General features: G+C 63.1%; 46 protein-coding genes (2 of these 46 running past the window's edge). 19 read left to right on the top strand and 27 right to left on the bottom strand.

The window, feature by feature from the left end; genetic code table 11:
• From aspS to BMY06_RS29850, 8 genes are all read left to right on the top strand, one after another.
• Window positions 1–288, top strand: partial view of an aspartate--tRNA ligase gene (aspS, locus tag BMY06_RS29885; RefSeq protein WP_074986784.1) — the 3' portion only. Its footprint begins 1,518 nt before the window's first position; only the last 288 of its 1,806 coding nucleotides appear in the window; the start codon falls outside the window, past its left edge; it ends in the stop codon at window positions 286–288.
• A 188-nt stretch (window positions 289–476) separates the two neighbouring features.
• Window positions 477–953, top strand: a complete 477-nt coding sequence (gene nudB, locus BMY06_RS29880) for a dihydroneopterin triphosphate diphosphatase (protein WP_065059364.1) — start codon at window positions 477–479, stop codon at window positions 951–953.
• 125 nt (window positions 954–1,078) lie between these two features.
• Window positions 1,079–2,446, top strand: a complete 1,368-nt coding sequence (locus BMY06_RS29875) for a phospholipase D-like domain-containing protein (RefSeq protein ID WP_065059392.1) — start codon at window positions 1,079–1,081, stop codon at window positions 2,444–2,446.
• 271 nt (window positions 2,447–2,717) lie between these two features.
• Complete coding sequence (locus tag BMY06_RS29870) at window positions 2,718–3,317, top strand: TetR/AcrR family transcriptional regulator (protein ID WP_065059363.1); 600 nt, start codon at window positions 2,718–2,720, stop codon at window positions 3,315–3,317.
• A gap of 72 nt (window positions 3,318–3,389) precedes the next feature.
• Window positions 3,390–5,177: an acyl-CoA dehydrogenase C-terminal domain-containing protein gene (locus BMY06_RS29865; RefSeq protein ID WP_074986783.1), complete on the top strand. Its 1,788-nt coding sequence runs from the start codon at window positions 3,390–3,392 to the stop codon at window positions 5,175–5,177.
• Between the two features lie 165 nt (window positions 5,178–5,342).
• Window positions 5,343–7,784 carry a 3-hydroxyacyl-CoA dehydrogenase/enoyl-CoA hydratase family protein gene (locus BMY06_RS29860; protein WP_065059361.1) on the top strand — a complete coding sequence of 814 codons (2,442 nt, stop codon included), beginning with the start codon at window positions 5,343–5,345 and terminating at the stop codon, window positions 7,782–7,784.
• A gap of 38 nt (window positions 7,785–7,822) precedes the next feature.
• The gene (locus BMY06_RS29855) at window positions 7,823–9,022 is read left to right on the top strand and encodes an acetyl-CoA C-acyltransferase (RefSeq protein WP_074986782.1); all 1,200 of its coding nucleotides are present in this window, start codon (window positions 7,823–7,825) and stop codon (window positions 9,020–9,022) included.
• 128 nt (window positions 9,023–9,150) lie between these two features.
• Window positions 9,151–9,921 carry an enoyl-CoA hydratase gene (locus tag BMY06_RS29850; protein WP_074986781.1) on the top strand — a complete coding sequence of 257 codons (771 nt, stop codon included), beginning with the start codon at window positions 9,151–9,153 and terminating at the stop codon, window positions 9,919–9,921.
• A 12-nt stretch (window positions 9,922–9,933) separates the two neighbouring features.
• Here the strand turns inward: BMY06_RS29850 and fdhD are convergent, their stop codons facing one another.
• The gene (gene fdhD, locus BMY06_RS29845; RefSeq protein WP_074986803.1) at window positions 9,934–10,740 is read right to left on the bottom strand and encodes a formate dehydrogenase accessory sulfurtransferase FdhD; all 807 of its coding nucleotides are present in this window, start codon (window positions 10,738–10,740) and stop codon (window positions 9,934–9,936) included.
• Window positions 10,741–11,101: 361 nt separating this feature from the next.
• Between fdhD and BMY06_RS29840 the strand changes: the two genes are divergently transcribed.
• On the top strand, window positions 11,102–11,596 hold the full coding sequence (locus BMY06_RS29840) for a nitrate reductase associated protein (protein WP_065059358.1): 495 nt from the start codon (window positions 11,102–11,104) through the stop codon (window positions 11,594–11,596).
• A 1,009-nt stretch (window positions 11,597–12,605) separates the two neighbouring features.
• Window positions 12,606–15,695, top strand: coding sequence for a sensor domain-containing protein (locus tag BMY06_RS29835; protein WP_080180657.1), 3,090 nt, complete (start codon window positions 12,606–12,608; stop codon window positions 15,693–15,695).
• A gap of 63 nt (window positions 15,696–15,758) precedes the next feature.
• On the opposite strand, the gene BMY06_RS29830 is transcribed toward BMY06_RS29835, so the two are convergent.
• Complete coding sequence (locus tag BMY06_RS29830; RefSeq protein WP_065059357.1) at window positions 15,759–16,163, bottom strand: acyl-CoA thioesterase; 405 nt, start codon at window positions 16,161–16,163, stop codon at window positions 15,759–15,761.
• Between the two features lie 304 nt (window positions 16,164–16,467).
• On the opposite strand from BMY06_RS29830, the gene BMY06_RS29825 reads away from it, so the two are divergent.
• Window positions 16,468–18,381, top strand: a complete 1,914-nt coding sequence (locus BMY06_RS29825; protein ID WP_074986780.1) for an ABCB family ABC transporter ATP-binding protein/permease — start codon at window positions 16,468–16,470, stop codon at window positions 18,379–18,381.
• A gap of 73 nt (window positions 18,382–18,454) precedes the next feature.
• Here the strand turns inward: BMY06_RS29825 and murU are convergent, their stop codons facing one another.
• Both murU and BMY06_RS29815 read right to left on the bottom strand, forming a co-directional pair.
• Window positions 18,455–19,156 carry an N-acetylmuramate alpha-1-phosphate uridylyltransferase MurU gene (murU, locus tag BMY06_RS29820; protein ID WP_124262499.1) on the bottom strand — a complete coding sequence of 234 codons (702 nt, stop codon included), beginning with the start codon at window positions 19,154–19,156 and terminating at the stop codon, window positions 18,455–18,457.
• Window positions 19,157–19,228: 72 nt separating this feature from the next.
• The gene (locus BMY06_RS29815; protein WP_074986778.1) at window positions 19,229–20,290 is read right to left on the bottom strand and encodes an aminoglycoside phosphotransferase family protein; all 1,062 of its coding nucleotides are present in this window, start codon (window positions 20,288–20,290) and stop codon (window positions 19,229–19,231) included.
• 273 nt (window positions 20,291–20,563) lie between these two features.
• On the opposite strand from BMY06_RS29815, the gene BMY06_RS29810 reads away from it, so the two are divergent.
• The 4 genes from BMY06_RS29810 to rsmA all read left to right on the top strand — a co-directional run bounded on the left by BMY06_RS29810 (window position 20,564) and on the right by rsmA (window position 26,297).
• A complete protein-coding gene (locus BMY06_RS29810; RefSeq protein ID WP_065059353.1) occupies window positions 20,564–22,951 on the top strand; it encodes an LPS-assembly protein LptD in 2,388 nt (795 codons plus the stop codon).
• 94 nt (window positions 22,952–23,045) lie between these two features.
• Window positions 23,046–24,407, top strand: coding sequence for a peptidylprolyl isomerase (locus BMY06_RS29805; protein WP_080180642.1), 1,362 nt, complete (start codon window positions 23,046–23,048; stop codon window positions 24,405–24,407).
• Between the two features lie 19 nt (window positions 24,408–24,426).
• Window positions 24,427–25,449, top strand: a complete 1,023-nt coding sequence (gene pdxA / locus BMY06_RS29800) for a 4-hydroxythreonine-4-phosphate dehydrogenase PdxA (RefSeq protein ID WP_074986777.1) — start codon at window positions 24,427–24,429, stop codon at window positions 25,447–25,449.
• Window positions 25,450–25,472: 23 nt separating this feature from the next.
• Window positions 25,473–26,297, top strand: a complete 825-nt coding sequence (rsmA, locus tag BMY06_RS29795) for a 16S rRNA (adenine(1518)-N(6)/adenine(1519)-N(6))-dimethyltransferase RsmA (protein ID WP_065059350.1) — start codon at window positions 25,473–25,475, stop codon at window positions 26,295–26,297.
• 119 nt (window positions 26,298–26,416) lie between these two features.
• On the opposite strand, the gene panE is transcribed toward rsmA, so the two are convergent.
• A complete protein-coding gene (gene panE / locus BMY06_RS29790) occupies window positions 26,417–27,367 on the bottom strand; it encodes a 2-dehydropantoate 2-reductase (RefSeq protein WP_074986776.1) in 951 nt (316 codons plus the stop codon).
• Window positions 27,368–27,594: 227 nt separating this feature from the next.
• On the opposite strand from panE, the gene gloA reads away from it, so the two are divergent.
• The 3 genes from gloA (at window position 27,595) to BMY06_RS39040 (ending at window position 30,708) form a co-directional block, all read left to right on the top strand.
• The gene (gloA, locus tag BMY06_RS29785; protein WP_027817916.1) at window positions 27,595–27,978 is read left to right on the top strand and encodes a lactoylglutathione lyase; all 384 of its coding nucleotides are present in this window, start codon (window positions 27,595–27,597) and stop codon (window positions 27,976–27,978) included.
• A gap of 467 nt (window positions 27,979–28,445) precedes the next feature.
• Window positions 28,446–29,543 (top strand): EpsG family protein, encoded by a 1,098-nt coding sequence (locus BMY06_RS29780; protein WP_161495583.1) that lies wholly within the window; start codon window positions 28,446–28,448, stop codon window positions 29,541–29,543.
• The gene (locus tag BMY06_RS39040; protein ID WP_124263252.1) at window positions 29,518–30,708 is read left to right on the top strand and encodes a sialidase family protein; all 1,191 of its coding nucleotides are present in this window, start codon (window positions 29,518–29,520) and stop codon (window positions 30,706–30,708) included. Before BMY06_RS29780 ends, BMY06_RS39040 begins: the two co-directional genes overlap by 26 nt.
• A 100-nt stretch (window positions 30,709–30,808) precedes the next feature.
• On the opposite strand, the gene BMY06_RS29770 is transcribed toward BMY06_RS39040, so the two are convergent.
• The 22 genes from BMY06_RS29770 to BMY06_RS29665 all read right to left on the bottom strand — a co-directional run bounded on the left by BMY06_RS29770 (window position 30,809) and on the right by BMY06_RS29665 (window position 57,464).
• Window positions 30,809–31,744, bottom strand: coding sequence for a KpsF/GutQ family sugar-phosphate isomerase (locus BMY06_RS29770; RefSeq protein WP_074986774.1), 936 nt, complete (start codon window positions 31,742–31,744; stop codon window positions 30,809–30,811).
• Window positions 31,745–31,773: 29 nt separating this feature from the next.
• The gene (gene kdsA / locus BMY06_RS29765; RefSeq protein ID WP_074986773.1) at window positions 31,774–32,619 is read right to left on the bottom strand and encodes a 3-deoxy-8-phosphooctulonate synthase; all 846 of its coding nucleotides are present in this window, start codon (window positions 32,617–32,619) and stop codon (window positions 31,774–31,776) included.
• A gap of 59 nt (window positions 32,620–32,678) precedes the next feature.
• Window positions 32,679–33,782, bottom strand: coding sequence for a glycosyltransferase (locus tag BMY06_RS29760; RefSeq protein ID WP_074986801.1), 1,104 nt, complete (start codon window positions 33,780–33,782; stop codon window positions 32,679–32,681).
• A gap of 164 nt (window positions 33,783–33,946) precedes the next feature.
• Complete coding sequence (locus tag BMY06_RS29755; RefSeq protein ID WP_074986772.1) at window positions 33,947–34,912, bottom strand: glycosyltransferase family protein; 966 nt, start codon at window positions 34,910–34,912, stop codon at window positions 33,947–33,949.
• A gap of 59 nt (window positions 34,913–34,971) precedes the next feature.
• Window positions 34,972–36,171: a capsular polysaccharide export protein, LipB/KpsS family gene (locus tag BMY06_RS29750; protein ID WP_074986771.1), complete on the bottom strand. Its 1,200-nt coding sequence runs from the start codon at window positions 36,169–36,171 to the stop codon at window positions 34,972–34,974.
• The gene (locus tag BMY06_RS29745; RefSeq protein ID WP_074986770.1) at window positions 36,168–37,421 is read right to left on the bottom strand and encodes a lipopolysaccharide biosynthesis protein; all 1,254 of its coding nucleotides are present in this window, start codon (window positions 37,419–37,421) and stop codon (window positions 36,168–36,170) included. Before BMY06_RS29745 ends, BMY06_RS29750 begins: the two co-directional genes overlap by 4 nt.
• 30 nt (window positions 37,422–37,451) lie before the next feature.
• Window positions 37,452–39,692 carry a polysaccharide biosynthesis tyrosine autokinase gene (locus tag BMY06_RS29740; protein ID WP_390969104.1) on the bottom strand — a complete coding sequence of 747 codons (2,241 nt, stop codon included), beginning with the start codon at window positions 39,690–39,692 and terminating at the stop codon, window positions 37,452–37,454.
• A gap of 46 nt (window positions 39,693–39,738) precedes the next feature.
• Window positions 39,739–40,167, bottom strand: coding sequence for a low molecular weight protein-tyrosine-phosphatase (locus tag BMY06_RS29735; RefSeq protein ID WP_074986769.1), 429 nt, complete (start codon window positions 40,165–40,167; stop codon window positions 39,739–39,741).
• Entirely contained in the window at window positions 40,164–41,060 is an 897-nt protein-coding gene (locus BMY06_RS29730; RefSeq protein ID WP_390969101.1) for a polysaccharide biosynthesis/export family protein, read from the bottom strand. Before BMY06_RS29730 ends, BMY06_RS29735 begins: the two co-directional genes overlap by 4 nt.
• Before the next feature lie 413 nt (window positions 41,061–41,473).
• Window positions 41,474–42,541: a sugar transferase gene (locus tag BMY06_RS29725; protein WP_074986767.1), complete on the bottom strand. Its 1,068-nt coding sequence runs from the start codon at window positions 42,539–42,541 to the stop codon at window positions 41,474–41,476.
• A 793-nt stretch (window positions 42,542–43,334) separates the two neighbouring features.
• Window positions 43,335–44,231 (bottom strand): YgjP-like metallopeptidase domain-containing protein, encoded by an 897-nt coding sequence (locus tag BMY06_RS29720; RefSeq protein ID WP_065059389.1) that lies wholly within the window; start codon window positions 44,229–44,231, stop codon window positions 43,335–43,337.
• Window positions 44,232–44,457: 226 nt separating this feature from the next.
• Entirely contained in the window at window positions 44,458–45,219 is a 762-nt protein-coding gene (locus BMY06_RS29715; RefSeq protein ID WP_065059342.1) for a lysophospholipid acyltransferase family protein, read from the bottom strand.
• Between the two features lie 147 nt (window positions 45,220–45,366).
• A complete protein-coding gene (gmhB, locus tag BMY06_RS29710; protein ID WP_065059341.1) occupies window positions 45,367–45,930 on the bottom strand; it encodes a D-glycero-beta-D-manno-heptose 1,7-bisphosphate 7-phosphatase in 564 nt (187 codons plus the stop codon).
• A gap of 43 nt (window positions 45,931–45,973) precedes the next feature.
• Window positions 45,974–48,073, bottom strand: coding sequence for a glycine--tRNA ligase subunit beta (glyS, locus tag BMY06_RS29705; RefSeq protein WP_074986766.1), 2,100 nt, complete (start codon window positions 48,071–48,073; stop codon window positions 45,974–45,976).
• 16 nt (window positions 48,074–48,089) lie between these two features.
• Window positions 48,090–49,097: a glycine--tRNA ligase subunit alpha gene (glyQ, locus tag BMY06_RS29700; RefSeq protein ID WP_074986765.1), complete on the bottom strand. Its 1,008-nt coding sequence runs from the start codon at window positions 49,095–49,097 to the stop codon at window positions 48,090–48,092.
• Between the two features lie 243 nt (window positions 49,098–49,340).
• Window positions 49,341–51,083: an apolipoprotein N-acyltransferase gene (gene lnt / locus BMY06_RS29695; RefSeq protein WP_074986764.1), complete on the bottom strand. Its 1,743-nt coding sequence runs from the start codon at window positions 51,081–51,083 to the stop codon at window positions 49,341–49,343.
• A 256-nt stretch (window positions 51,084–51,339) separates the two neighbouring features.
• Window positions 51,340–52,230, bottom strand: a complete 891-nt coding sequence (locus tag BMY06_RS29690) for an HlyC/CorC family transporter (RefSeq protein WP_065059338.1) — start codon at window positions 52,228–52,230, stop codon at window positions 51,340–51,342.
• A 165-nt stretch (window positions 52,231–52,395) separates the two neighbouring features.
• Complete coding sequence (locus BMY06_RS29685; protein ID WP_080180644.1) at window positions 52,396–53,100, bottom strand: gamma-glutamylcyclotransferase; 705 nt, start codon at window positions 53,098–53,100, stop codon at window positions 52,396–52,398.
• 36 nt (window positions 53,101–53,136) lie between these two features.
• Window positions 53,137–53,598, bottom strand: coding sequence for an rRNA maturation RNase YbeY (gene ybeY / locus BMY06_RS29680; protein ID WP_065059337.1), 462 nt, complete (start codon window positions 53,596–53,598; stop codon window positions 53,137–53,139).
• 29 nt (window positions 53,599–53,627) lie between these two features.
• Complete coding sequence (locus BMY06_RS29675) at window positions 53,628–54,731, bottom strand: PhoH family protein (protein ID WP_065059336.1); 1,104 nt, start codon at window positions 54,729–54,731, stop codon at window positions 53,628–53,630.
• 57 nt (window positions 54,732–54,788) lie between these two features.
• The gene (gene miaB, locus BMY06_RS29670) at window positions 54,789–56,162 is read right to left on the bottom strand and encodes a tRNA (N6-isopentenyl adenosine(37)-C2)-methylthiotransferase MiaB (RefSeq protein ID WP_074986763.1); all 1,374 of its coding nucleotides are present in this window, start codon (window positions 56,160–56,162) and stop codon (window positions 54,789–54,791) included.
• A 249-nt stretch (window positions 56,163–56,411) separates the two neighbouring features.
• Window positions 56,412–57,464 carry a LysR family transcriptional regulator gene (locus BMY06_RS29665; protein ID WP_080180645.1) on the bottom strand — a complete coding sequence of 351 codons (1,053 nt, stop codon included), beginning with the start codon at window positions 57,462–57,464 and terminating at the stop codon, window positions 56,412–56,414.
• Between the two features lie 136 nt (window positions 57,465–57,600).
• Here BMY06_RS29665 and BMY06_RS29660 point away from each other — a divergent pair, with 136 nt between their 5' ends.
• A protein-coding gene (locus BMY06_RS29660) for a VOC family protein (protein WP_074986762.1) crosses the window boundary here: on the top strand, window positions 57,601–57,671 show its beginning. The gene runs 325 nt beyond the window's last position; the window shows 71 of its 396 coding nt (coding positions 1–71); its start codon is at window positions 57,601–57,603; the stop codon falls past the right edge of the window.

Here is a 57,671-nt window from a genome sequence, read left to right as displayed (position 1 = left end):
AAGGTGTTCCGCGCGCTGAAGATCGGTGCGGAAGAAGCGCGTGCGAAGTTCGGCTTCCTGCTGGACGCGCTGCAGTACGGCGCGCCGCCGCACGGCGGTATCGCGTTCGGTCTGGACCGCATCGTCACGATGATGGCCGGCGCCGACTCGATCCGCGACGTGATCGCGTTCCCGAAGACGCAACGCGCGCAGTGTCTGCTCACGCAGGCGCCGAGCCCGGTCGACGAGCGTCAGCTCAAGGAACTGCACATCCGTCTGCGTCAGCCCGAGCAGAAGCCGGCGCAGTAAGCGGCAGTCGGTATCGAGCAGCATCGTGCAGACGGCGCGCCCCGGCGCGTCGTCCTGCAACGCAACAAAAAAGGCGCATCGTGCGCCTTTTTTGCTTTTTGCGTTAAATTCCTTCACAAGAGCGCCGCACACTGCTCAGCGGTAATGGCAGTGCCGCAGGCCGCGCACCACGACTCGCGTTCCCCATCATGCAGAAGCCGCCGAAGATTCCCGAATCCGTCCTGGTCGTCATCCATACGCCCCGGCTCGACGTGCTGATCATCGAGCGCGCCGACCGGCCCGGCTTCTGGCAGTCGGTGACCGGCTCGAAGGACCGTCTCGACGAGCCGCTCGCCGAAACCGCCGTGCGCGAGGTGGGCGAGGAAACCGGCATCATCGTGGGCGCGGACGGCGTGTCGGCGGCGGCGCTGCTCGACTGGCGGCATCGGATCGAGTACGAAATCTATCCGGTCTGGCGCCACCGCTACGCCGAGGGCGTGACGCGCAACACCGAGCACTGGTTCAGCCTTCAGGTGCCCGACGGCACGCCGGTCACGCTGTCGCCGCGCGAGCACACGGCGTATCTGTGGCTGCCGTATGAAGAGGCGGCGGCGAAGTGCTTTTCGTCGTCGAATCGCGAGGCCATTCTGCAATTGCCCGCGCGTCTGGCCGGAGCGCAACCGTGAGCGACACCCGACGCGCCGACCCCGGCCACCGCGATCAACCCGGCGAACATCCCGGCGAACATCCCGGCGAACATCCCGGCGCTGATGCGGCCGAGCTGGATTCGGGGATCGAACCGCGCCGCGTCATGCGGCTGCGCGAGGCGCTGCTCGGCAAGCGTTATCGCTCGCGCTACCGCTTCACGAGCGGCAACGACGTGCGCCTGTTCCATTCGGGCGAAGGCCTGTTCGGCGCGATGATCGAGCGCATCGACGCGGCTCAGCGCGACGTCGCGCTCGAAACCTATATTTTTTGCAGCGACGGCACCGGTCAGGCGGTGTCCGAGGCGCTGATGCGCGCGGCGCGCCGCGGTGTGCGCGTGCGCGTGATCACCGACGGCATCGGCTCGCCGCATCTGGCGCTGTTCGACGCGTGGCCCGCGGCGGGCATCGAGCATCGCGTCTACAACCCGCATATCTTTGGACGCTTCGGCTTTTCGCGCACGCACCGCAAGCTCGCGGTGATCGACGACCGCTACGCGTTTTGCGGCGGCATCAATATCGTCGACGACATGGAAAACGACGGCAAGCCGCTGCCGTTCGCGCGTTGGGATTTCGCGGTCGAGCTGGCCGGTCCCGTGGTCGTGGACGTGCGCGAGGCCATCGAGATGCAATGGCGGCGCATCCGGCTCGGCCATCGTCCGCCGCTCGGCGCGCCGGCGCTGCCGGGCGGACCGCTGCCGCTGTCGCCGGGCGTGCCCGCGAGCGCCGGTTTCATGGCGCCGCATCCCACCGGCCACACGGTCATGCAGCCCGCCAAGGCGGTCAACGAGGTGCTGCGCGAACTCGCGCCCGTGGTGCGCACGAGCCGCGCGCAGCGCATCATCGCGCGGCTGCGCGAGCGTCTGCGCGCGGGCGTGCCCGATCCGCGCACGGCGCGCGTGCCGTGCGTGGCCTTCGTCGCGCGCGACAACGTCGTGAACCGGCGCGCGATCGAAAAGGCCTATCTCGACGCCATCGGCGAGGCGCGCAAGGAAGTGCTGCTCGCCAATCCGTATTTCATGCCGGGGCGGCGGCTGCGCCGTGCGCTCCTGGAAGCCGCCACGCGCGGCGTGACGGTCAAGCTGTTGATCGGACGAAAAGAGTTCAAGGTGCTCGATTACGGCACGCCGTTTCTCTATCACCAGTTGCTGAGCGCGGGCGTGCAGATCGCCGAATACGAAAAGACCATGCTGCACGGCAAGGTGGCCGTGGTCGATTCGAGCTGGGGCACGGTGGGGTCGTCGAATCTCGACGCGCTGAGCCTCGTGCTCAACAACGAGGCGAACGTGCTGCTGGTGCTGCATCCGCAGATCGGCGAGCTGCGCGGCGCGATCCTGAGCGCCTTCGACGAGTCGCCGATGATCGACCGGGCGCGCTACGAGGCGCGTCCGTGGCACGTGCGCGCGGTGAACTGGCTCGCGTGGAACTCATATCGCGTGGTCATGAAGATGCTCACCGTGGGCGGCTATGACTAGGCGCCGCAGCCGCTTCCGGGCGCGCGCAACGCCGCTGCGCACGGCGTTTGCCTGCCACACGAATCGCCTCGCGTGCAATCGAGAAATGTTCCCTTGTGCGCGACGCGCCAAGGCTGAAAATTAGAGTACCGGTTAGAAATCGGTTTCTAATAAAGTCCTTGTTTCGCGAACGGCTGTCCTCAACAATAGTACGGCCGTTCGATTTCATTCAGGCCCAGATGCCAGCAGTTAAAGCCAACATCGCGGCCACATCGTTACGGTAAATAAAGCTATGCGAAAAGGCGAACAGACCCGCGCCGCCATTCTGGATGCAGCACTCGACCTCGCGAGCCGCGACGGCCTGGAAGGGCTGACGATCGGCTTGCTGGCCGAGCGCATGCAGATGAGCAAGAGCGGTGTTTTCGCGCACTTCGGTTCGCGCGAAGATCTCCAGGTCGAAGTCGTGCGCGAGTACCACCGCAGATTCGAGGAAGAAGTCTTCTTTCCGAGCTTGCGCGAACCGCGTGGTTTGCCCCGTCTGCGTGCGATGCTGTCACGATGGTTCGAGAAGCGCATCCACGAGGTCACGACCGGCTGCATTTACATCAGCGGTGCGGTGGAGTACGACGACCGCGCGGACAGCCAGGTGCGCGAGCAGCTGGTGGCGAGCGTGACGATGTGGCGGGCGGCCTTGCTGCGCGCCATTTCGCAGGCGATCGAGGAAGGGCATCTGCGAGGGGACACCGATCCCGCGCTGATGTTGTTCGAACTGTATAGCGTAACGTTGGGTCTGCATCATGACGGCCGTTTCCTGCACTTGCCGGACGCAGTCGACCATACGTGGGCCGCGTTCGAAAAACTGATTGTTTCGTATCAGAGCGTGAGCCAGTAGCCCACGCCGCGCACAGCGCCGCGGCGGTACGCGAAGGCCCGACACTCTAAGGCTCTATCAAGGGAGAAAAACATGGGACAGTACACCGCGCCGCTGCGTGACATGCAATTCGTGCTGCACGAGCTGCTGAACGTGGAAGGCGAAGTCAAGCAGATGCCGAAGCACGCCGACCTCGATGCCGACACCATCAACCAGGTGCTCGAAGAAGCGGGCAAGTTCTGCTCGGAGGTGCTGTTTCCGCTGAACCAGGTCGGCGACCGCGAAGGCTGCACGTATGCCGGCGACGGCGTCGTCACCACGCCCACTGGCTTCAAGGAAGCGTACAGGCAATACGTGGAGGCCGGCTGGCCCGCGCTGGGCTGCGATCCCGAATACGGCGGCCAGGGCCTGCCCGCGTTCGTGAACAACGCGCTCTACGAAATGCTCAACTCGGCGAACCAGGCGTGGACCATGTATCCGGGTCTGTCGCACGGCGCCTACGAATGTCTGCACGCGCACGGCACGCCCGAACTCCAGCAGGCCTATCTGCCGAAGCTCGTCGAAGGCGTGTGGACCGGCACGATGTGTCTGACCGAGCCGCACTGCGGCACCGACCTCGGCATCCTGCGCACCAGGGCCGAACCGAACAGCGACGGCTCCTACGCGATCACCGGCACGAAGATCTTCATCTCGAGCGGTGAGCACGACATGGCGGAGAACATCATCCACCTCGTGCTCGCGCGCCTGCCGGACGCACCGCAAGGCACCAAGGGCATCTCGCTCTTCGTCGTGCCGAAGTTCATCCCCACGGCCTCGGGCGACGTGGGCGAGCGCAACGGCATCAAGTGCGGCTCGATCGAACACAAGATGGGCATCCACGGCAACGCCACCTGCGTCATGAATCTCGACGGCGCGACGGGCTGGCTCGTCGGCGAACCGAACAAGGGCTTGAACGCCATGTTCGTGATGATGAACGCGGCGCGCCTCGGCGTCGGCATGCAAGGTCTGGGTCTCACGGAAGTCGCGTACCAGAACTCGCTCGTGTACGCGAAGGAGCGCCTCCAGATGCGCTCGCTCACGGGCCCGAAGGCGCCGGAAAAGGCCGCCGATCCGATCATCGTGCATCCGGACGTGCGCCGCATGCTGCTCACGCAGAAGGCCTGGGCCGAAGGCGCGCGCGCCTTCACGTACTGGTCGGCGCTGCAGATCGACAAGGAACTCTCGCACGGCGACGAAACCGAGCGCAAGGAAGCCGCCGACCTCGTCGCGCTCCTCACGCCGATCATCAAGGCCTTCCTGACCGACAACGCATTCGAGAGCACCAACCTCGGCATGCAGGTGTACGGCGGCCACGGCTTCATCTCCGAGTGGGGCATGGAGCAGTACGTGCGCGACGCGCGGATCAACCAGATCTACGAAGGCACGAACACCATTCAATCGCTCGATCTGCTGGGCCGCAAGGTGCTCGGCGACATGGGCGCGAAGCTCAAGAAGTTCGGCAAGCTCGTGACGGAATTCGTCGAAGCCGAAGGCATCAAGACGGAGATGCAGGAGTTCGTGAATCCGCTCGCCGACATCGGCGACAAGATGCAGAAGCTCACGATGGAAATCGGCATGAAGGCCATGCAGAACCCGGACGAAGTGGGCGCGGCCGCGGTGCCGTATCTGCGCACGGCGGGCCATCTGGTGTTCGCGTACTTCTGGGCGCGCATGGCGCGCATCGCGCTCGACAAGGAAAGCTCGGGCGATCCGTTCTACAAGTCGAAGCTGGCCACGGCGCGTTTCTACTTCGCCAAGCTGCTGCCCGAAACGGCGACCTCGATCCGCCAGGCGCGCGCGGGTTCGAAGACGCTGATGGAAGTCGACGAAGCGCTGTTCTAAGCGCTTGCGCGATGCGCCGCGTGCTGACGCGAGCGCATCGCCACTGCATCAACACAATCTTCAAGCGGCGCACCGGCCAGAATAACGCCACCCCGACGACACACCGGTGCGCGCCGCGAGACATCTCCTATCCGCTCGACATTGCATATCCGCTGGAGGAACAACGTGAGCAATCTTAATATTCGCAAGGTGGCCGTGCTCGGCGCCGGCGTGATGGGCGCGCAGATCGCCGCGCACCTGATCAACGCCCGCGTGCCCGTGCTGCTGTTCGATCTGCCCGCGAAAGAAGGTCCGAAGAACGCCATCGCGCTGAAAGCCATCGAGACGCTGAAGAAGCTCTCGCCCGCGCCGTTCGGCGTGAAGGACGACGCGCAGTACATCACGCCCGCGAACTACGAAGACGACATCGCGAAGCTCGCGGAATGCGACGTGGTGATCGAAGCGATTGCCGAGCGCATGGACTGGAAGCACGACCTCTACAAGAAGGTCGCGCCGCACATCGGCCCGAAGGCCATCTTCGCGACGAACACCTCGGGTCTGTCGATCACGGAACTGTCGCAAGGTTTTGACGACAACCTCAAGGCGCGCTTCTGCGGCGTGCACTTCTTCAATCCGCCGCGCTACATGCACCTGGTCGAGCTGATCCCGACCGTGCACACGCAGCCGGAAATTCTCGACCAGCTCGAATCGTTCCTCACGAGCGTCGTGGGCAAGGGCGTGGTGCGCGCGAAGGATACGCCGAACTTCATCGCGAACCGCGTCGGCATCTTCTCGATTCTCGCGGTGATCGCCGAAGCGAAGAAGTTCGGCCTGCGTTTCGACGAAGTCGACGATCTCACGGGCAGCCGTCTGGGCCGCGCGAAGTCGGCCACGTTCCGCACCGCCGACGTGGTGGGTCTGGACACGATGGCGCACGTCATCAAGACGATGCAGGACAACCTCAAGGACGATCCGTTCTTCCCGGTCTACGAGACGCCGGCCGTGCTGGCGGGTCTGGTCGCGAAGGGCGCGCTCGGCCAGAAGACCGGCGGCGGTTTCTATCGCAAGGAAGGCAAGGCGATCAAGGTGCTCGACGGCAACACCGGCGAGTACGTGGACGGCGGCGCGAAGGCCGACGAACTGGTGGGCCGCATCCTCAAGCGCCCGCCCGCCGAGCGTCTGAAGCTGCTGCGCGAATCGGAGCATCCGCAGGCGCAGTTCCTGTGGTCGATCTTCCGCGACGTGTTCCATTACATCGGCGTGCATCTGCAATCGATCGCCGACAACGCGCGCGATGTCGACCTCGCGATCCGCTGGGGCTTCGGCTGGAACGAAGGTCCGTTCGAAGGCTGGCAGGCCGCGGGCTGGAAGCAGGTCGCCGAATGGGTGAAGGAAGACATCGACGCGGGCAAGACGCTGTCGAACGCGCCGCTGCCCGCCTGGGTGTTCGAGGGCGCGGTCGCGAACAACGGCGGCGTGCATGGCGCGGACGGTTCGTGGTCGCCGGCTGAGTCGCGCTTCGTGCCGCGTCCGGATCTGCCGGTCTACGAGCGCCAGGTGTTCCGCGCGGCGCTGTTCGGCGAGTCGAACGCACGCGATCCGAAGAGCTTCGGCAAGACGCTGTTCGAGAACGAGCATCTGCGTGCGTGGGTCGACGATCGCGCGGGCGAAGACGATGTCGTGATCGTCTCGTACAAAAGCAAGATGAACACGATGGGCCCGGGCGTGCTCGACTCGCTCGTGAAGGCCATCGAGATCGCCGAAGACGGCTACAAGGGCGTCGTGATCTGGCAACCGACGTCGCTGAAACTCGGCGCGCCGGGCGGCCCGTTCTCGGCGGGCGCGAACCTCGAAGAAGCCATGCCCGCCTTCATGATGGGCGGTGCGAAGGGCATCGAGCCGTTCGTGAAGAAGTTCCAGGACACGATGCTGCGCGTGAAGTACGCGAACGTGCCGGTCGTGGCGGCGGTGTCGGGCATCGCGCTCGGCGGCGGCTGCGAAATCATGCTGCACAGCGCGAAGCGCGTCGCGCATATCGAGAGCTATGTCGGTCTCGTTGAGGTGGGCGTGGGGCTCGTGCCCGCGGGCGGCGGCCTGAAGGAAGCGGCGATTCGCGCGGCCGAAGGCGCGGCGGCGATCGGCGCCGTGCCGAGCGATCTGCTGCGCTTCCTGCAGAAGTCGTTCGAGAACGCGGCGATGGCGAAGGTCTCCGGCTCGGCGCTCGAAGCGCGCACGATGGGTTATCTGAAGCCGACGGACACGATCGTCTTCAACGTGTTCGAGCTGCTTGACACGGCGAAGAAGGAAGCGCGCGCGCTGAGCGCGTCGGGCTACCGTCCGCCGCTGCGCGCGAAGCAGATTCCGGTCGCGGGCCGCTCGGCGATCTCGACCATCAAGGCGTCGCTCGTCAACATGCGCGACGGTCGCTTCATCAGCGATCACGATTACCTGATCGCGGGACGTATCGCGGAAGCCGTCTGCGGCGGCGACGTCGAAGCGGGCAGCCTCGTCGACGAAGAATGGCTGCTCACGCTCGAACGCCGCGCGTTCGTCGATCTGCTCGGCACGCAGAAGACGCAGGAACGCATCATGGGCATGCTGCAAACCGGCAAGCCGGTGCGCAACTAAGCGGCACGGCGTACGCACATAACGGACTGGAGTTACAGATGAGCAAACAGTTGCAGGACGCATACATCGTCGCCGCGAGCCGCACGCCCATCGGCAAGGCGCCGCGCGGCGTGTTCAAGAACACCCGCCCCGACGAGCTGCTCGTTCACGCGATCAAGTCGGCGGTGGCGCAGGTGCCCGGGCTCGACACGAGCGTGATCGAAGACGCCATCATCGGCTGCGCGATTCCCGAGGCCGAGCAGGGCCTGAACGTGGCGCGTATCGGCGCGCTGCTCGCGGGTCTGCCGCAAAGCGTCGGCGGCGTGACCGTCAACCGCTTCTGCGCGTCGGGCCTCACGGCGCTGGCGATGGCGGCGGACCGCATCCGTGTCGGCGAAGCCGACGCGATGATCGCGGGCGGCTGCGAATCGATGAGCATGGTGCCGATGATGGGCAACAAGCCGTCGCTCTCGCCGCACATCTTCGATCGCAATGAAGACGTGGGCATCGCGTACGGCATGGGCCTGACGGCGGAGAAGGTCGCGGAACGCTGGAAGGTGAGCCGCGAGGCGCAGGACGCGTTCTCGGTCGAGTCGCATCGCCGCGCGCTGGCCGCGCAGCAGTCGGGCGAGTTCAAGGACGAAATCGCGCCGTACACGATTGTCGAGCGTTTCCCCGATCTCGCCAGCGGCGAAGTGAAGGTGAAGGAACGTCTGATCGAGCTGGACGAAGGCCCGCGCGCCGACACCACGCTCGAAGGCCTCGCGAAACTGCGCGCGGTGTTCGCGAACAAGGGTTCGGTGACGGCGGGCAACAGCTCGCAGACGTCGGACGGCGCGGGCGCGCTGATCGTCGTCTCCGAGAAGATGCTCAAGCAGTTCAACCTCACGCCGCTCGCGCGTTTCGTGAGCTTCGCGGTGCGTGGCGTGCCGCCGGAAATCATGGGCATCGGTCCGAAGGAAGCGATTCCGGCCGCGCTCAAGGCCGCCGGTCTCAAGCAGGACGACCTCGACTGGATCGAGCTGAACGAGGCGTTCGCCGCGCAGTCGCTGGCGGTGATTCAGGATCTCGGTCTCGATCCGTCGAAGATCAACCCGCTCGGCGGCGCGATCGCGCTGGGCCATCCGCTCGGCGCAACGGGCGCGATCCGCGCCTCGACGGTCGTGCACGGTCTGCGCCGCCGCAACCTGAAGTACGGCATGGTGACGATGTGCGTCGGGACCGGCATGGGCGCGGCGGGCATCATCGAGCGCCTGTAAGCGCTTCTTTGGCGCACGCAGATGCCATGCGTGATCGACACGGTTCGCAGACTTCGCGGTCTGCGAACCGTTTTTACTATTCGGCAGGTGAACGAGGCGCGCCGGCCTCGCACTGAGGAGACAGTACAGTGAGCAACGACATTCTGACCGCACGCGACAACGGCGTGCTGACGATCACCATCAACCGGCTCGAGCGCAAGAACGCGCTGACGCCCGCGATGTATCAGGCGATGAGCGACGCGCTGATGGCGGCGCAGGACGACAAGGCGGTGCGCGCCGTGCTGCTGCGCGGCCATGCCGAGATTTTCACGGCGGGCAACGACATCGAGGACTTCCTGAAGAATCCGCCCACCGGCGGCGATTCGCCCGTGATGCGCTTTCTCGCCACGATCGCGACCTTCGAGAAGCCGCTCGTTGCGGCGGTGCAGGGCGCGGCAATCGGCGTCGGCACGACCATGCTGCTGCATTGCGACATGGTGTATGCCGCCGATACGGCGAGGTTCGCGATGCCGTTCGCGCAGCTCGGTCTGTGCCCGGAAGCGGCTTCGTCGCTGCTGCTGCCGCGCGTGGCCGGTTATCAGGGCGCGGCCGAAAAGCTGCTGCTCGGCGAGACCTTCGACGCCGCCGAGGCGCATCGCATCGGCTTCGTGAACCGCGTGCTGCCCGCCGCCGAACTCGATGCCTTCGTGAGCGCGCAACTTGCGAAGCTGGTCGCGCTGCCCGCGTCGTCGCTGCGCGCGACCAAGACGCTCATGAAGCGCGCGAGCGAACACGAGATCAAGACGCAGATGAGCGAGGAGTCGGTGCATTTCGGCAAGATGCTGCTCGCGCCTGAAGCGCGCGAGGCGTTCACGGCCTTCCTGCAAAAGCGCAAGCCGGACTTCCGGCAGTTCGACTGAGCGCTAGCGCGTTCAGGCTGCGTTTGTCGTCGTACTCGCCGCCGTGTCGTAATCGACGTAGCCGGTCTCGCGGCAGAAGCTCACGAGCCGCAGTCCGGCGCGCTTCGCGATGGTGATCGCGAGCGAGGAGGGCGCCGAGATCGTCGCGACCATCGGCATGCCGACGCGCGCGGCCTTGCGCACCAGCTCGTAGCTCGCGCGGCTGGAGAGGAACACGAAGCCTTGCTGCGTGTCGGCGCGATCGAGCACCAGTTGGCCGATCAGTTTGTCGAGCGCGTTGTGACGGCCCACGTCCTCGAAGGCGCGCAGGATCTGGCCGTCGGCATCGCACCACGCGGCTGCATGCAGACCGCCCGTGAGTTTCGTGAGCGCCTGGTGTTGCGGCAATTCGCGGGCGGCGCGCGCGATCGCGTCGGGCGCGAGGCGCGCGAGAAAGCCGGTATCGGGCACGATTTCCGGTTCGAGATCGAGCAGGTCGATGCTCTCGATGCCGCACACGCCGCAGCCGCTGCGACCCGCGAGCGCGCGGCGCTTTTCCTTCAGCTCGACGAACGCCTGCTGCACGACCGTGAGATGCACTTCGGCGTGCGGCATCTCGGCCTCGGCGTGCCAGTGGACCTCGATGTCCTGAATGTCGGCGTTGCGCCCGACGATGCCTTCCGAAATCGCAAAGCCCACCGCGAATGCTTCGAGGTCGCGCGGCGTGCACATCATGACCGCGTGGGAAATGCCGTTGAAGACCAGCGCGACGGGCCATTCCTGACCGACGTGATCGGTGCGCGTTTCCACGCTCTCGCCGCGATGGCGGTGCACGCGCAATTCGACGGCGCCGGGCTGCTCGCCGGTGTCGGGCGCGTGGGGCTCGGCGGGATGGGCGGGCTGGGCGGTATCGGCGACAGCGACGGGATGCAAAGGGGACGCGGGATTCAAACGAAGGGACTCCATCAACGAGGCAGAGGCGCGCGGTATCGGGGGCGGAACGACGCAATCGACACAATCGACACACGCCGCAACGGCCATTATCCGCGCCGGTGCGTTGGCGGCGGTCCGCGCCGCGCGCCGATATTCAGTATCGGCGCACGCGCGGCAGACACGCGGACGCGCTGCGCGGCGCACATAAGGTTCTAAAATACCTCAAGCGGGCGCCGTTTGCCGCCGTCCGTTTCGCGAGGATAACGCCATGGCATTGACTGAAACTCCGCTGCTGTTTGAATTCGAGGTCGTATCGTCGGAGGACCTCACCTTCATCCCCATGTGCGTGCGTTTCAATCTGGATCGTTTCGGGCTGCGTATTTCGCTCGCGCAGTGGCAACTGCTGCCTTACGAGGATCGCCGCCTGCTCGCGCGCTTTCCCGTGGACGACGACACCGAGATCGAGCCGAACTTCGATCACGCGCTCTTCGAAATGCTGCGCACGCACGCGAACGTCGAACCCGAATGGTTCGCGCCCGAAGAAGCGCCCGCGTGGCGCAACGTCAGCGCGGTGCCGGGCGGCGTCGCCAACCAGGCGGGGCTCGCCGATCTGCGCACGCCCGATATCGAAGACTGGGCGCAACTCGCGCCGTTCCAGCGCTACGTGCTCGCCAAGCTCGCGCGCAAGCCCGAGGCGAATCACGATTTCGTTCCGGCGATGCGCGAATTCGGTCTCGCGGTGCCGCGCAACGCGGCGCGCTGAGCGCACGGTTCTCCGCGCCGCGTTTTTGGGTTTTCCGGGCGATTTTTCCGCCCTTTGGCGAGTGAAACGTTTGCGCGCAACCCCAGGCGGGACGCGGCTTTTGAGCGTTTCCTCGGTTTGCGCCGATTCGAGCGAATTCACGCGCGATTGCCCCTCAAGCCTTGCCGACGTCTGCCGTTATCCGGAATGGCGCTTCGCGCGCCAGCCTGTCGCGCGCAGGTCGTAATCGGACAGCCCGTGCCTCCGCGCGGGGACGAACGACGTTCGGCTTTCAATGAATCTTCATTTTTCGAAGCGGCACCTCATCAATCTGGCGGTCGTCGCGGCAGCCGTGGGCGCAAACGCTTTCGTGGCCTGGACGCAGATCGGCGCGCAGCGTGAAATCGACCAGCGGGCCGCGCAGGCCGCGCGCGTGCGCCACGATCTGGATCGCTATCGGAGCGCGCTCGGCGGCGGTCTCGTGGCGCTCGGCCGTCTGCAGACCGATGGTGTGGTCGAATCGCCCGCCGCACGCGACGCCCGCGCCGACGAACTCGACGATACCGCCCGCTCGCTGCGCGCCGAACTGGCCGACAATGCGCCGCTCGCGAGCCGTTTCGACGCGCTCTCGACCGACGCGGCAGCGCTCGCCCGCGAAATCGACGAAACCCTCGCGCGCGCCGAACAGCGTCTCGCCGATGCGCGCGTGCAGGTGAGCGCGGCGGCGCTGGAGCCGCAAGACGGCGGTGGGGCGGCGGCGGCGATTGCCGGTTCTGCGGTGGCCGTCGCGGCTTCTGCGGCTTCTGCGGCTGCGGCCAGCGCGGCGCTGCTTGCCGCCGCGCCGACTCCGGCACCGGTCGTGGCGCACACGCCGCGTGCTCCGGCTGCGGCCAACGTTCATCGACGTGCTACGAATGCGAACAAGCCGCACGCCCGCGCGCCGGGTTCGGGCCACATCCGCCCGATTGCTGCGACGTTGAGCGAGGACGATCCGGCCTCGGCGTTCGTGTCGACGCCAGGCGTCGTCGCGATGCGCGTCGCCGCGTCTGCGCAGAGTCTTGCTTCGCCTTACGCGTCCGGCGAGGTGGCGGGCGCCGCGAACCTCGCCGCGCCGTATGCGACGTCGGGCACGATTACGCCGGCGCGCACGCTGACGTCGCCGTATGCCGCAGCGGGCGCGTCTTCCGCGCGCGCCGCGAGCCTGGCCGAACCGTATGCGGCTGCGTCGTCGCCCCGTCCGTCGAATCTTGCCGAGCCTTATGCCGCGGCAACGAACGCGGCAACGAACGCGTCAACAAGCACACAAACCAGCGCCTCCGCCACACAACTCGCCGCCGCGCCCAATTCAGCGCAGGTCGTCGCGCAGCCGCTCGCCGCCACGCCGGCTTTCGCGTCCACGGCTGCGTGGATCGCGAGCGAGTACATCCGCCTCGACGGCCGCGCCGACCGCATCGACGCGAAGCTGTCCGCGCTGCAGGGCGAGCAGGATCTCGCGCTGGCGGGCACGCTGGCGGAATCCGCGCGCGCGGGCAGCCGCGCCTCGATCCTGCTGATCGTGACGATGCTCGCGGGCGCGACGCTGCTCATCTACACGTTCGGCGTGCGCGAGAACGCGGCGCGCGAAAAGCTGCGCGCGCTTGCCGGGCTGCGTCAGCGCAACGAGCGCTTTCAGGGCCTGTTCGACGCGCATCCGGTGCCGATGTACGTGTTCGATCGCGAGACGCTGCGTTTTCTCGCCGTCAACACGGCGGCGATCCAGCAGTACGGTTTCAGCGAGGAGGAATTCCTCGCGATGACGATTCGCGACATCCGTCCGCAAGACGACGTCACGCGGCTCGAACAGCATCTCGCGCGCTCGGACACGCTCACGCAGCACATCCGCACGATGGCCGGCATCTGGCATCACGTGCGTCGCGACGGCACGCTCATCAGCGCCGACATCTCGCATCACTCGCTGACGTTTCAGGGCCGCGCGGCCGTGTTCGTGCTCGCCGACGACGTGACCGAGCAGATCAAGGCCGAAGTCGAGGCGCAGCGCTCGAACCAGATGCTCGAGACGGTGATCGACAACATTCCGCAGCGCATCTTCTGGAAGGACGCCGAGTCGCGCTATCTGGGTTGCAACATGACGTTCGCGCGCGACGCGGGCCTCGCGTATCCCGAGCAGATCGTCGGCAAGACCGACGACGAACTGCCGTGGCGAGCCTACGCCGAGTCGATGCGCGCGCAGGACCGCGAGGTGATCGTCGCGGGCCTGCCGCGCCTGAACTTCGAAGAGGACCTCACGATCGACGGTCTGCATCGCACGACGATCACGAGCAAGCTGCCGCTGCTCGACGGCGACGGCCGCGTGATGGGCGTGCTCGGCACCTATTCCGATACGACCGAAAGCAAGCGCGCCGATCTTGCGCTGCGTCTGCAAAGCCGCGCGCTCGACGCCTGCGTGAACGCGATTCTGATCACCGGGCCGGGGCCGGGCGGCAGCAATCTGATCGAGTACGCGAATCCGGCGTTTCGCCGCATCACGGGCTACGATCCCGCCGAAGTGGTCGGTCAGGACAGCCGTCTGCTGCAACGCGACGACCGCGATCAGGACGGCCTCGTGGCGATCCGCCAGGCGCTGATGTCGAACCGCGAGGTGAGCGCCGTGCTGCGCAATTACCGAAAGGACGGCGCGCTGTTCTGGAATCAGCTGCTGATCGCGCCGGTGCCCGATCTCGACGGGCGCATCACGCATCACATCGGCATCATCAACGATGTGACCGAGCTGATCCGCTATCAGGAGCAGCTCGAATATCAGGCGAATTACGACAGCCTCACGCTGCTGCCCAACCGCAATCTGCTGCGCGACCGCCTGCAGCAGGCGCTGGTGTCGGCGCAACGGCACGAGCGCGGCGTGGCGGTGGTGTTCATCGACCTCGACGGCTTCAAGAACGTCAACGACAGTCTCGGCCACAGCGTCGGCGACCGGCTGCTCGGCGTGGTCGCCGAACGGCTCACGCGCTGCACGCGTACGAGCGACACGGTCGCGCGCCACGGCGGCGACGAATTCGTGATCGTGCTGACCGACACCATCGACGAAAAATCGCTGATCAACTGGATGGAGCGCGCGCGCTCGATGATCTCGGAGCCGGTGCTGATCGACGGCACCGAGCTTTACGTCGGGTGCAGCCTGGGCGCGAGCGTGTTCCCGCAGGACGGCAACGACGCCGAGGCGCTGCTCAAGAAGGCCGACGTCGCCATGTACCGCGCCAAGGAACTGGGCCGCAACACGTTCCAGTTCTATCAGCCGGAGATGAACGCGGCCGCGGGCGCGCGGATGGATCTCGAACGGCGTCTGCGCCGCGCGCTGCGTGACGGCGAGTTCCTGCTGCACTATCAGCCGCAGGTGGATATCGGCAGCGGGCGCATCGTCGGCATGGAGGCGCTGGTGCGCTGGCTCGATCCGGAAGCCGGGCTGATCTCGCCGGCGAAGTTCATTCCGATCGCCGAGGAAAGCGGGCTGATCGGTCCGCTGTCCGACTGGGTGCTGCGTGAGGCGTGCCGCCAGAATCGCGCGTGGCAGGACGCCGGGCTGCCGAACGTGCGGGTGTCGGTGAATCTGTCGGCGAAGACCTTCCATCAGCGCGACATCGCCGAACTCGTGAAGGGCGTGCTCGACGAGACGGGGCTCGAACCGTGCTGGCTCGAACTCGAACTCACGGAAAGCACGCTGATGCGCAATGCGGAAGAGGCGGTGTCGATGCTCAACGCGCTGCACGAGCAGGGCGTGGGGATTGCGATCGACGACTTCGGCACCGGCTATTCGAGCCTGAGCTATCTGAAGCGCCTGCCGGTGGACCGGCTCAAGATCGACCGCTCGTTCGTGTCCGATATCGGCACGAGCGGCGACGACGAGACCATCACGGCGGCCATCATCGCGCTCGCGCACGAGTTGCGGCTGCAGGTGATCGCGGAAGGCGTGGAGACGTCGCAACAGTTCGCGTTCCTGCGCGAGCGCGCGTGCGACGAGTTGCAGGGATTCTTCTTCGCGCCGCCGTTGCCGGGACCCGAAGTGGCCGCGCTGCTGGGTGCGAGCGCGTCGTACGAGGAAGGTGCGGCGCTCGCGTGGACGCAGTAACGCGGGGCTCTTGAAGCGGGTGCAGCGCAAGCCCGGCGTCGTGCGAGGCTTGCGCGCGCGACGTCAGGCCGCGGGTTCGACGGGCGGCAGCGCGCGCGGACGGCGATCGGTGCCGGTCGCCACGTAGGTGAGCGTCGCTTCGGTCACCTTGACGACTTCTTCCGCGAGCCGCATGCGCTGGGCGTACACCTCGACCTCGACGGTCACCGAGGTGTTGCCGGTCTTGACGATATCCGCGTAAAAACTCAGCAGATCGCCGACGAACACCGGCTGCTTGAATACGAACGAGTTGACGGCGACGGTTGCCACGCGGCCGTTGGCGCGGCGGCTTGCCGGGATCGAGCCGGCGATGTCGACCTGCGACATGATCCAGCCGCCGAACACGTCGCCATGCACGTTGGCGTCCGAAGGTTGCGGCACGACGCGCAGCGCGGGCGACTTCTGGGGGAGCGGGAAGGAATCGGTCATCGGGTGTCCGTCAAAGAATAAAAGCGGGGAAGGAACGGCGTGGCCGATGGATCGACGGCCCGTGCAGACCGGGTGCCCTCAGCGGCGCGTGCCGCCTTCTGCGACAATACGGTGATCAGGAATTGTACGGGAAAGCAGCAGGTGGGGCGGGCGGCCAGAAAGGCGCGTCGGCCCCGAATCGGCCCCGCTGGAGGCCAATGCCGAACCCGTCGTTCACGCGATCAAACGCGTCCCCCAATCTCGCCGTGCGCCGCGCCTCGACCTGCTGTCCTGCGTCGCGCCGCACGCTCATCGCCGTTCGCCCATGCGCCGTTTTTCCGCTTCCAACGAACCCGCGCCGCTCGCCACCGGGCCGCGCAACGACTGGCAGACCATCGTCTCGCTGCTGCCCTATCTCACCGCTTACAAGTGGCGTGTGGCGTTCGCGCTCACCTGCCTGATCGGCGCGAAGGTGGCCAATCTGGGCGTGCCCGTCGTGATGAAGCATATCGTCGACGGTCTCGCGCCCGTGCAGCATCTGACCGCGCTCGGCCGCGCCGAGCACGCGCCGGGCATCGTGCTGATGGGCGGCATCGGGCTGCTGGTGGTGGCGTATGCGGCGGTGCGTCTGTCGACTTCGCTGTTCACCGAGCTGCGCGAAATCCTTTTCTCGAAGGTCACCGAGAGCGCCGTGCGCCAGCTCGCGCTCAAGGTGTTCCGCCATCTGCACGCGCTCTCGTTGCGCTTTCATCTGGAGCGGCAGACGGGCGGCATGTCGCGCGACATCGAACGCGGCACGCGCGGCATCACGCAGCTCATTTCGTATTCGCTCTACAGCATCTTGCCGACGCTCGTGGAAGTGGGCCTCGTGCTGATCTTTTTCACCGTGAAATACGAGGCGTATTACGCGATCGTCACGCTGTGCGCGCTGGCCGCGTACATCGTCTTCACCGTGAAGGTGACCGAGTGGCGCACGCATTTTCGCCGCACGATGAACGAACTCGATTCGCGCGCGAACTCGCGTGCGATCGATTCGCTGATCAACTACGAGACGGTGAAATACTTCGGCAACGAAGAGTGGGAGACGAAGCGTTACGACGAGAACCTGCACCGCTATCGCGCGGCGGCGATCAAGTCGCAGCATTCGCTGTCGGCGCTGAACTTCGGGCAGCAGGCGATCATCGGCACGGGGCTTGTGTTCATTCTCTGGCGCGCGACTCAGGGCGTGATGGCGGGCAAGCTCACGCTCGGCGACCTCGTGCTCATCAACACCTTCATGCTGCAGCTCTACATTCCGCTGAATTTTCTCGGCGTGGTGTATCGCGAACTGAAGCAGAGCCTCACCGACATGGACCGCATGTTCACGCTGCTCACGGTCGCGCGCGAAGTGCCCGACGTGCCCAACGCGCCCGCGCTCGCGGTGCGCGGCGGCGAGGTGCGCTTCACGCACGTGGACTTCGCCTATGAGCCGTCGCGCCAGATCCTGCACGACGTAAGCTTCACGATTGCCGCGGGCACGACGACGGCGGTGGTGGGCCACAGCGGCTCGGGCAAGTCGACGCTCGCGCGCCTGCTGTTCCGCTTCTACGATCTCGATCGCGCCGCGGGCGGCACGATCACGATCGACGGCCAGGATATCCGCGACGTGACGCAGGATTCGCTGCGCGCGTCGATCGGCATCGTGCCGCAGGACACCGTGCTTTTCAACGATTCGATCTACTACAACATCGCCTACGGGCGGCCGTCGGCGAGCCGCGAGGAGGTGATCGCGGCGGCGCGCGCGGCGCATATTCACGCGTTCATCGAGAGCTTGCCGAAGGGCTATGACACGCCCGTGGGCGAGCGCGGCCTGAAGCTTTCGGGCGGCGAGAAGCAGCGCGTGGCGATCGCGCGCACGCTGCTCAAGAATCCGCCGATCCTGTTGTTCGACGAGGCGACGTCGGCGCTCGATTCGCGTTCGGAGCGCGCGATTCAGCATGAACTCGATTCGATCGCGCGCGACCGCACGACGCTCGTGATCGCGCACCGGCTGTCGACCGTCGTGCACGCCGAGCAGATTATCGTGATGGATCACGGACGTATCGTCGAACGCGGCACGCACGACGAACTGTTGCGCACGCAAGGGCATTACGCGCAGATGTGGGCGTTGCAGCAGCAGAAGGCCAGCGAGCCTGTGCAAGGCGATCAGGCTGATCAGGTCGATCCACGCGTGGCGGCGCCCGCGAACGGGGCGCATTGAAGCGGGATGAAGCGGCAGCGCGCGCCGTTCGTGCCTCGGCACGTCCCGCGCGCGTGTTGATGCCAATGAAGAATCAGCGCGGCGTTCTTGCGCGCAATTCCTCGTCGAGCGCCGCGAGTTGCGCGGGCGTGCCGACGTTTTCCCAGCGGCCTTCGAACAGCTCGCCGCTCGCGCACCGCGCCGCGATGGTTTCGCGGTAGTACGGCGTGAGCGCGCGCTTCGTGCCGCGCGGCAGGTCGTGGAACATGCGCGTGTCGTAAAGCCCGATGCTGCCGAACGTGTAGCGCGGCGCGCCGTCCAGCGCGAGCACGCCGTCGGCGCCCAGTGCGAAATCGCCGTTCGCGTGGAACGGCGGGTTCGGCACCATCACCAGATGCATGCCGGGCTGCGCGGCCGCCGCGAGCGTTTGGGCGGGCGCATCGAGTCGCGCGACATCGAAATCGCTGTAGATATCGCCGGCCACGCCCAGAAACACGCACGGCTCGGCGCCGTTTTCGAGCAGCGGCAGCGCCTGCGCGATACCGCCCGCGGTTTCCAGCGCCTCGTGCTCGGGCGAGTAGAGCAGACGCACGCCGAAGCGCGCGCCGTCGCCGAGCGCCGCTTCGAGCCGCTCGCCGAGCCACGCATGATTGATGACGATGCGCGTGTAGCCCGCCGCCGCGAGGCGCTCGATCTGCCACACGATCAGCGGCTTGCCGCCGGCTGCGAGCAGCGGTTTCGGACAGGTGTCGGTGAGCGGGCGCATGCGCTCGCCGCGTCCGGCGGCGAAGATCATCGCCGTACGCTCGAAACGGGCGCGCGTCATGGAATCGGCCTTGTCATGAAGTTGCAATGAAGAGGGGCAGGCTCAGAACGTATAGCCGGTTTCGACCGCCGTGCCGCGCAGCTCGTCGATGAAGCGCGCGAACGGCACGAGCGGACGGTAGCGGTGCGCGACCTTGCTCGCGTAATCGAGAAAGCGCGGCAGGTCGGCCATGTAATGCGGCTTGCCGTCGCGATAGTTGATGCGGCAGAACAGACCCAGCACCTTGATGTGGCGTTGCAGGCCCATCCATTCGAGCTGGCGGTAGAACTCGCCGAAGTCGGGATCGACGGGCAGGCCGGCCTTTTTTGCGCGCTCCCAGTAGTGCGCGAAGCAGTCGAGTTCGAACTCCTCGTCCCAGCCCAGGAACGCGTCGCGCAGCAGCGAGGCGACGTCGTAGGTGATCGGCCCTTCCACGGCGTCCTGGAAGTCGAGCACGCCGGGGTTCGGCGTGGCGATCATCAGGTTGCGCGGCATGAAATCGCGCAGCATGAACACCTGCGGCTGGGCGCGCGCGCTCGCGATCAGCAGCGCGAAGGTGCGGTCGAGCATGGCGCGCGTGGCGTCGTCGACCTTGCGGCCCAGATGGCGCTCCAGGAACCACTCCGGCAGCAGCTCCATCTCGCGGCGCAGGAAGGCTTCGTCGAAGACGGGCAGCACGCCCGGTTTGGTTTCGAGCTGGAAGCGGATCAGCGCGTCGAGCGCGTCGTGCATCAGCGCGCGCGAGCGCGGACCGGGACCGGCTTCGGTCAGCGCGGCGAGATAGGACGCGGTGCCGAGATCGGTCACCAGCATCAGCCCGGCATCGTAATCGACCTCCAGCACGCGCGGCACGTGCACGCCGGCCTGTTCGAGCAGTTGCGCGACCTGGACGAATTCGCGGCATTTTTCGGGCGGCGGGGCGTCGACGGCGATCAGCGTCGCGCCGTGCGCACCCGCGCTGGCGAGGCGGAAGTAGCGGCGAAAGCTCGCGTCGGCGGAGGCGGGCGCGAGCGTGGACAGGTCGAGGGCGTACTGTTGCGCATGGCCGGACAGCCAGGCGGCGAGCAGGTCGCGGCGGCCGTCGGGGGACGACGGCGCGGCGTTTGGCGGAGCAGGGAAGGTCATGTAACCGGAAGCAAAATCAGTGGAACAACGTCTTGCCATATAATACCCCACGACTTTTTTGACGCGACTCGCGCCAAAGCCCGCATGACGGTTCGCCCCCGCCGCACTGATGCCCAGTCCATCGTCCGATGAATTGTGAATATTGGTGCGTGCAGTTGCCTTGTACGCCTCGTTTGCCGCCGGTCCGGTTTCTCGCCCGGAGCGGCGCCGGGGCGCGAGAGGCGGCGGCCGGGACAGCGGGCAGGCGGCCGGGCCGATACGCCAAAACCATACATGCCGCCCAGACAGTTTTTCCAGACGATCTCCAATAGTGACGACGGCGTGCCGGGCAAGCGGCGGCTCATCGCGGCGCTCGTGGCCATGCCGGGTCTCGTGCCTGTGCTCGCGCACGCCCAGCTCGCGGGCGACGCCGCGCAGGCCGTGCCGCTGGACGGCGCGTGGAGTCTGCGCCTCGCGCCGCAGCTCGAGGACGTTCCGGCCGTTCCCGGCCATCGTCCCGCCACGTTCATCCTCGGCGACTCGACCACCGGCACCTCGGGCACCGACGCGGCCGTCAAGGGCGCGGCCGAGCTGCGCCAGGGCGGCAACATCGTCAAGGGCGACGCGCTGCATTACGACGTCGACACCGACATGGCCAACGCATATGGCAATGTCACCGTCGTGGAGAACGGCACCAGCTTCACCGGCCCTGAAGCGCATCTGCAGATCGGCGCGAGCGAAGGCTTCATGCCGACGCCGAAGTACCATTTTTCGATGACGGGCGGCTCCGGCAGCGCGGAGCGCGCCGACCTGCTCGACAACGAGCGCTCGGTGCTCACGAACGGCACCTACACGGCCTGCCAGTGCTCGACGAATCCCGCCTGGTACATCAAGGGCACGGAGTTCGACTTCGACACGGGCGCCGACGAAGGCGTTGCGCATAACAGCGTGCTGTTCTTCCAGAACGTGCCGATCTTCGCGAGCCCGTGGATCTCGTTCCCGCTCTCGGGCGACCGCCGCAGCGGCCTCTTGCCGCCGACGTTCTCGCTCAGCTCGACGAACGGCTACGAAATCGCGCTGCCGTATTACTTCAACATCGCGCCGAACCGCGACTTCACGTTCACGCCCGAGCTCATCACGAAGCGCGGCGTGTTCCTGCAGGGCAACTACCGGTATCTGTCGGCCAATTACTCGGGCTCGATCACCGGCACGTTCCTGCCCGACGACGCGATCACGAAGACCAACCGCTACGCGCTGTTCATCCAGCACAACCAGAACTTCGGCAACGGGTTCGGCGGTTACATCTACTACAACAAGGTCTCGGACAACACCTATCCGGAAGACCTGGCGTCGCCGGCCAACCAGTTCCTGAACGGCACCCAGCTGCTGTACCAGCAGGAAGCCGGCGTCACCTACAACAACGGACCGTGGTCCGTGCTCGGCCGCTACCAGCACTGGCAGACGCTGTATCCGTCGGTCGCGCCGTATGGCCGCGAGCCCGAGCTGAACGTAAAGTACGCGAAGTACAACGTCGGCGGCTTCGACTACGGCATGGAAGCCGACTACTCGCGCTTCCGCATCACCGAGGACGACGCGACCGAAGGCGACCGCGTCGTCTTCAATCCGTACCTGTCGTATTCGCTGATGGGGCCGGGTTACTTCGTCACGCCGAAGGTGCAGTGGCACTTCGCGTCGTACAACCTGAGCAACATCGGCACGCCGGGCACGACGTTCGGCTCGCCGGTCGGCACGCCCAAGAGCTTCACCGAATCGGTTCCCACCTTCAGCTTCGACACGGGTCTCGTGTTCGACCGCTCGGTGCATCTGTTCGGCCAGGACTACATCCAGACCCTCGAGCCGCGCCTGTACTATGTGTACACGCCTTACCGCAACCAGGAGTTCGCGCCCCTTTTCGATACCGCCGAGGCCGACTTCGGGCTCGCGGAGATCTTCACGCCGAACACCTTCGTCGGCAACGACCGCATCGCCGACGCGAACCGCCTGACGGCCGCGATCACCACGCGTTTCCTCGACCCGGCCACGGGCGACGAGCGCGCGCGTTTCGTGCTCGCGCAGCAGTACTATTTCAGCGACCAGCGCGTCACGCTCACGCAGGATCAGACGACCACGGGCGCGGCGCATTCCGACCTGATCGCAGGCATGTCGCTGAAGGTCGGGGGCGGTTTCGCGTCGGAAACTGCGTTCCAATATAATGCCGACGATAATCGTCTGGAGAAGGCGAGCGTCGGTTTTGGCTACAGCCCGGGTCCGAGCCGCGTGCTCAACGTTGCGTATCGCTACACGCGCGAGAACAACACCACGCTCGACAACCAGCCGATCAACCAGATCCTGATCTCGGCCCAATGGCCGTTTTCGCACCGGGTGTACGCGGTGGGCCGCTTCAACTACGATCTGAACGGTCACAAGATCGTCGACGGTCTGCTGGGTTTGCAGTACGACGCAGATTGCTGGGCGCTGGGCGTGGGTATCCAGCGCTACGCGAACGGGGTCAACACGACGGGCGGCAACAATTCGGCCACGCGTTTTCTCGCACAGCTCACGCTCAAGGGGCTGTCGAACGTCGACAACGGGCTGGTGGCGGCGTTCAAGGCCAGCGTGCCGGGTTACACGGCGCTGCCTGGACAGCCGCCGTTGCCGTCGCGCTTCACGGACTATCAATGACGCGCCATCCGGTCCGATGGACCGGCACGGCGCGCAGTGGGTTGCTTAGAGACGGGCGAAGCTGCCCGCCAACTTTGGAGTATCTGTGGGAATCATGAAAAAGCTTCGACTGGCAGCGTACGCTGCGAGCCTCTTCGCCGTCGCAGGACTGTTGCCGGCCGCGCCGGCGCAAGCACAGCAACTGTCGGCCCCGGGCGGCCAGACTGTCGACACGATTGCCGCGATCGTCAACGATGGCGTGATCACGCAACGCGAACTCGACGAGCGCGCCGCGCTCATCACGCGCCGCCTGACCCAGCAGAACGCGCCGGTGCCGCCCACCGACCAGCTGCGCGCGCAGGTCCTGAACCAGATGGTGCTCGAACGCATCCAGCTGCAAAAGGCGAAGGAAGACGGCATTTCCATCGACGACGCCTCCGTGAACCGCACGCTCGAGCGCCTCGCCCAGGCCAACGGCATGGATCTCGCGACCTATCGCGCGCGCATCGAAGCCGCCGGCGTGCCCTGGTCGACGTTCACGCGCGACGCGCGCACCGAACTCACGCTCTCGAAGCTGCGCGAGAAGGAAGTGGACAGCAAGATCTCGGTGTCGGACGCCGAAGTCGCGAACTACATCGCCAGCCAGCGCGGACCGAACGCGGGCCAGCAAAGCGACCTGCACTTCGAGCACATCTTCATCAAGGCGCCGCTGAACGCGTCGGAAACCGACATCGAAGCCGCGCAGAAGAAGGCCGACGCGCTCCTGAAGGAAGCGCAGTCGGGCAGCAAGTTCTCGAGCCTCGCGAAGTCGAACTCGCAGGCGCCGGACGCCAGCAAGGGCGGCGACATGGGCTTCCTCGCACCGTCGAAGCTGCCGCAGGAATTCGTGACCGCGGCGTCCACGCTGCGTCCGGGCGAGATCAACCCTTCGGTGATCCGCACCAACGACGGCTTTGAAATCGTTCGCCTCGTCGAGCGCCGTCAGGGCCAGGGCACGAGCGCGTCCGCGCCGCAACTGGTGCAGACGCACGTGCGCCACATCCTGCTGCGCGTGGGCGACGGCATGTCGGAACCGGAAGCGCGCCAGAAGCTGCTGGAAATCCGCCGTGAAGTGGCGGCGGGCGGCGACTTCGCCAAGTTCGCGCGGACCTACTCGCAGGACGGCTCGGCTTCGCAGGGCGGCGACCTCGGCTGGATCAGCCCGGGCGAGACCGTGCCGGAATTCGAGCGCGCCATGAACACGCTGCAGGACGGCCAGATCAGCGAGCCGGTGCGCACCGAATACGGTTATCACCTGATCCAGGTGCTGGGCCGCCGCGAAGCCGAAGGCTCGGTTGCGCAGCAGATGGACCTCGCGCGTCAGGCTATTGGCCAGCGCAAGGCGGAACAGGCCTACGCCGACTGGCTGCGCCAGCTGCGCGACAGCGCCTACGTCGACTACAAGATCAGCGGCATGACGCCGCCGCAGCAACACTGATCGATCAAGGACGCACGCCGTGAACGCCCCCGCTTCTTCGACTTCAGCTCCGCGGGGGCCGCGGCCGCTCCGCATCGCCATCACGACCGGCGAGCCCGCCGGCGTCGGTCCCGAACTCACCGCCGCGGCCCTCGCGGGCGCCTCGGCGCACTGGCCCGGCGCCGAATTCGTGGTGCTGGGCGATCAAACCCTCATGGCGGCGCGCGCCGCCGCGGTGGGCGTCGACTGGGCAGCCGTGCTGGCGGGCGGCAAGGTCAGCGTGGAACACGTGGCGCTCGCCGCGCCCGCGCCGGCCGGCAAGCTCGACGCCGCCAACGGTCCCTATGTGCTCGCCTTGCTCGACCGCGCCATCGACGGCGCCGTGGCACAGAATTACGACGCCATCGTCACCGCGCCGCTGCAAAAGAGCACGATCAACGACGCGGGTGTGCCGTTCACCGGCCACACCGAATATCTCGCCGAACGCACGCACACGCCGCGCGTGGTGATGATGCTCGCGGGCACCGGCGCGCGGCCGCTGCGCGTGGCGCTCGCGACCACGCATCTGCCGCTCAAGGACGTCTCGGCGGCGCTGACGATCGACGGTCTCGTCGAAACGCTGCGCATCATCGACCACGACCTGCGCCACCATTTCGGCGTGCCCGCGCCGCGCATTCTCGTCACTGGGCTGAATCCGCACGCGGGCGAGAACGGTTATCTGGGCCGCGAGGAAATCGACACCATTGCGCCCGCGCTGGCCAAGGCTGCGGCAGAGGGTATCGATGCACGCGGTCCGTATCCCGCCGACACGCTGTTCCAGCCGCGCTATCTGAAAGACGCCGACTGCGTGCTGGCGATGTTCCACGATCAGGGCCTGCCGGTCCTGAAATACGCGACGTTCGGGGAGGGCATCAACGTGACGCTGGGCCTGCCGATCGTGCGCACTTCGGTCGATCATGGCACCGCGCTCGACCTCGCCGGCACGGGCCGCGCGGACGCGGGCAGCCTGATCGCCGCCATCGACACGGCGGTTTCGATGGCGCGCCACCGGCGCACCGTCTGACCGCCGTCACTGATTTCACGAAGATGTCCAATAGCAGCAGCAAGCACCAGGGCCACTTCGCGCGCAAGCGCTTCGGCCAGAACTTCCTCGTCGACACGGGCGTGATCGACTCGATCGTCGACGTCATTCGCCCGCAGCGTGGCGAACGCATGGTCGAGATCGGGCCAGGCCTCGGCGCGCTCACCGCGCCGCTCATCGAACGCCTCGCCACGCCCGAAGCGCCGCTGCACGCGGTCGAACTCGACCGCGACCTGATCGGACGGCTCACGAAGAAGTTCGGGCCGCTGCTCGAACTGCACGCAGGCGACGCGCTCGCCTTCGACTTCGGCTCGCTTGCCGCGCCGGGCGAGAAGCCGACGCTGCGCATCGTCGGCAATCTGCCGTACAACATTTCGAGCCCGCTGCTGTTTCACCTCGCCACGTTCGCCGAGCGCGTGATCGACCAGCATTTCATGCTGCAGAACGAGGTGGTCGAGCGCATGGTCGCGGAGCCGGGCACCAAGGCGTTCAGCCGCCTCACGGTGATGCTGCAGTACCGCTACGTGATGGACAAAATGCTCGACGTGCCGCCCGAGTCGTTCCAGCCGCCCCCGAAGGTGGACTCGGCGATCGTGCGCATGATTCCGTTCGCGCCGCACGAACTGCCGAAGGTCGACGCCGCGCTGCTCGGCGAAATGGTGACGGCCGCCTTCTCACAGCGTCGCAAGATGTTGCGCAATACGCTGTCGGACTATCGCGATCGCGTGGATTTCGACGCGCTCGGTTTCGACCTGCAACGCCGTGCGGAAGACGTGCCGGTGGACGAATACGTGCGCGTGGCGCAGGCGCTCGGCAACGCGCAAGCCTGACCCAGCCGCGGTCCCGATAAAAAAGGCGCGATGGCTCTGGCCACCGCGCCTTTTGTTTTGCCGCGCGTTTTGCCACGCGGTCCTGGTGTGACGTTTTTGCGCGCAGTGCGGGCCGAGGCTCAGCCTTCGCCGCGCAACGCCTCGTAGGCCTTGAGCTGGCTATAGACGATGCGCAGCACCGACAGCTCGCTCGACGCGCGCTGCGCCGCGCCGCCGCGGCGGATCAGGTCGCCGAGGATGTGATCGGCTTCGATGCGTGAGCCGTTCTGCACGTCGCGCAGCATCGACGCCGTGAGCGACGAGCCGGTGGCGAACAGCATGCCGCGCGAGCGTTCGAGGAAGCTGTCGCGCACCGCGTGACCGTGCTCGGCCGCGATCGCGCGGCACTCCGCGAAGATGCGCTCGATGGTCGCCGCGCCGTCGGGCGTCGCGACGATTGCGCCGATGGGCGCGCGAAAGAGGCAAGTGCTGCCCGCGAGCGACGCGAGAAATACCCACTTTTCCCACATTTCCTGAAGGATGCGCTCGCTCGCCTTGATGATGAAGCCGGCGTTGCCGAAGGTATCGGCGATGGCCTGCGCACGCGCCGAGATGCCGCCGCCCAGCTCGCCGAACGTGATCGCCTGCGAGTCGTTCAGATGCACGATTTCGCGCTGCTCGTTGAGCGTGGACGCGATCAGGCAGACGCCGCCGAGCACGGCCTGGGTGCCGAAGCGCGCCTGCAGCACGTCGAGATGACGCATGCCGTTGAGCAGCGGCAGGATGGCGGTCTCGGGACCGACGGCGGCGGCGAACGAGTCGATCGCACTGTCGAGATCATAGGCCTTGCAACTGAGCAGCACGAGGTCGAACGGCTGCGTGCCGGGCGCTTCGAGCGCCTCGCGCGTGACCGTCTTCGGGTCGCGCAGCGTGAGATCGCCCGCGTGCGGGCTGCGGATCACGAGACCGTGCTCGCGCATCTGCGCCGCGCGCGCGTCGCGCACGAGAAACGTCACGTCGCGCCCGGCCGCGGCGAGCCGCCCGCCGAAATAGCCCCCAGTCGCCCCCGCACCTACCACCAGAATCCGCATATCGACTCCTTTCTATTCTCTCGTTGAACGCAAGCCAGACCGGACGCCGCACTCCTGCGGCGTCCGGTGAAATCGGGATGGCGAACATGCTAGAGCAAATCGGACAGGCTTGCCTGGCGCGGTGGAGCGGGGGGAGCGGGGGGAGCGGGTGGGGCGGCGTCGGCAGGGGCGGCGGGATTTTGGTACAGTCCGGGTTCTGACGTTGGCAAAAAACGGAGTCCACCACAATGCGCCTGCTGCACACGATGATCCGGGTCGGCGACCTCGACCGCTCGATCAAGTTCTACACCGAATTGCTCGGCATGAAACTGCTGCGCCGCGAAGACTATCCCGATGGCAAGTTCACGCTGGCGTTCGTCGGTTACACCGATGAGCGCGACGGCACCGTCATCGAACTGACGCACAACTGGGACACGCCGTCGTACGACCTCGGCACGGGTTTCGGCCATCTGGCCGTTGAAGTCGAAGATGCCTATGCCGCGTGCGCGAAGATCAAGGAGCAGGGCGGCACCGTGGTGCGCGAAGCCGGCCCGATGAAGCACGGCACGACGGTCATCGCGTTCGTTACCGACCCGGATGGGTACAAGATCGAGTTTATTCAGAAGAAATGAGGGTGCTCGGGAGGAGGCGATTGCCTCCTTTTTTGTGATCCATATGATTCGAGATCCTAATTAAATTGATTGTGTCGATTGCCTCCCGCTAAAGCGTGCGGTACGCAAGAAGGCTGCTATGCAAGTCAGGTCTGGCGTAGAGAGCAAGCGTTGTCTTCGGAGTTCCACCGTCAGTATCTCGATTTTTCCTCGATTCTTAACGTGTTTTATGAGATTTGTTCGGCGTTTATAATTTCCAGTCAAATTTCAAGGTGGCTTCTTGAATAAAATTTCTCTCTTGGCGATGCCTAAGTTGATGTGATCTTTTTTAACAAAATTAGAATTTTAAAAATGCGATGTTGGACTATCGACTAATCGATTGTGCTTGGAGTCGTCAATCTATAAGGTGGTGTTTTTTGATATCCATCTTGTCGGTTTTTTTGACTTTTCCATTCTTGACGCTTTGCCTGATTTTATCGATATTGGTCTTGTTATCGGCCAAGTATGAATCGGGCAGGGTTGCGAATCTATCTTTTTGTCTTCTTTCGGCTGTTGTTCTTGCGCCGTTAATAGCGACCAAATTGCCATTGGATAGATTGGGAAATGACAAGGCTCAATATCTCAGTTTCATGAATATAATGGGCGCGTCTGGCGTTCGGGAGTTTTTGAAAGTCCAGCCAGAGCTACTTTCATTCTCTGCAATATTTTTGGCGTGGAAAATAGCAGGGCCCACGGATGTGGCATTCTTTCTACTGTTCGTGGTGTTTTTTTTGCTTGCGCTGTTAGCAGTATGGCGAGCCGATTATCGTGCAGTTCCACTATTCCTTATAATTACTCTGGCATCATCAGCTTTTTACTCGTCTTACGGAAACGTAATTCGTCAAGCGATGGCATTTCCATTTATTTTCCTTCTGGCTCAGGAGAAAAAAAGGAAATACATGTTGATGTTCGCGTTCCTAGCGACAATTGCACATATACCGAGTCTGATGGTCACAATGCCATATGTTCTGTACCGATTTTTCGGGCGTTTGGTGATATGGCCGATTGGGGTTTTATCGGGAATCATATTTATTTTTTCAAAATTCTTTGTGCAAGGATTGTCCGTACTTGGAGGAGACGGAGGCGGCTATCTGTCAAAAAAAGCGGAAATATATACTAACTGGAATTCGTTCAGCGTCATCGGCGTTGTGATTATGACCCTGGCGATTGCCTTGGTTAATAATATAGTTTGGAAGAGAGTTTTAGGAAGTCATAAATTTGATGACGAAAGCATTGGGAGGGGGCTTGTTTATCAACTTCTTTGTTTTTCTAATTTTTGCCTATTCCCGATATTTGCAACGTTGAGCCTGTCAAAGGTGGTTGAGCGCGTATATATATATTTCTTCGTTATTTCTATATTTTATCTGTCGGTCGCGATCCCTAAAATTCGCAGCGACATGTGGAAATTCGTGGCATGTCTGGCAATCGTCGCGTACTCGGCATTCGGAATATCAAAAAATCTTCTGGCTCAAGACTTGTTGTACGGCGGGCAGACGGATAAATATGTTACCGGAAATTTGATTGAAATATATGAATTCGTTTTTTGAAGCAAGATCTTCTTTGTTTAAGTTGTTAATCATTTTTTTATGGATTTTTCCTGAGTTCGTAAGTGCGGCTCAGCGATTTCTGGTGCCAGTCGATTTCCCCGGCGTTCCTATTGCACATAGCGAAGCTCGTACTGGGATTTATCTTGGTACGCCCGCAATTCTCGTATTAGAGAAAGGGGATTATCTTGTGTCACATGATAGTTTTGGCCCCATTTCAGAGCGTAACGGTGTTGCGATTTATAAATCCCTAGACAGAGGCAAGAGCTGGAGTAAGGTCGCGCAATTGCACGATCAATATTATTCGTCCCTTTTTTTGAGCCACGGTATCCCCTATATCGTAGGGCTTAGCCGTTACGAAGGGGTCCCCGTGATTCGGCGCTCGATGGATGGTGGACGGACGTGGTCGAATCCGGTCGACGCAGACCACGGTCTTCTCGCAAGTGGGGGCAAATTTTTCTCAGCTGCAGTTCCGGTTGTAGTCGCGAACAATCGCATCTGGCACCCAATGGAAACGATCCGTTCCAACGGTGTTTGGGCAGGCGTGATGTCGGCGAGTGTAAATAGTGATTTGATGAAGGCGAGCAGTTGGACTTTTAGCGAAGGACTCGGTCCAGATCCAAACTGGCTGGGTGGAGATTTTCACGGCTGGCTGGAGGGTAACGTTGTCGTAGACCCTTCAGGCAAATTGATCGATCTCTTGCGGGTTTACTACAATGCACTTCCAGAAAAGGCTGCAATTATTTCAATCGATAGCAACGGCAAGGCACTGGTATTTGATTCCGATGGCGGCTTTATAGATATGCCTGGAGGAGGGAAGAAGTTCACAGTTCGCTACGATGCCACTTCTCGAAGCTATTGGTCGCTAACGAATGCGGTAACAGATTCAAGTTACAGTGGAACGAACTTCGAACGCGCGCGGAATACGCTTGCGCTCGTATCGTCACGTGACCTCCGTGCGTGGACCGTTTGTCGTATCGTCCTGCATAGCGACGACGAAAAGAAACACGGATTTCAATACGCCGATTGGGTTGTCGACGGGGACGATATCGTCGCCGCCGTTCGCACCGCATTTGATGATGACACTGGGGGCGCACACTCGTCGCATGATTCGAACTACATTACCTTTTTGCGCGTGTCCGAGTTTCGATCTGCACCGTGCCGGTGACAACGTGTTGTGCTCCGGCTGAGGATTTCGGCAGGGCGCGGAGGAAGCTAGCGAATGTGATCTATGGCATCGCCGATGTCTTCGCCTGCAATGCTTCGAACTATTTCCTGAACACCCCAACAATCCCTCCATCCTGAGAAACCAGCAGCGCCCCGATACTGTGTCTCTGCATCAGATCCAGTGCGTCTTCGACACGAGTCCCGCGCGGAATCATTACTGGATCGATGGACATAATGTCGGCAGCTCGACGCGCAAACAGCTGATCGCCGAAGCGTTCAATGGCGCGGCGAATGTCTCCGTCGGTGATGATTCCCCAACTGTTCCCGCGTCTGACAATCGCTAACCCGAGCCGACCTTGAGTCATCGCGCGAAAGACCTCGATCGCTTTTGTGTTCTCGTCGACGAACGGAAGATTTTCCGTGACCATCTCGTCATCGACTGTCGCGAGCAGGCGACGACCGAGCGATCCACCCGGATGGAAGCGAGCGAAATGCTCGGGTCGAAAGTCTCGCGCTCGCATTAGCGTGATTGCTAGAGCATCGCCCAAAGCGAGAGATGCTGTTGTCGACGATGTTGGCGCAAGCTGAAAAGGGCAAGCTTCACGTTCGACGCCAACATCCAGATGCGAGCGCGCGGCGCGAGCGAGTGTTGACTCTGCATTCCCGGTCATTGCGATCAGATAATTGCCGTTGCTTCTGAGAAAGGCAAGTAACTTCACAACTTCTTTGGTTTCTCCGGAATTCGATATCGCAAGAAAGATATCGGTGGGCGTTACCATGCCCAGGTCGCCATGGTAAGCCTCGCCAGGATGCATGAAAAATGCAGGCGTGCCTGTGCTAGCAAGCGTTGCTGCGATCTTGCGTCCAATAATCCCGGATTTCCCCATTCCACACACGATAACGCGACCAGACGATCGAAGAATCGCGTCAACAGAGACTTCAAATTCAGTGCCGAGTCTCTGGCGCAACGCCTCGATTGCTTCTGCTTCGAGTGAAAGCACCTCCCGCGCAATTGATGTGTAGTCGAGCTTTGACATGCTTGAGGTCCTTGCCGCTGCTTGTTTATTCATTTGATGTCGATTTTCGGTAGTCGCTTGACCACGTCGTCGATCTGCTTCATTTGCTCCAGGAACGCCTGCAAGTTGTGCAGCGGAAGCGCGCTGGGACCATCGCACAAAGCGTTGTCGGGATCGGGGTGCGCCTCCAGGAAAAGGCCACCAATTCCAGCCGCCATACCCGCACGCGCTAACTCGACGATTTGCCTTCGCCGGCCACCGGACGCGTCGTCAAGCGGATTTCGGCATTGAAGACTATGTGTCACATCGAAAATCACCGGCGCGCCGCCAGTCACCTCATCCATTTGCCGGAATCCCAGCATGTCGACGACCAGATTGTCGTAGCCGAACGAAGCACCGCGTTCGCAGATCATGACTCGGTCGTTACCGGCTTCACGACATTTGCCAACAAGATGTTTCACCTGCGGCGGGCTCATGAACTGCGGCTTCTTGAAATTGATTGCGCTTCCCGTACGCGCTGCAGCGACAACCAGGTCGGTCTGGCGTGCAAGAAAAGCAGGAATTTGCAGCACATCGGCAACTTGCGAGACCACATCAGCCTGCAGCGGCTCGTGAATGTCCGTAATGATCGGAACGTCGAATCGCGACTTGATATCGGCCAGCAACTGCAGGCCTTTTTCGAGACCGAGACCCCGAAACGAGTCCATCGAAGAGCGGTTGGCTTTATCAAACGATGCTTTGAACACATAAGGGATGCCGAGTGCGTGCGTCACCTCCTGAAAATGGCTACATACTTCGAACGCCTGTTCGCGATCGGCAAGTACGTTTAAGCCGCCAAAGAGCACGAAGGGAAGATCGTTGGCTACTTCGATATGTGCGTTAACGCGTGTTCTCAAGTTTTCACCTAAATTATTGGGCGACGGGGATGGTGTGCTTCGGCGCGATTGCGCGTCGTTCAGACAGGGCGGCACGCAAAGGCCGTGGCATAGGTCGTCAGAAGATCGGCGAAAAATCGGTCCTCGGAAAAGCGCCTGCGCGCAACTGAACTGGCATGCGAGGCCATGTCAGCGTAGAGTTTTCTGTCGTCGAGGATCCGCGTAATGAGGATCGCTGCTTCACTTGCGTCGGTATAGATGGCTCCGTCGTGCATGTGCTGCACGACATCGACATTGCCCGCGCAGCTTGAGACGATTGGCGGCGTCCCGACGACCATGGCTTCGATAACCGATACAGGCATGCCTTCCCACGACGAAGTCGACAGATAGATTCCACTTCGGCGCACGCGCTCAAAGACGCTCTGTCTGCTCATCCATCCGGTGACTTCCACGCCAGCTTCACGCAATTCTTTCTCGAAGATCGCGTCACCTTCGCCGATCCACAGAAATTGCAACCCGCGCCCAATCAGTCTGCGCGCGATATCGGCAAAGAGGCGTGGATTCTTCTGCGTGCGAATGCCGCCAACTGTCACGACGACGCGGCGATTTGCCTGAATATTCTCTTTGGCTTCCGGTTGAGAGAGCGCCGCAACATCGACAGCGTTTTCGACGACCGTGGCTCGCTGACGCAGGCTTCTCCAAATCTCGTCACGTTCGCTTTCCGAGCAAGCGATATACGTTGCACGTTTCAGGCATCCGATGCGCTCCAGCATTACGTAGGCAAACTTCTTCATGGGCGAAATGTCGCGACGCATGAACGAGATGCAGTGGGGACTATAGAAACAGGTAGAACGCGAGCGCATCCCAAGTAGCGCCATCCTGCCAATGAATCCGGCAAACGACGAATGGAGATGCACGATATCCGGATCGAGACGGGAGAAGTACGCGCGTAGCTCCATAATCGATTTGAACGATCTGGAACCGTTCATCTGGATGCGCGTCAACGTGATGCGTGAATCAAACAGTTCTCGCAAGTTCTTCGGCGTGTCTTCTCGAATTGAGTAGATGATATGGACGACATGGCCTTCGCGAGCGAGCCGGTTTGCGATAAGGCACACCATTGACAGGGTGCCGGTTGCCGTCGATTCGACAACGTGCACAACCTTGAGCGGGCGTACTTCCATGCTGCTACCAGCTAACACCGAGACCACCAATCCACGCGGTAGGTGGTCCATTGATGATATCGGGAGAGAAAAATTCAATAAAATAAATAAGCATAACGAATAGTAAAGAACATAAAAATGTAGATTCAATATCGCTAAATATATAAGTTCTACGCTGAGACGCGTTAGCGTGCACAGGCGAGTGCGGCGACAATTCGTGCTTCAATTCCCGATCGCTCAATGATTCGATCCCAGCGAAAACTCTCCATTACGCGCGAGTCGTTGGGCGCAAGCCGCTTCAGTGCGTCGCGATCGAGATTGCGGAAAACGTAAGGACCCGTGACATGGCATGAGATGCCAAGCGCGCGGGCGGTCGTGATGTTCGACGGTGAGTCGTTACAGACGATGCGTTTTCCGAGTGCGGCGTATTCGAGCAGCTTCGTAGGCGCTTGAACGTTATAAGGCCGTGAGTACGGTATCGTCGAGACAGCGAATGTGCTTCTCCTGACAAAAGACAATGCTTCGCGTTGAGAGAGTTTCCCTGTGAACGTAATCCAGGGAGATGAACCGAATGCACTCGCAATATCTCTCTCGACATCGCCCACCAGAACGATCGATTCGTCTGCAAAACGGGATGCGGAGAAATCCGACAACATGCGATCGATTCGGCGCTCCTGCGTAATTTCACCGATATAGCAATAAGTCGCTGCAGGCACGCTCTCGTCAATTGGATCGTCATTGAGCGAGAAGATCCAGTCGGGAACGCCCATTGGCAGGATCAGTGTGTCCTCGTCGCCTGGTTGCATCAACTCCATCATCTCCGGCGTCTGGTAAATGCAGATGTCCGGGCGAGACTGGAGCCGGCGTTTGATGATGTCCTTGAGTACGACATGCTTGCCGACCGATAGTGAGCGATAGTCGTGAATGACGCAGCGCGCCACGGCACTACGCCAATAAAAGCCCATAATGCACCACAGTATCGTTTCACGGCGCTCACCGAGCGGGCGCTTCAAATATTGCTCGATCGTTCCTGTCAGGACTTGGTGTCCTCGCGCAGAAAAGAAACTCGTGTACGCAGCGAGCTCAGGGTAATTAGCCTTTCCCGGATGGACGATGAAGATTGGATTCGGATATTGTTCTTTGGCGTTCATGTAGCCTCGTGCTTTCTTGGGTGTCCGGAAAGGAAATACCTTCGCGGTTACAAATTGGCTTAATCGGTAGGTAATCCGAGTAGCGCGACGGCAGCAGCAGGCGGGATCGGACCGTGGCCAAAGTAATCAATACCGTCCACGAGAAAGCGGTGGATGTATTTGAGGAGACGTGCTTCGTCAAAGTCACGATAGACGGCTCGTCCGAGGCACGTGACTGGCTTGCTGTACAGGAGCGCTTCGAGACCCACAGTCGAGTTGATGGTCACCACCCGCGCCGCATGTTTGAGCAGTTCGATCGTTGGGTTGTCGACGAGTTGGAATCCGAGTGCGTCGCGTTTGGCGATCACATCGGCAATACTTTGGCGATTGCGTTCGGCAGGATGGAGTTTGACGAGCAGTTCCCTGCTTTCCTGGCGTGCGATTGTCTGTGCCAGCTCGATTGCCTGGAGATTGTCGACGTCAGAGTTCAGTTGTATTTGCGTATCGCCCGAAACTTGTAGTGGCAGAAAGACGTAATTGCGCGTCAGCAATTCTTGTAACGCAATTCTCTGTGCGTCAGCGAATCCCGACACCAATCCCATGCCGCGCGAGACACGCTGTCTAAGCACGACGCCGGATGTGATCGACTTGATGGCGTAGTTCACGGTCGATGCAATACGATGCGTTGTCAGACGGCGAGCTTGGGGTAAGGGGCGAGCCTTGTAGGACTCGTAATGCGCGAGCCAGGCATCGTGTTCCGCGCGATCTACTGCGGGAAAGCGATCGATGATCGACGTGTCATTTGCAATGCTCGACTGTGCGTTCACGCCGAGTGGATCTACGAAGAGCTTGTCCGGCAGATTCGAGATTTCGAGAAAACGTACGGGAATCGAGTGCGAGCGGCAGACGCTGGCGACAACGCGTCCGACCAATTGTTGGCCATTCCAGATCAGACAGCGCTCAACCTCGAAGCGGGCAAACTCAGAAGTGACGCGGGCTAGCATTGCCGAAGCGTCGCGTTGGGCGCGTTCGATCGGCAGGTCGCCGTTGAGAACTTCAATCGCTGTCCCATAGAGCGAAGCGTCGATCGCCTCGTGGTTGAGCTCCGAACTCAGAGCCGGTCGATGTAGATAAATTGATTGATAGCCTGATGCTCTGGTCATCAGAAAGGCAAGGGGTTCGCTAGTCAGGAAGAGCAACGCGGCACGATTTCGCGCCGCTGCAGCAACGCGCAGAAAGAATCGCGCGCGCTCAAGCGAGTCGATGACAATAACAATCATGTTTGCGATAAATCTGGTTGACCGGTTCGGGAGATTGCTGGTGACTGGTTACGGACCGCGCGCACTGTGAGTGCGATGCCGATCAACATCACGCCGCTTCCAGCGAGCGCGAATGTGAGAACGCTCTGTTGAGCCGAAAGTGCCGCAGTCTTCGCTGTAGCAAGCGCAACCAGCAGGACAACCGCAGTCAGGAGTTGAAAGAGGAAATCCGTGCGCTGTACTTTCAGCACGAGGAAGATCTGGGATAGCGGGATGTAGAGGATTTGCAGGGCAAAAAGTGGTACGAGACAACGGAAGAAAGTCGCCGTTATTGACCATTGGCGCCCGAACAGAATGTCGACGAAGAAAGGGAACAGCAGTAACGAGCCTGCAACATAGATAAGCGACAGTGCAGCGAGCGCACGCGCGTACGTTACGTACACGCTTTTGAGCGAAGCGGTGGCGTCACGGTGCGTGGCCGCACTGAGCGAATCGCGTCTGAATACGCCGCCGAGGCTTTGTCCGATGAGCGAGACGGGAAAAAAGCCGAAGCGATAGGCAGCGGCAAAGTATCCAGCATTGGTTGCACCAAACCAGAGCGGGAAGACGATCGTGAGTGAATAGGTGAGCACTGATCCGCATAGCGTCGACGGCAGAATGAACTTCGCAAATCGTCGATTCGTAACGAAGAAAAGGGGTGAGAAGGCGAACGAGCGGCTTTGCCGGTTGCCTTGCGCGGCGATCATCGCAGCCGTCGCGATTGCCGCGACAAGATTAATCGCTGTATAGATCGTGAACGGTGAAGTGTCATTGAGGAAGCCAAGCTGGAAATGTGCGAGCAGCAGGAGCAGAAAAGCCAGATTGACCGCTATGCGGTAGAGACTGATCAAGCCATAGCGGCGCAGGCTGTTGAGATAGAAATTCGATGCCTGCTGGATAAAGTAGCCCAGCGCGAAGATACCGAGCGACAGATAGGTCGCGTAACCGCACAGAACCGTCATCACCTCGAGTACGACAAACATCGAGAAGCCGAGCGCGAGGACATGGAGGTAACTGCCGAATGCGCGAACTGGGTCGTCATCGACGCACGCGAGTTCGAAGCGCAGCGCGAGCAGCGTGCCGGCGAACATGCCGACAGCGACCGATGTATTGAATTTGCCGAGAACGTCCGGGCCACCTTCTCGTCCGATCAATGCCACGCATAGAAAGAAGACGAGTTGACCACCCAGAACGCCAGCTAGCGAGACGATGGAGTCCCTTGCGCGAATCATGTGACCGTTCCAACTGCTGATGGCGATGCGTTATTCATCGCCATCCGTGTCGTACTTGTACGCGACGTAACGGTAAGCACCATGCTTCGAGCCATAGAGCGAGAGTGGCGAGCGCGGGTTGACACCGTTGAAAACAATCCCGCTCACACGGATGTCACTTGTCGTCAGGCGTTTGACGGTTTCCGCGATTTCGCCAAGTCGAGTGATGCCGGAGTGGGCAACGATTAACGTCGTGCCGGCATTGATCGCGAGTGCCTCCGTATCGGATACGGCGAGAACAGGCGGCGAATCGATCAGCACGATGTCATACTCGCTGGACAGTCGCGCAATCAGTTGCGCAATGCGCTTGCTTGCGAGCATTTCTGCTGGGTTGGATGGCCGTGCGCCGGTCGAGATGAAATCGAGTCGGTCGCAAACCTGCCTATGAATCGCGCTAGCTTCGCTGGCGCTGCCCAGTACGAGCTCGGACAGACCGACGCCTCGTTCGATGCCGAGTGTTTTGTGGAGATGGCCTTTGCGGAGGTCCGCGTCGACGAGAATGACGCGCTTACCTGCCTGTGCGATTACGTTGGCCAAGTTGGCCGATATAAACGATTTGCCGATACCCGGCGTCGGTCCCGTCACGAGGAGCACATTGTTTTTTGCGCTCTGAATGCCAATGAGGATCGAGGTTCGAAGGCTGCGCAGACTCTCGACGGCCGGATCGTCGGGCACTGCGCTCGCGAGTAGTACACCGGGGCCGCGCATTTTCATCAGATTTTTCAGCACGACACTGCGCGGTACGGTTGCGCAAACAGGAATCGAGAGAAATTGTTCGACTTCGTGCGGATCGGTGATGCCGCGAAAGAGCATGGAGCGAATGATCGCGAGGCAACATCCGGCCAGCACGCCGAGCATGAGCGCAGCGACGCAAATCAGCAGACGTTTCGGCTTAACCCGCTTTTCTGGAACTACCGCGCGGTCGACGAGGCGGACGTCACCGACCTTTCCTGCGCGGATCAGCTGGAGTTGCGCGACATTATTCAGGAGCGCGGTGTAGAGGTCGGTATTGACCTTTACGTCGAGCATTCTGCGTACGGATTCCTGCTGAAGCTGGGGCAGATCACGGATCTCGCGGGTTGCTTCGCCGTTATACGCGTTGAGAGTGCTGATCTGCTCGTCAAGCGCAACTACAGCGGGATGTTGAGCCGTATAGCGGCTCAGCAGTTCCTGACGTTTCTGCTGCAGTTCGAGCAGGCGTGCGCTTGCATCCGCCGATTTGGCGAGTGTCAGTTTCGCTTGTTCTGTGAGATCGACTGCACCGTGTTCAATGTTAAAAGACGTAAGGCTGTCTTCCGCAGCCGTGAGCTGATCGCGCAGATGGGGGATCTGCTCATTGAGGAAGCGAATGGATTGCGCGGCCTCCGCAGACTTGCGTTCGACGTTCTGCCGCAAATATTGGCTGCCAATTTCGTTAAGCGTGTCTGCGACACGTTGCGGGTCAGTGTCTTCAAGGCTGGCGACCATGACGTCGGATTGTTTGACGCGCTCCTGAACATCGAGTGCCTTCTGAATGTCCTCGATCGTTTCCAGGCGAGATTGACGGATGAGCTTGAATTTTGCGCCGCTGCGAGCGAAGAGCGAATCGATGGACAGCAGGATCGGACCATCGGCGGTCATGAAGGTTTCGAGCCTGCCAGTCTTGCCTTCGAACGCTCGATCAAGGTCTGCGCCGGACAACTGATAGTGGTTTGGTCCCAGCATCGTTACCCAGAATTTGTCGCCCTGGAATTTCACCGGAACGTCGAAGCGGGAGACCGCAATCGATTCGTTACCCCATGTATAGCCGCCGAAGCCTAAGAGACCGGGGGATGATAGCTTCTGGTTGTGCCGCGAGATCCATTGCCCCAACACTGGAAGCCAGTGCGGTTCCGCGGTTATCTGAAGGTTGAGGTTATCTACCGTGCGCGAAATGACGAGCCTGGACGCAAGGATCTGTGTTTCTGCGGCTGCGGAAGATTTGACGTTGAACAGCGAGGAAACGTCGCCGAGCAAACCTCGCGTTGCGTTTGAGTCAGGCGAGTCCTGCACCTGAACGAGAATATTGGCACGGTATATCGGCTGGGCAATAAACGCATAGGCGCCGCCCAGCAACAGGAAACACATTGCAGTGATCGCGATGAGCCAACGACTGTCGAACAGCATGTCGAGCGTGGCGACAAAGTCGTTGTTGCTAGCGGACTCGGCGTTGCTTTTCGGATTTTCGGTGGGCCAATGCATGGAATCGCTCATGTCGCCGTTTCCGGCGTAAAACGTGTTCTGTCGAGGTGAATGGCGTTCAGAGCGCAGCGAGCTTGGCGAGCCAGCTATCCACGCTAGAAGCGATGACGCTTTCGCATTCGGCGAATGCCGGACGGGGAAGCCGATATGGGTCGACGATGTCGACGTTTACATGTTCGCCAAGGCGGAAAACCTTGCCGCGCGCCGTTGGGTAGCGCGATTCGAGCCGCCGGCGTTGTGCGAGGTCCATAACCAGAATGAGGTCGGATTCCGAGCACAATTTTTCGGTAATCTGCTGGCTGCGGTGCGCGCTGATATCGATGCCACGAGCGCTCATCACGTCACAGGCGTGTTCGGCGGCGCCGTGACCGACAAGGGCGCTGAGCCCTGCCGACGCGGCGCGATACCCGTGTTTGCGAAACATCGCTTCGCCCATCGGACTGCGGCAGATATTGCCTTCACAGACGACGAGGATTTGACCGATCATTTCGCCACCACTGCTGCAGCGACACTGGCGTTAATGACCGGAAGAAGCAGATTGAGCACGCGGCTGAAGCGAACAAGGCCATTGCCGTCGACGTAGACAACGTCATTCGCCCGCAGGGGGAACTGGTTGGCGAGCAACATGGCGACCGGCGAGCGCGCGTCGAGATGGAAAACCTCCGGCTCACTTTCTCGTGCACCCCTGATCACATAGAGCTGCGCTGCATCCGCAGTGCCGTTGTTGATGCTGCCGGCCTGGGCGAGTGCCTCGCTGAGGGTGAGCGTACCGTTGCGTCGCGGGAGCGCCGTTGTCGGCTTGTTGACTTCACCCATGACAAATACGGCGCTGTCATCGCGCGCGCCTATGTGTACGCGATCTCCCGACTTGAGGATGATGCCGCCGCCGAGGCTATTCTGCGCCCGTGAATCCGCCAGATTGAACGACTCGGTAATTCCGTCGCGCACCAGCGTGACGCGGCTTTGATCCGCGCTATCCAGGAAGCCACCGGCACGGCTGACAGCCTCATAAAGCGTCATGGGGACGTCGTTGACCTGCTGCGTGCCAGGGTTGCGGACTTCGCCTTCTATATAGATTTGCTTGGAACGATACGATGCGACACGGACAGTGACCTGCGGAGACTGAAAGAGCTTGCTTAGCGCGCGCGTGAGCTGGAGTTGCACTTGATCCAGGCGTAATCCTTCGACAGGCATTTGCCCAACGTACGGGAATTGCAATTTGCCGTTCTGATCGACGACAAAGCCGGCAGGTGCGTCGGACGGGCGGGCGACAGCGCCAGTTTGTGGTCCAGCCGCGGCCGCAAATTCAGGGTGATCCCAGACTGTGATTTGCAGAACATCACCCGGTCCAAGCGTGTAGGCGCGTGGTCCCGATTCCATGCGCGTAGGCCTACTCGACCCGACGGATTCCGAGGCGATTAGCTCCTGCACGAGTGCCGGTGTGACCTCCCTGATGGGGATCGGAGGTAACGCAGCCGAAGAAGCATCTGCTTGTGCCGCCGCGCCACTGCTCACTTCGTCCCCGGCGCGATGCGCTGAAGTCTCCATTCGCATCCCTGGCACGATCGCGCACGCACTGAGTGTCGTACATAGCGCGAGCATCACGGCTACGCGAGCAGTCGCACGGGGAGAAAAATGGCGGATGCGCAACTGGACAGGACGTACTGCAGCTTGCCGTCCTGCGCGAACCGATACCATCGGGGCAGTCTTTGAAAACATCATCTTCAACTTCGTACGCGCTCCTTGCTCCGTCAGGAGCAAGGAGCGCAGATTCAAAAGAAGGCCGGTGCCGGTCAGTAGGCGCCGCGGCCGTGCAAGACGACATCGAACGTCTTCAGCAAAATGTGCAAATCCCTGAAGAACGACCAGTTTCGGATATAGGAAACATCAAGGCGGACGCGCGTCGGGTAGTCCGTGTTGTTGCGTCCACTGACTTGCCAGAGGCCCGTCATACCGGGCTTCACGGACAGGTAGTACTCGGCGTCTCGTCCATAGCGGGGGAGTTCCGCAACCACGATTGGGCGAGGGCCAACGAGGCTCATGTCGCCGCGCAAGACATTGAGCAATTGCGGAAGCTCGTCGAGGCTCGTACGCCGCAGAAATTTTCCGACCGTGGTGATTCGTACATCGTTTTTGAGCTTGTGCTCACGGTCCCATTCGATCCGCGCTTCGGTATCGTTGGCTAGAAGCTCCTGCAAGACGGCTTCAGCGTTGGGCACCATGGAGCGAAATTTGAAGCAACGGAAGGGCGTGCCGTCGTATCCAACTCGCAGGTGTCCGAAGATTGCGGGGGCGCCATCACGTCGGACGAGCACGGCAAGGACGACGAGGATGGGCGAGAGCAGGAACAGTAAAAGCGAGGCGACGACGATATCGAACACGCGCTTGAGGCTGCGGCCGACGTTGTTCCCGTATACAGGTAGCGCGCCGGTCGCCGACTGACCCGTTGCGGAAGCGTGCGGGCCGGTAACGGGTCTCTTGGCGGTGACGCGCAGTGCAACGAAGGTGAGCGTGTGCCACGCAACGAGGCAACAGGCGCTAGCGATGGTCCAGTGGTAGAACCACTGGCCAGAAAGGACGTCGGGGCGACGAAGCAACTGCAATAGCAAGAGGCTGCCACACTGGACCAGGATCCAGCCGAGCAACGTCTTGGCTATGAGGCGGACGACCGAACTGCGTTGGAGCGCACGGTAGATTCCGCAAGCTGGAAAGACTGAGAGAGCAAATGCGGCGGCAAATGCGACGAGCAATCCATCGAATGTGTCATGGCGACTACCGTTCGAGGTATTGATCCATACCGGTAATAGGGCGCCCAAGATGACAAGCATTACGTCAATCGTGCGCGGTAAAATCCTTGACATGGAAAAACTCCCGATTAGTGCGCCTGAAAATCCATTAATGCCGTGGTGTTGATCTGATGCGTGCGCCTTGAGTTTCAGTTGTCAATGACGCATTGGCTGGAGATGCGCAATAAGACGAAAGGTTTCTCCGGATGTCGGAAACCTTTGATCGACGTATATTGCGAAAGCGAGCTGCGTGATCACGAAAGAGGCCAGAAAATCCTGCCATTGAGCGTGATTATCGATCTTGGAGTCAACTCATTCATGTTCATCATTCCTGAGCATCCATTTATTTCACTGATAACTGAATCAGAAATCGCTTAAAGATGTCGCGGAAGCCTGTCGAGGGAGCAAATTTTATGATGTCATCGGAGTATTCTGATATCGGACTTTTCCTAAATTATTGTTTGTATTTTTTTGATATATAAAATATTTGTCGTTGTTAATTATTGTTGATGTCAGTTTTTATTTTAATGACGGATTTTTCTGTGCTTTGTGTAGGAGAGATCGGGTCGCATGAATCGCCTGCTGTTTGAAGCGGTGGCGCGTTGCTTAAGTGGTCGGTGTGGGGCGCGCACGTTCGTTTGCGAGCGGTTTGCGAAAAGGCCGAGAGGGCGCGCATGCGCGTTACGCGAATCGTGAGCCGAATGAGGTACCACGGTGCGGCACTTTCTGCATGATGCTTGCTACCCAGCGGGAGGGCCGCCGGCAGTTTGGAGGAGTGTCGAAAGGAGAGACTGACCTGCTAGCTGCTGGTCGCACAAAGAGGGCTAGCTGCGCTAACAATCGGGGTGTCTGCGGCTCTGTGCCCCCCTCAAATCCCCGGCACCATCTCCGGCGGATGCTGCTTCAACTGCTTCCTTGCCTCGCGAAACTCCGGAAAGATCGACTCCACTGTCTGCCAGAACCGCGGACTATGATTCATCTCGCGCAAATGCGCGAGCTCATGCGCCACCACATAGTCCACGATGGAAAGCGGAAAATGAATCAACCGCCAGTTGAGCCGAATCCGTCCTTCGCTTGAACAACTGCCCCAACGCGTCATCGCCGACGAAAGCGCATACGAGCGAAAGCCCACCCCCAATTTCTCCGCATACACAGCCAGCCGCTCGCCAAAAATCCGCGTAGCCTCGCTTTGCAACCAGCCCGTCACGCGATCCTTGATCTGCTGCGCGTCGGCGTTCATCGGCAGCGGCAACGCGAGCACGCGCGTTTCCTCATCGAAAGCCAGCATCGACGCACCGAGCGCCACACGCATCGGCTTCCCGAGATACGGCAGCTCCGCGCCATCGCGCCATTCCACGCGCGGCAGCGCGCGCTGTTCCACACGCGTCTGCCACTCCGTGAGCTTCGCAAAGATCCAGCGCTGCTTCTCGGCGATAGCGGTTTCGATATCGGCGATCGTGACCCAGCGCGGCGCGGTGATCGTGAGCCCCGATCCGTCGATGGCAAAGCCGATCGACTTGCGCGACGATCGTTTGAGCCGGTAATACAGGGTCCGCGAGCCGAGCACGAGCGTGCGCAGCTTCGTGCCGTCGGGCGCGAGCGGCGCCTTGGGCGGCGCGCTGGAAGTGGGCGGTGCAAACTGGGCCGACGGCGAAGGTGAATCGGCCGTCGGTGTGGCAGCAGGCGCCGGCTCGGCAAAGAGCGGCAGATCGAGTTGCCGGTTGTCGAGCGCCGCGGAAGGGCGCTGCGTAGGGGGCTTCTGCATCGTCAGGCCTGGAGCGGGATTGCGTGTGCGGCGAGGAGCGCGTGTGCGTGCCGGCGAACCGCGTGCCGAATCGCGCTGCGGCAGAACATGCGAATCGTGCGAATCGTGCGGAACAAACACCGCACGCAATACGGCCCGCAGCACCGCGAACAGGACAGACAGCGCACGCAGCACCGCCGCGATGGCTGTCTGCGCAACGTGACGCTTGCGGCGCTCGCGCCGCGCGTCAGGCTTTCGCTGCGTTTGCCTTGGCGCCATCCGTTTCGCGATACGCATCCGGATCGATCCGGCGCATTTCGGCTTCGATCCAGTTTTCCACGCGGGTATTCACTTCGTCGGGCGAGAGCCCGGTCGTCTCGATCGGCTTGCCGATCGACACCGTGACTATACCCGGATATTTAATAAACGAGTTTCGGGGCCAGACGTGTCCCGCATTGTGCGCGATGGGCACCACGGGCGCGCCCGTTTCGATGGCGAAGCGCGGGCCGCCGGTCTTGTACTTGCCGGTCTTGCCCACGGGAATGCGCGTGCCTTCGGGGAACATGATCACCCATGCACCTTCGGCCATGCGCTGCTTGCCCTGGCGGATCACCGAGGTGAACGCGTTCTTGCCTTCCTTGCGGTTGATGTGAACCATCTTCAGCATGCCGAGCGCCCAGCCGAAGAACGGCACGTACAGCAGTTCGCGCTTGAAGACGTAGCACAGCGGGCGCGGCATCAGCGCGGGAAACGCGAACGTCTCCCACGCGGATTGATGCTTCGAGAGCAGCACGGCGGGGCCGTTGGGCAGGTTCTCCATGCCCTCGATGCGGTAGCGAATACCGTTGAGGTAGCGCGCGACGAACAGCGTCGAGCGGCACCAGCCGACCGCCATCCAGTAACGCCGCGTGGCGTTCAGGAACGGAAACGCGATGAAGCACGCGGTCGCGTACGGCATCGTGTAGACGATCAGGTAGACGAACAACAGCAGGGAGCGGATGAAGCGCATCGGTTGGACCGTTCGTGAAGCGTGCGCGGCAGGGCGGGCGTCGTCAGACGCGCCGCCGCGCGGTGGGGAGCAGGCATCGGCACCGGCTTGCGCCGGGCGATGCGGATTCGGTCGAGCGTACGCCGTTCATGCGTGCGCTCGCCGGGGTCAGGCGTTGTCGTTCGCGAGGAAGTCGAGCGCGAAGGCACGCAGGTCGTCGTGCACCTTCGTGCCTTCGGGCAGACCGCCCGCGGCCAGCGTCTTCTTGCCTTTGCCCGTGAGCACGAGATGCGTCGCGAAGCCGAGCGCCGCGCCGGCTTCGAGGTCGCGCAGCGAATCGCCCACCACGGGCGTATCGGCGGGATCGATCTCGAAGCGGTCGGCGATCATCTTCAGCATGCCGGGCTTGGGCTTGCGGCAGTCGCAGTGGTCCTGCGAGGTGTGCGGGCAGAAGAACACGGCGTCGATGCGCGCGCCCACGGCCGTGGCCTGGCGGTGCATCTTCGCGTGCATGGCGTTGAGCGCCGTCGTGTCGAACAAACCGCGTCCGATGCCGGACTGGTTCGTCGCGACGGCGACGCGATAGCCCGCCTGATTCAGGCGAGCGATCGCTTCGAGGCTGCCGGGCAGCGCGACCCATTCGTCAGGCGACTTGATGAAGGCGTCGGAATCGACGTTGATCACGCCGTCGCGGTCGAGGATCACGATCTTGCGGCTGGTGCTGGTCGGCATGGCGTCGCGTCTGGTTGGGTCTGGCGGATGTCCGTGCCGGCGATCACGCCGCGAGGCGCGAAATGTCGGCCACGCTGTTCATCTGGCGATGCAGCGCCTTGAGCAGCGCGAGGCGGTTGGCCCGCAGCGCCGGATCTTCGGCATTGACCATCACGTCGTTGAAGAACGTGTCGACGGTTTCGCGCAGCGCCGCGAGCGCCGTGAGCGCACCCGTGTAATCGCGCGCGGCCAGTTGCGATTCCACGCGCGGCGCGACCTGTTCGAGCTGCGCGTAGAGCGCCTTTTCGGCGCTCTCCGTGAACAGCGCGATCTGCACGCCCGCATCTTCGGTGCCCTCGGACTTCTTGAGGATGTTCGAGATGCGCTTGTTGGCCGCCGCAAGCGAGGCCGCTTCGTTGAGCGCGGCGAATTCGCGCACGGCGTCCAGACGCGCGATCACGTCGTCGAAGCGCGTGGGGTTCAGCGCGAGCACCGCGTCCACTTCCTGGGCCGCGTAGCCGCGTTCGCGCAGCTGGCCGCGCAGACGGTCCATGCAGAACTCGTAGATCGCCTGAGTCGATTCCGCGGCGGCTTCGACGCCCGCGAACTGCGAGTACGTCGTGCGCAGCAGTTCGACGAGGTCGAGCGGCAGTTGCTTCTCGACCAGGATGCGCAGCACGCCCAGCGCGTGGCGGCGCAGTGCGAACGGATCCTTTTCGCCGGTGGGCGCGAGGCCGATGCCCCAGATGCCGACCAGCGTTTCGAGCTTGTCCGCGAGCGCGACGATCGTGCCCGTGGCGGTGGTCGGCAGCTCGTCGCCGGAGAAGCGCGGCTGATAGTGCTCGGAGCAGGCGATCGCCACTTCTTCCGCTTCGCCGTCGTGGCGCGCGTAGTAGGTGCCCATCGTGCCTTGCAGCTCGGGGAATTCGCCGACCATGTCGGTCAGCAGGTCGGCCTTGGCGAGGCGCGCGCCGCGTTCGGCGAGCGCGATGTTCGCGCCGCACATCAGCGCGATGGCGCCCGCGAGTGCTTCGAGGCGCTCCACGCGTTGCAGCGTCGAGCCGAGCTTGTTGTGATAGACCACGTTGGCGAGCAGCGGCACGCGGTCGGCCAGCGGCTTCTTCTTGTCCTGCTCGAAGAAGAACTTGGCGTCCGCCAGACGCGGGCGCACGACGCGCTCGTTGCCTTCGACGATCTCGACCGGCGTGGCCGTCTCGATGTTCGAGACGATCAGGAAGCGCGAGCGCAGGCGGCCTTCGTCGTCGGTCAGCGCGAAGTACTTCTGGTTCGTCTGCATCGTGAGGATCAGGCATTCCTGCGGCACCTGCAGGAATTCTTCCTCGAACTGGCACGCGTACACGACCGGCCATTCGACGAGCGAATTCACTTCGTCGAGCAGCGAGTCGGGCATCACCACCTTGTCGTCGCCGGCGGTTTCGATCAGCTGCGCGCGGATCGATTCGCGGCGCTCGCTGTAGCTCGCGATCACGCGGCCCTTGTGCTGGAGCGTGTGCGCGTAGTCGTCGGCCTGGGTGATGGCGATCGGGCCTTCCGAGAGGAAGCGATGGCCGCGCGTGGTGTCGCCGGCGTCGATGCCGAATGCGCTCACCGGCACGATCTGGTCGGCGTGCAGCACCGTGAGGCGATGCACCGGGCGCACGAACTGCACGTCGCTGCCGTCCGGGCGCTGGTACTTCATGACCTTCGGAATCGGCAGCTTGGCGAGCGCTTCGTCGAGCACGGCCTGCAGGCCGTCGGCGAGCGTGACGCCCGGCGCGGCGTAGCGCAGGAAGAACGCTTCGTTCTTGCCGTCGCTCGCGCGTTCGAGGTCGCTGACCGGGAAGTCGGGGAAGCCGAGCGCCGCGAGTTTCTTCGCGAGCGGCGCGGTGGGCTGGCCGTTGGCGTCGAGTGCGACCGACACCGGCAGCACTTTCTCGCGCACCTGTTTTTCGGGCGCGACGCTGCGCACGTTCTTGATCGTCACGGCGAGACGGCGCGGCGTGGCGAAGCGTTCGAACGACAGATCGCCTTCGATCAGGTCGCGCGCGGCGAGGCGCTGCGCGATGCCTTCGGCGAAAGCGTCGCCGAGACGCGCGAGGGCCTTCGGCGGCAGTTCCTCGGTCAGCAGTTCGACGAGGAGAGTGGCGTGATGAGCTTGGGTCATTGTTCTGGAGATCCGGTCATTCCTCGGCGAACTTGCGTTCGACCTTCAGCGGCGGCGCCCAGGCGGGCATCGCGGCGTCCTGTTCGTCGGTGGTCAGGCCGGGCACGCCGTGCACCGGATTGCCGAGCATCGGGAAGCCGAGCTTTTCGCGCGATTCGTAGTACGACTGCGCCACGTTGCGCGACAGCGCGCGAATGCGGCCGATGTACGCCGCGCGCTCCGTCACGGAGATCGCGCCGCGCGCGTCGAGCAGGTTGAAGGTGTGGCCGGCCTTGAGCACGAGTTCGTAGGCGGGCAGCGCGAGCTGATGTTCCATCATGCGCTTCGCTTCGCTTTCGTACGCGTTGAAGAACGTGAACAGCAGGTCGACGTTCGCGTGCTCGAAGTTATAGGTCGATTGCTCGACCTCGTTCTGGTGATAGACGTCGCCATACGTGAGGCGGCGGATCTCGGGGCCGTTCGGGCCTTGTTCTTCCCACTCGGTCCAGACGAGGTCGTAGACGTTCTCGACCTTCTGCAGATACATCGCGAGGCGTTCGAGACCGTAGGTGATTTCGCCGAGCACCGGCTTGCAGTCGATGCCGCCCACCTGCTGGAAGTAGGTGAACTGCGTGACTTCCATGCCGTTGAGCCAGACTTCCCAGCCGAGGCCCCAGGCGCCGAGCGTGGGGTTCTCCCAGTCGTCTTCCACGAAGCGCACGTCGTTCTGCTTCAGGTCGAAGCCGAGCGCTTCGAGCGAGCCGAGGTACAGGTCGAGGATGTTTTCCGGCGCGGGCTTGAGCACCACTTGATACTGATAGTAGTGCTGCAGGCGGTTCGGGTTCTCGCCGTAGCGGCCGTCCTTCGGGCGGCGCGACGGCTGCACGTAGGCCGCGCGCCACGGCTCGGGGCCGATCGCGCGCAGGAAGGTGTGGACGTGCGAGGTGCCGGCGCCGACTTCCATGTCGATCGGCTGGAGCAGCGCGCAGCCCTGCTTGTCCCAGTAAGACTGGAGCGTCAGGATGATTTGCTGAAACGTGAGCATGTGTGCCTGCAGTGTCTTTTAGGGCGGGAGGCGCGGGCTCCGGCGGTTGGCGGCCTGGCGAGCCCGCGGCGGGCGGTGCGCGGCGACATGCGCCGCCGCTCGCCCTTCGCGGGTTGCGGCCCCGGCCTGGAGGCGCCTGGTGCTAAAACCTGGTGCTAAAACGCTGAATTTTACCGGATTGCCGGGGCGTTGAGACCTGGACCGGCTTCGGCATGGCGATCGGGCCTGTTCAGCGATGCGCCGTCACGCCTTCTTGCGCCCCGGCCGTCCCGGTCCGAACGCGAATCCGAACGCCAGCAACAGCAGCGAAAGCGCGATCACCGTGTTGTTGCCGCTCGTCACGTAGGGCGTGAAACCGCTCGTGCCTTCCACGCGCACGTCGAGCGAACCCGCCGTGAAGGTGGGCAGGCGCGCGATCACCTTGCCGTGCGCGTCGATCGCGGCGGTCGCGCCGGTATTGGTCGCGCGCAGCATCGGGCGGCCGGTTTCGAGCGAGCGCATGCGCGCGATCTGCAGATGCTGGTCGAGCGCGATGGTGTCGCCGAACCACGCGAGATTCGTCGAGTTGATGAGAATGCCCGGCGAAACCGGGTTCTCGCGCACGGTGCGCGCGATTTCCTCGCCGAAAATATCCTCGTAGCAGATATCGACGGCGACCGGCTGGTTGTGCACGAGGAACGGCGGCTGCACGGGCGCGCCGCGCGCGAAGTCGCCGAGCGGGATGTTCATCAGGTTGACGAACCAGCGGAAGCCCCACGGCACGAACTCGCCGAACGGCACGAGGTGATGCTTGTCGTAGCGGTACAGACCGTTCTGGCCCGGCGTGATGCCGAACAGGCTGTTGGTGTAGTCGGTTACGCGGCCGTCGGGCGTGATGGTCGCGCCCACGGCGCCGAACAGGATCGCCGTGCCGGTCGTGTCCGCGAACGCGCGGATGTCGCGGCCGAACTTCTCCGGTACCTGCTGCACCAGCAGCGGCACCGCCGTTTCGGGCGTGACGACGAGATCGGCGGGCTTTTCGGTGATGAGTTTCTGGAACTCGTTGAGCGCGTCCATCATGCCGGACTCGGAAAACTTCATTTCCTGCTTCACGTTGCCTTGCAGCAGGCGCACGTTGAGCGGCGCGTTGGCCGGATGCGTCCATGGCACGAGCGGCAGCAGCAGACCCGCGACGATGACGGCGACAGCGGCCACCGCAGGCACCGCGAACGCCGACGTCGATGCTGACGTCGATGCTGACTTCGATGCCGCATGCGCGTTGCCGCTTGCATCCGCGACATCATGCTTCGGCGCCTGCCGACGCCCGACCGCGCGCACGAGCGCCTGCACGACCAGCGCCGCGACGAGCGCCAGCACCCAGCCCACGCCGTACACGCCGACGATCGGCGCGAAGCCCGCGAGCGGGCCGTCCACCTGCGCGTAGCCGCTGGAGAGCCAAGGGAAGCCCGTGAAAACGTAGCCGCGCGCCCATTCGCCGAGCGCCCACGCGCTGGCGAACGCAAAGGCGCCGTGCCACGTGGGCGAGAACGGCAGATCGCCGCTGCGTCCGCTGCTGCGTCCATTGCGCGCATGTCCGGCGCAGAACGACCAGACGAGCGACGCGAGCGCCGGATACAGCCCCAGATAGAGCGAGAACAGCACGAGCGCCGCGCCCGCGAGCACGGCGGGCATGCCGCCGTAGAAATGCATGCTCACGTAGAGCCACCAGACGCCCGTCACGAAATTGCCGAAGCCGAACGCCCAGCCCGTGAACAGCGCGCTTTTCCAGCCGGTGGTGCGCGTGAGCCAGAAGTAGAAGCCCGCGAAGATCGCGATTTCGAGCCAGCCGCCGTGCGGCGTCGGCGCGAACGACAGCGTGTTGAGCGCGCCCAGCGCGGCGGCGGCGAGGTAGTGCCAGGCGGGCAGCGCGCGGCGTGCGGCGCTGTCTTTGCCGGCGGCGGCGGCGGGTGCGCCGTTGCGCGAGCGGGAGTCGATCGGTTCAGCCATGAATATGCGGGAGTCAGCCGTGCGGCTGGGGCGGCGCGCGAGGCGCGGGTTCCGGAAACGTTCGCTGGCACGGCGTGCGTGCAGCGTGCGCAACGATAGCATTTTCGCGCGTCGGTTTCGGGGTGCGCGGGTTTCGGCAGCTTTCGCCGGATTTCGGGCGCGATCGAATTCGGCGACGATCAAGCAAAACGCCGGCGCGAAGGCCGGCGTTCTGGTCGGGCGCGGCGCGTCACGCGTGTGGCGTGACGCCGCTGGCTCAGGCCGGCGGTTGCAGCGCGGCTTCGCGCTGGCCCGCGAGCGGGTCGCGGCGCACCAGCAGCATGTGCACCTGGCGGGCGTCGGCGCGCAGCACCTCGAAAATCAGGTCGCCGAGACGCACCTTCTCGCCGCGATGCGGCACGTGGCCGAAATGATTCGTCACGTAACCGCCGATTGTGTCCACTTCTTCATCGGGGAAATGGGTGCCGAACGCCTCGTTGAACTGCACGAGTTCGGTGAGCGCGCGCACGCGGAAGCGGCCGTCGGGCGAAGCGATGATGTTGCCGCTTTCCTCGTCGAAGTCGTATTCGTCCTCGATGTCGCCGACGATCTGCTCCAGCACGTCCTCGATCGTGATCAGGCCGGCCACGCCGCCGTATTCGTCCACGACGATGGCGATGTGATTGCGGTTCTGCCGGAAGTCGTGCAGCAGCACGTTCAGGCGCTTCGACTCGGGGATGAACACGGCCGGGCGCAGCATGCCGCGCACGTCGAATTCCTCCTCGGCGTAATAGCGCAGCAGATCCTTCGCGAGCAGCACGCCGATCACGTTGTCGCGATTGCCTTCGTAGACCGGATAGCGCGAGTGCGCCTTGTCCAGCACGTACGGGATGAATTCGTCCGGGCTCTCGGCGATGTTGATCGCGTCCATCTGGGCGCGCGGCACCATGATGTCGCGCGCGCACAGCTCGGACACCTGGAACACGCCTTCGATCATCGAAAGCGAATCGGCGTCGATCAGATTACGCGCGTGCGCGTCCTGGAGAATTTCGAGAAGCTCGCTGCGCGAGTCGGGCTCGGGCGAGATGAAGTCGGTCAGACGCTCGAGGAGCGAGCGCTTTTCCTGCGGTTTGTCGGCTTGTCTTCGACTGGGATAAGAGTCGTTCATGGTGGTGCGCCCGTCTGCCCTCGGAGGGCGGGCGCGCTGTTGCGGAAGGGAAAGGATACAACATGCGCGTGGCGTCACCGTGTAAGCGGCGCGCCTTCGCATCCATCCTAACGCAGATGCGGCACCATCGCGCGTCGGACGAAATTCAGGATTCGGGGACGGGGCTCACGCGCAGCGCGCGAGCAGCCGCTCCAGCGCGCGGTCGGGCATGCCCGTCTCGCGCAGGGCGTCGACGGTGCGGCGCACGTAGTCGAGCGTCGTGCCGTAGCGGCCCGTGGCGCAGCCGAACACGGTGCGCACGGTGTTTTCGTCGAGTTTGCCGGTGTAGGTGGGTACGTCGCGGCGCATCACGAACGAGAGCGCGGTGACGCGCCGACCGTCTTCGAGCGCGCACGGCAGCCACGCGGGCCGGTACGAGCCCATCGGCATTTCGCGTCGCCAGAGCGCTTCCAGATGCGGCATCACGCCTTCGGCCGCGAGGCGGAACGCCACACCCGCGCACGAACCGCCGCGGTCGAGCGCGAGCACGAGGCCCGGCTGCTCGGGCGTGCCGCGATTCACGCGCGACCACAGATACAGGCCGCGATGGTAGCCATGCACGCGCGAGCGCACGTTCTCGACGGTCGGCAGGCCGGGGTTCCAGATCAGCGAGCCATAGCCGAACAGCCAGAGGTCGCTTTCGCGGTCCCAGTCGCGCAGCGTGCAGTCGAGCGAGGCGCGCAGATCGTCTTCGGTGAGCAGGCGCGGATCGCCGAGCGCGGGCGGATAGCCGGGGCAGGCCGCAACGCCGGCATCACGCGCGCCGGGGACGCCCTCCGACTGAGGTTGCGCGGAGGGGGCGTCGAAGGCGGGCGTGCTCTTGTCGTTCATGGCGGAGGGCGCGCGGTGCGCGGCGCGTGGAGGTCCTTATTTGTACGGATCGGGAAAACCGAGCGAGTTGAGGACTTCGGTCTCGATGCCTTCCATCTCTTCGGCTTCGGCGTCGTCCTCGTGATCGTAGCCTTGCGCATGCAGCGCGCCGTGCACCAGCAGATGCGCGTAGTGCGCGGCGAGCGGCTTGTTCTGCTCGGCGGCTTCCTTTTCCACCACCGGGCAGCAGAGGATCAGGTCGCCCGTGACCGGGTCGTCCTCGCTCTCCGCGTAGGCGAAGGTGAGGACGTTGGTCGCGTAGTCCTTGCCGCGATAGCTGCGGTTGAGCGTGCGGCCTTCCTCGGCGTCGACGAAGCGCACGGTCAGCTCCGCGTCGGCGAACAGCGCCGCCTTCACCCAGGCCGCCACGGTCGCGCGCGGCAGCGCGGCCTTGTGCTCGGGAAACGCCTTCGCGGCGGGGAACTGAAGGTTCAGTTTGAGTTTCGGTGCGCGGGACATGTTGAGCTGTCGATCGGATTCAGCACTGATCAGCGTGCGTCGGCGCCGCTGTCGTCCTTCTTCGAATGCGCGTCGTAAGCCTCGACGATACGCGCGACGAGCGGATGACGCACCACGTCCGCGCTCGTGAAGTGCGTGACGGCGATGCCGCGCACGTTCGCGAGCACATGCTGCGCCTCGATCAGCCCGCTCTTGTGGCCGCGCGGCAAGTCCACCTGGGTGGTGTCGCCGGTCACGACCGCCTTCGAGCCGAAGCCGATACGCGTGAGGAACATCTTCATCTGCTCGGGCGTGGTGTTCTGCGCCTCGTCGAGGATGATGAACGCGTGATTGAGCGTGCGGCCGCGCATGTACGCGAGCGGCGCGATTTCGATCATCTGGCGCTCGAACATCTTCGCCGTCTTGTCGAAGCCGAGCAGATCGTAGAGCGCGTCGTAGAGCGGGCGCAGATACGGATCGACCTTCTGCGCGAGATCGCCGGGCAGGAAGCCCAGGCGCTCGCCCGCTTCGACGGCCGGGCGCGTCAGCACGATGCGCTTGACCTGATCGCGTTCGAGCGCGTCGACCGCGCAGGCCACCGCGAGATAGGTCTTGCCCGTGCCCGCCGGCCCGATGCCGAAGGTCACGTCGTGCGAGATGATCTGCTTCAGGTACTCGCGCTGCGCTGGCGTGCGGCCGCGCAGGTCGGCGCGACGCGTGTAGAGCTTCGGACCTTGCTCTTCGACGTCGATATCGTCGCGCGCCGGTTCGTCGAACGGATGGTCGGGATCGCCGCGAAAACGCGGATCGAGTTCCGCGCCGTCGTCGGACTTGCCGTTGCCGCCATTCCCGCCGTTACCGTTCGCGCGCGCATTCGCGCGGCTCGCCAGATGGCGCGCCTCGACCAGCGCGAGCTGGATGTCGTCGACGGAAAGCGGATCGCGTGCCTTGTTGTAGAAGTTTTCGAGCGCGGTGAGCGCGAGCTTCGCGCCGCGGCCGCGAATCGAAATCCGATGGCCGCGCCGTGCGAGCGTCACGTCGAGCGCCTGCTCGATCTGCCGCAGATTTTCGTCGAGCGGGCCGCAGAGGTTGGCGAGCCGCGCGTTGTCGTCGTGCGGCGCGGTGAATTCCAGATGCTGCTGATTCGGCTTCAAGGTGTCTCTGAACTCCCGTGTTCCGTGAGTGGCGCGCTGCAGGTGCCGGATGGCGATTTAGTGCGACAGCGCCGAATTGCCCTCGTGCGCGAGCACCAGCTCGCCGCGCAGCGAGTGCGGGTACGCGTGGTTGATCTTCACGTCGATCATCTGGCCGATCAGGCGTGCGTGCGAAGCGAGCGGCGCCGGGAAGTTCACCACACGGTTGTTTTCCGTGCGGCCCGACAGTTCGCTCGGATCCTTGCGCGACGGACCTTCGACCAGAATGCGCTCGACGCGTCCGACCATCGACTGGCTGATGCGCTGCACGTTTTCTTCGATCGTCGCCTGCAGATGTTGCAGACGCTTGAGCTTCACTTCGCGCGGCGTGTCGTCTTCCAGGTTCGCGGCGGGCGTGCCCGGACGCGGACTGTAGATGAACGAGAAGCTCGTGTCGTAGCTCATCTCTTCGACGAGCTTCATGGTCTTTTCGAAATCTTCCTCGGTCTCGCCCGGGAAGCCGACGATGATGTCGGTCGAGAGCGAGAGGTCGGGGCGGATCGCGCGCAGCTTGCGGATCACCGACTTGTATTCGAGCACGGTGTAGCCGCGCTTCATCGCCATCAGCACGCGGTCGGAGCCGTGCTGCACGGGCAGATGCAGGTGGTTCACGAGCTTCGGCACCTTCGCGTAGGTGTCGATCAGGCGCTGCGTGAATTCCTTCGGATGCGAGGTCGTGTAGCGAATGCGCTCGATGCCCGGGATGTCGGCGACGTATTCGATCAGCGTGGCGAAGTCGGCGATTTCGCTCGCGCCTTGCGTGAGCTGGCCGCGATAGGCGTTGACGTTCTGGCCGAGCAGCGTGACTTCGCGCACGCCCTGGTCGGCGAGACCGGCGACTTCGGTGAGCACGTCGTCGAGCGGACGCGAGACTTCGTCGCCGCGCGTGTAGGGCACGACGCAGTAGCTGCAATATTTCGAGCAGCCTTCCATGATCGAGACGAATGCGCTCGGGCCTTCCACGCGCGCGGGCGGCAGATGGTCGAACTTCTCGATTTCGGGGAAGGTGATGTCGACCTGCGCGCGGCCCGAGGCGCGGCGCGCGTCGATCATCTGCGGCAGGCGGTGCAGCGTTTGCGGACCGAACACCAGATCGACATACGGCGCGCGCTGGACGATGGCCGCGCCTTCCTGGCTCGCCACGCAACCGCCCACGCCGATCAACAGATTCGGGTTCGCTTCCTTCAGTTCGCGCACGCGGCCGAGGTCGGAAAAGACTTTTTCCTGGGCCTTTTCGCGCACCGAGCAGGTGTTGAACAGGATCACGTCCGCGTCTTCGGGCGTGTCGGTTTTCACGAGGCCTTCAGCGGCGCCGAGTACGTCGACCATTTTGTCGGAGTCGTACTCGTTCATCTGGCAGCCAAACGTCTTTACATAAACTTTCTTGGTCATCGGGGTTCGCCGTTCGCAGTGGTTCACCTGGGGGCGTCGTCCGGTTGATGCACGAAATGCACGTCGGGACTACGGTGAAAATTGGGGCTGAAGCGAGTGGCCGGCCTGCGAAGGCTGTGGCGCACAGTGGGGCGGTTCGCTGGCGGGTTTGTCTGGTGCCCTGGCGCGCGTTTTTTGCGTGCGCATTGGCTTCTGATGCCGCCGGATGACTACGCGAACCATCGTTCAGCTTAATCCGACATTATAGCCTTATGCGCTGACGGCCTTGCGGCCCCGCGAGCGGGCCGGCGCGGCGCCGGCCGCCGTGCCCGACACGACTTCCACGCCGTTCGCGCCTTGCGCGTGTTCCGCCTGTTTCGCGTGTTTCGGGTCTTCCGCCCAGGGCACAAGCGCGCTCAACTCGTGCGCCGCCTGGGCGAAACGCTCGGACAGGAAATCCAGCAGCACGCGCACGCGCGGCGCGAGATAGCGGTTGCGATGGTAGAGCGCGTGCACGGGCTGCTCGGCGTAACGCCAGTCCGGCATGACGATCCGCAGCCGCCCGGCGCGCAGGTCGTCGGCCACGTCCCAGATCGATTTCACCGATAAACCGTAGCCGCACAGCGTCCACTGGCGCACGGCCTCGCCGTCCGAGCTTTCGAGCGCGTTTTCCAACGGCACGACGTAGGTCTGCGACGCGTTCCCGCGCGTGAAGCGCCACTCGTTGACGGGGCCCGCCGGCGAGCCGATGACGATGCAATCGAAGCGCGCCAGATCGGCGGGCTCGTGCGGCTCGCCGTGGCGGGCGATGTAATCGGGCGCGGCGCACAGCACGCGCGGGTTCGGTGCGAGCCGCCGCGCGATCAGCGAACTGTCCTGCGGCGTGCCGAAGCGGATCGCCAGATCGATGTCCTCGAGCACGAGATTCGAGATCGAATCGGTCAGCGTGAGCGCGAAACGCACTTCGGGATAGTGCGAGCGGAATTCGTCGAGCCACGACATCAGCAGATTGCGGCCGAAGTCGGAAGTCGCCGAGATGCGCACCTTGCCGCGCACTGCGTTCTGGCCCTCCTGCAACGCGGCCTTGGCGTCGTCGAGCGAGCGCAGCGCGCTTTCGCTGCAATTGAGATAGGCGCGGCCTTCGTCGGTCAGGCGCAACTGACGCGTGGTGCGGTCGAACAGGCGCGCACGCAGCTCCGCTTCGAGCCGGGCGAGCCGGGCGCTGGCCGCCGCCGGCGTGAGGCCCAGCTTGCGACCCGCCGCCGACAGGCTGCCGAGCCGCGCGGCTTCCACGAAAAGGCGCACGTCGCCGAGATTGTCCATGTCGATACCGGGAAGATTATTAGACAGCGTTTGAAAATCCTTCAAATGCTACGCCAATTATCAAGTCTGCGCCGAAGCTGGACAATGCGCGTGTTTTCAGGATTCGCCACGCAGGGAACCACGCAAGGACGCCGCCATGCAACTCGATCACGTCACGCTCGTCACGCCCGATCTGGACGGCACGCGCCGTTTTTTCTGCGAGATCGC

This window comes from Paraburkholderia tropica (genome assembly GCF_900109265.1).
Lineage (GTDB): Bacteria > Pseudomonadota > Gammaproteobacteria > Burkholderiales > Burkholderiaceae > Paraburkholderia > Paraburkholderia tropica.
Note: the sequence above shows the minus strand (reverse complement) of the source record. Positions and strands in the feature narration are given on the sequence as shown.

Excerpts from the sequence above, each read along its gene's own strand:
- BMY06_RS29835 (WP_080180657.1), top strand. The coding sequence starts at position 12,606 with ATGCGCGTCGCCGCGTCTGCGCAGAGTCTTGCTTCGCCTTACGCGTCC.
- BMY06_RS29730 (WP_390969101.1), bottom strand. The coding sequence starts at position 41,060 with ATGGAATCGGGACCACGCGCCTACACGCTTGGACCGGGTGATGTTCTG.
- rsmA (WP_065059350.1), top strand. The coding sequence starts at position 25,473 with ATGTCCAATAGCAGCAGCAAGCACCAGGGCCACTTCGCGCGCAAGCGC.
- BMY06_RS29810 (WP_065059353.1), top strand. The coding sequence starts at position 20,564 with ATGCCGCCCAGACAGTTTTTCCAGACGATCTCCAATAGTGACGACGGC.
- BMY06_RS29685 (WP_080180644.1), bottom strand. The coding sequence starts at position 53,100 with ATGAACGACAAGAGCACGCCCGCCTTCGACGCCCCCTCCGCGCAACCT.
- gloA (WP_027817916.1), top strand. The coding sequence starts at position 27,595 with ATGCGCCTGCTGCACACGATGATCCGGGTCGGCGACCTCGACCGCTCG.
- glyQ (WP_074986765.1), bottom strand. The coding sequence starts at position 49,097 with ATGCTCACGTTTCAGCAAATCATCCTGACGCTCCAGTCTTACTGGGAC.
- murU (WP_124262499.1), bottom strand. The coding sequence starts at position 19,156 with ATGATCTTCGCCGCCGGACGCGGCGAGCGCATGCGCCCGCTCACCGAC.
- BMY06_RS29815 (WP_074986778.1), bottom strand. The coding sequence starts at position 20,290 with ATGACCTTCCCTGCTCCGCCAAACGCCGCGCCGTCGTCCCCCGACGGC.
- BMY06_RS29690 (WP_065059338.1), bottom strand. The coding sequence starts at position 52,230 with ATGAACGACTCTTATCCCAGTCGAAGACAAGCCGACAAACCGCAGGAA.
- BMY06_RS29735 (WP_074986769.1), bottom strand. The coding sequence starts at position 40,167 with ATGATCGGTCAAATCCTCGTCGTCTGTGAAGGCAATATCTGCCGCAGT.
- BMY06_RS29875 (WP_065059392.1), top strand. The coding sequence starts at position 1,079 with ATGCGGCTGCGCGAGGCGCTGCTCGGCAAGCGTTATCGCTCGCGCTAC.
- BMY06_RS29855 (WP_074986782.1), top strand. The coding sequence starts at position 7,823 with ATGAGCAAACAGTTGCAGGACGCATACATCGTCGCCGCGAGCCGCACG.
- BMY06_RS29805 (WP_080180642.1), top strand. The coding sequence starts at position 23,046 with ATGAAAAAGCTTCGACTGGCAGCGTACGCTGCGAGCCTCTTCGCCGTC.
- BMY06_RS29865 (WP_074986783.1), top strand. The coding sequence starts at position 3,390 with ATGGGACAGTACACCGCGCCGCTGCGTGACATGCAATTCGTGCTGCAC.
- BMY06_RS29870 (WP_065059363.1), top strand. The coding sequence starts at position 2,718 with ATGCGAAAAGGCGAACAGACCCGCGCCGCCATTCTGGATGCAGCACTC.
- BMY06_RS29840 (WP_065059358.1), top strand. The coding sequence starts at position 11,102 with ATGGCATTGACTGAAACTCCGCTGCTGTTTGAATTCGAGGTCGTATCG.
- ybeY (WP_065059337.1), bottom strand. The coding sequence starts at position 53,598 with ATGTCCCGCGCACCGAAACTCAAACTGAACCTTCAGTTCCCCGCCGCG.
- gmhB (WP_065059341.1), bottom strand. The coding sequence starts at position 45,930 with ATGCCGACCAGCACCAGCCGCAAGATCGTGATCCTCGACCGCGACGGC.
- BMY06_RS29830 (WP_065059357.1), bottom strand. The coding sequence starts at position 16,163 with ATGACCGATTCCTTCCCGCTCCCCCAGAAGTCGCCCGCGCTGCGCGTC.
- BMY06_RS29720 (WP_065059389.1), bottom strand. The coding sequence starts at position 44,231 with ATGCAGAAGCCCCCTACGCAGCGCCCTTCCGCGGCGCTCGACAACCGG.
- BMY06_RS29770 (WP_074986774.1), bottom strand. The coding sequence starts at position 31,744 with ATGTCAAAGCTCGACTACACATCAATTGCGCGGGAGGTGCTTTCACTC.
- BMY06_RS29665 (WP_080180645.1), bottom strand. The coding sequence starts at position 57,464 with ATGGACAATCTCGGCGACGTGCGCCTTTTCGTGGAAGCCGCGCGGCTC.
- BMY06_RS29745 (WP_074986770.1), bottom strand. The coding sequence starts at position 37,421 with ATGATTCGCGCAAGGGACTCCATCGTCTCGCTAGCTGGCGTTCTGGGT.
- panE (WP_074986776.1), bottom strand. The coding sequence starts at position 27,367 with ATGCGGATTCTGGTGGTAGGTGCGGGGGCGACTGGGGGCTATTTCGGC.
- BMY06_RS29750 (WP_074986771.1), bottom strand. The coding sequence starts at position 36,171 with ATGATTGTTATTGTCATCGACTCGCTTGAGCGCGCGCGATTCTTTCTG.
- BMY06_RS29760 (WP_074986801.1), bottom strand. The coding sequence starts at position 33,782 with ATGGAAGTACGCCCGCTCAAGGTTGTGCACGTTGTCGAATCGACGGCA.
- nudB (WP_065059364.1), top strand. The coding sequence starts at position 477 with ATGCAGAAGCCGCCGAAGATTCCCGAATCCGTCCTGGTCGTCATCCAT.
- BMY06_RS29715 (WP_065059342.1), bottom strand. The coding sequence starts at position 45,219 with ATGCGCTTCATCCGCTCCCTGCTGTTGTTCGTCTACCTGATCGTCTAC.
- lnt (WP_074986764.1), bottom strand. The coding sequence starts at position 51,083 with ATGGCTGAACCGATCGACTCCCGCTCGCGCAACGGCGCACCCGCCGCC.
- BMY06_RS29755 (WP_074986772.1), bottom strand. The coding sequence starts at position 34,912 with ATGAACGCCAAAGAACAATATCCGAATCCAATCTTCATCGTCCATCCG.
- glyS (WP_074986766.1), bottom strand. The coding sequence starts at position 48,073 with ATGACCCAAGCTCATCACGCCACTCTCCTCGTCGAACTGCTGACCGAG.
- BMY06_RS29725 (WP_074986767.1), bottom strand. The coding sequence starts at position 42,541 with ATGTCAAGGATTTTACCGCGCACGATTGACGTAATGCTTGTCATCTTG.
- BMY06_RS29825 (WP_074986780.1), top strand. The coding sequence starts at position 16,468 with ATGCGCCGTTTTTCCGCTTCCAACGAACCCGCGCCGCTCGCCACCGGG.
- miaB (WP_074986763.1), bottom strand. The coding sequence starts at position 56,162 with ATGACCAAGAAAGTTTATGTAAAGACGTTTGGCTGCCAGATGAACGAG.
- BMY06_RS29740 (WP_390969104.1), bottom strand. The coding sequence starts at position 39,692 with ATGAGCGATTCCATGCATTGGCCCACCGAAAATCCGAAAAGCAACGCC.